This is a genomic window from Pseudomonas sp. NPDC089752 (genome assembly GCF_044748725.1).
Classification (GTDB): domain Bacteria; phylum Pseudomonadota; class Gammaproteobacteria; order Pseudomonadales; family Pseudomonadaceae; genus Aquipseudomonas.
Window position 1 is genome coordinate 1 of record NZ_JBIVGP010000011.1, and the last position, 54,956, is coordinate 54,956.

Genomic DNA, 54,956 nt, shown 5'->3' on the forward strand with positions numbered 1-54,956 from the left:
GTAGTGTGGGGTTTCCCCATGTGAGAGTAGGTCATCGTCAAGATTCATTTCGCAAAACCCCTATCTGCGCGAGCAGGTAGGGGTTTTGTCTTTTCAGCTTCAGGTGTCCTTGCCACGAGCTACTTCGGCCAGGTGTGCGATCGATTCTTCGCTTTTGAGTACCAATACATCACTCTCCAGCGCATCGAGCACCACTTCCGAGGTGTTGCCGATCAAGGCTCCAGAAATACCGGTGCGGGCGACAGTGCCGATCACCGTTACCACCGCATCGAGCTTCTTCTCGGTAAAGGGAATCAGCACATCCGCTGGCCCCTCTGCGACATGCAGGCGATCTTCGCTGATGTCGTATTCTGCCTGGAATGCGCTGCAGGCTGCCCGATAGCGTTTCTCGATGGTCTCGCTGAGCTGATAAACCGGGTCCGAAGCTGCCAGCATGGGTGAGGGATGGGCGCTGATCACATGCAGATCACCTTTGGCCAGACCTGCAATTGCATACCCATGATCAATGATGCTCGCATGCAATCGGCGATGGTCTTCATCCTGATTGCCCACATCGACAGCCGCAAGAATCACCCCACCGGTCCAAGGCCGCTCACTCTTCACCATCAGCACAGCACAAGGGCACTGGCGCAACAGCTTCCAGTCGGTTGGCGTAAGCAAAGCTTTCTTCAATGGATTATCCGGGCGATGTTCCTTGATCACCAATTCGCAGCCTTCGGCTTGCTGCACAGCTATGATCGATTCCTGCAACGTGTCATGCCATGCCTGCTCATGGGTGACATTGTCATAACCATCATCATGCAACTGGCTGCTCAAAAGGCTGAGCAATGCACTATGGTCATGTTTCTTGTCGCACATCAGCAGATGGAGGCGGGCACCGGTTACGCCCGCAATAAGCTTCGCGCGGGTCAATGCACGGCTATGGGCATGTTCGGGGTCGAGAACGACAAGAATGCTGCGGACAGCTTGCATGGGCATGAACTCCGTTCAAAGGTGGCGGCCAATGCCTGACTATAGTCGGCGCTCCTTGTGTCGCCGCTTGATATACATCAAGCATAGCCACTGGCGCTTGCAGCCGCCGCCGGTATAATCGCCGGTCCTGCCTGCCTGTGTGGTTGTACGTTTATGTCCCTGATCCCCGAAATCGATGCCTTTCTTGGCTGTCCTACTCCAGACGCCTGGATCGAAGCGGCGCTCGCCGACCAGGAAACCTTGCTGATCGACCACAAGAACTGCGAGTTCAAAGCGGCCAGCACGGCACTTAGCCTGATCGCCAAGTACAACACCCATCTGGACCTGATCAACATGATGTCGCGCCTGGCCCGTGAAGAATTGGTGCATCACGAGCAGGTACTGCGCCTGATGAAGCGCCGAGGTGTACCATTGCGGCCGGTGTCGGCAGGGCGCTACGCATCCGGCTTGCGCCGCCTGGTGCGGGCCCATGAGCCGGTAAAACTGGTGGATACGCTGGTGGTGGGGGCATTCATCGAAGCCCGAAGCTGCGAGCGCTTCGCAGCCTTGGTACCGCACCTGGATGAGGAGCTCGGCAGGTTCTACCACGGGTTGCTGAAAAGCGAGGCACGCCACTACCAAGGCTATCTGAAGCTGGCTCACCACTATGGGGATCAGGCAGACATTGCCAAGCGTGTGCTGTTGGTGCGCGAAGCTGAAGCTGAGTTGATTCAGTCTCCAGACCAGGAGCTACGCTTTCACAGCGGTATTCCAATGGCGCAAGCCGCCTGATCAGCAGCAGGCGGCAGCGCACGATTAACGATTTAGTAGCGACGCCCCAGCAACAGGCCGATCACCAGGCCAAAGCCCGCTGAAACTGCAACCGTCTGCCATGGATGCCCGCCAATATAGTCGTGGGTGGCCTCGACCACCGGTTGTGCCTTGGCGCGCACCTGGCCGGCAGCCTCCACAGCCTGGCGCAATTTCTGGCTGACCTGCGCACGCAGCGTGTCGGCTTCCTCGCCGACCAGGGAGGCGCTGTCGTTGAGCAGCTTTTCCGATTCTTGGATCAATGCCTGCAGCTCGCTGAACACCTGGTCCTTGATCTGCTCGCTGTTGGCTGCAATGGCAGTTTTTCGGGCCATGAAGTCGTCCTCGTCGATGGGGGGGGGGTAAGCAATGGATGCCGGCACGCCGGGAAAGTTGCGCTGACCTACCGATCAAGTAGCGCCTCGGTGTTAAGATAGCGGCCATTTTCACCAGGCAGGTATCTTCATGAGTTTCAATCTGGCCAACAGAAGTCACCAGGAACGGGCGCAGATCGAGGCGGAAAAGGCCCGGCTGTTCGAGATGTGGCAGAACAATCTCGGCAAGGCCAAGGGCGAGGCCGCTCGGCTGATCTCGGAAAAATCGCGTCGCAAGGGCAAGTGGGCCGAATGGGTGCGTGCCGAATTGGAAGGTATGTCGCCGCCGGAATACGCCGCGATGGTTCGCAGCGAAGTCAACAAGATGATGGCCGCAGCCAGCGCCAACCGCTGATATGGAAAGGCCCTGTCACCAAGGCAGGCTGTTACCTTTGGGCAGGTCGAGCTTGCCCTCGTCGGTGAAGCGAACGGTTCCAAACGGCCCGTTGGCCAATTTGCCGCGCAGCACGTAGGGCATCCCCTGCAGCGAGTCGAGCTTGCTCAGGCCATAGGCCTGGCGCAGGAAGCCAAAGGCTGTGATGCTCACCGGCACCACCACCACCGCTTCGCCGTAGCGGCCAACATGCCCCGGCTGGTCGCTGACCCCAGACGCCAGCGGTTGGCCATTGACCTCCAGTTTCAGCGCGATACCGTTGTAGTCGACCGCTGCCTCATTGGGGTTCTGCACGCGCATCTTTACCGCCATGCGCATTTCCAGCTCCTGTCCGGCCAGCGGTTCGATGCCGATCACGCTGATGTTCAAAGGGTCGCGTGGCTGAAACAGCGCGCAGGCATTGAGGCCGGCTGCCAATAGCAAGACCAGCAACAGCGGGAAGCAGCGGTACAAACGGGCAGTCATGGGCGTGGACCTTGCCAACAGAGTCAGGTCTGCAGTGTGGCAAATGCACACTGGCGTTGAAAGTAGCGTTCGATCAACTGAAGGCGGTCCGCAGATCCTGCGCAAACGCTTGTTGTGCTTCTCCAGGCGCCTGGGCCCGATGCCTGGCTAAAGTAAAAGGCACGACGAAGTCCAGTTCGCTATCCAGCGCCCGCAACATCCCCTGGCGCTCCAGGCCGGCAGCGCTATGGCAAGGCAGAAAACCGATATGCCGCGCCGACAGAATGAATGTCAGAACACTCTCGATCTGCTCAGCCACGGCCATGCTGCGCCGGCTCTGGAACGGTTCGCCACCCTTGAGAAAACGATAGGGGTGCCGTACCTGGTCCGCTTCCAGCAATTGCTCGCGCGTCACCTGCGCCAGGTCGAACAGGGGATGCCCTTTGGCGCAGTACAACCGTTGGCGCTCCTCGAACAACGGCTGGTAATCGAACGCCGCCTGGTTACCGGAGAAGTAGCTGATGGCGTAGTCCAGGCGCTGCTCCAGCAGCAGTCGCTCCAGCTCAGCCGGAGGGGCGCTGATCAGTTCCAGCTGCACCGACTCGTCCCGTTCGCGAAAGCGTGAAATGGCAGACGCCAGTCGCAGGCTGACGGCCGGATCCTGATTCTCCGCCATGCCTATCCGTACTGTGCCCAGCAAACGCCCGCTCACGCCATTGGCCTGCTGGCGAAACTGCTCGATGCTCACCAGCAAGGCCCGCGCAGCGTCCAGCAGAAGTTCACCCTTTTCGGTCAGACGAAACCCACGCTTGCCCCGGCTGCACAGGCGATAGCCCAGGCGCGCTTCCAGTTGTGCCATGCGCTGGCTGATGGTGGGCTGGCTCAGGCCTGAAACGCCCTGGGCGGCGCTGAACCCACCGGCCTCGACTACAGTGACGAACAGCCGTAGCAGATGCAGGTCAGGGTCGTGCAGTTGTCCAAGCATCACATTGCTCCTGATGAATGTCAGCTTTGCAAACTTGTCATTCTTGCAATGTAACCCGGCTGGCATGCTGGCGGCATCCACCCATCAGCCGAGGTGTCCGTCATGCGTCGATCGTTGTGTCTGCTGTCCCTGTTCCTGGCCGTGCCCCTGCACGCCGAAGAAAAGGTGGTGAATCTTTACAGTTGGGCGGACTACGTAGCCCCGGAAACCTTGCAGCGCTTCGAAAAAGAAACTGGCTACAAGGTGCGCTACGACACCTTCGACACCACCGAGGTGCTGGAAACCAAGCTGCTGACCGGTGGCAGCGGCTATGACGTGGTGGTGCCGTCGTCCACCGTACTGGCGCGGGCACTCCAGGCCAATGCCCTGCAGCCTCTGGACGCGCAGGGCATGCCGGGTTACGCCAACCTCGACGAAGACCTGCTGGCCAAGCTGGCCGAAGCCGACCCCGGCAATCGTTACGCTGTGCCTTACACCTGGGGCACGCTGGGCCTGGGCGTCAATGTCGAGGCCGTGCGCCAACGCCTGGGAGATGTGCCAATGGACAGCCTGGACCTGCTGTTCAAGCCCGAGTATTCCAGCCGGCTGAAAGAATGCGGCATCGCCATGCCCGACTCTCCCCAGGAGGTGATCGGCGTGGCGCTGAACTACCTGGGCAAGGACCCATACAGCCAGGACAAGGCCGACCTGGCTGCGGCGCAGAACCTGCTGAGCCAGTTACAACCGTCGATCAGCTATGTCGCCAATGGCCGGCAGATCAATGACCTGGCCAATGGCAGCGTGTGCCTGGCGTTGACCTACAACGGCGACGCCGCCATGGCTGCCGATCAGGCGCGCCGCGCGGGCAAGCCGTTCGAGCTGATCTACCGCATTCCCCGTGAAGGGACGCTGGTCTGGCAGGACAACCTGGTCATTCCCAAGGATGCCCCGCATCCGGAAGCGGCCCGGGCTTTCATCGCCTTCATGCTGAAACCCGAATCGGTCGCCGCGCTGACCAACACGCTGTTCTTCGCCAACGCCAACCAGGCTGCGACGCCCCTGGTCGACGAGGCCGTGCGCAATGACCCGGATATCTATCCGCCCGCCGCTGTGCGTGAGCGCCTGTTTGCTGACCGCAGCATGGCGTTGTCCGACCTTCGCCAGCGCAACCGCCTGTGGACGGCATTCCGCACACGCCAATAACCCATAACAAAGGAGACGGACCGTGGAGCAAGCCCATAACAACGACCAGGCCATCACCCGCGACAGCCTGTATGGCACCGCAGCGGAAAGTACCTACGCCGGTATTACCAGTTTCTCCCGCCGACGCTACAGCCGCGACCTGCGCGGGGTGGACGTGGTGGTCAGCGGCGTGCCGTTCGACACCGCCACCAGCAACCGCCCTGGCGCGCGCTTCGGGCCGCGAGCGATCCGCGCAGCCTCGGTGCAGCAGGCCTGGGCGCGCCATTGGCCCTGGGCATTCGACCCGTTCGACCACCTGGCGGTCATCGACTACGGCGATTGCGCGTTCGACAGTGGTACGCCGCAGTCGGTCCCGGACAGCATCGAAGCCCACGCCGAGCACATCCTCGAAGCAGGCTGCGCCATGCTTACCCTGGGCGGCGACCATTTCATCAGCTACCCGTTGCTCAAGGCTCACGCCCGGCGTCATGGCCCCCTGGCGCTGATTCATTTCGACGCGCACAGCGACACCTGGCCGGACGAGGAGGGCAAACGTATCGACCACGGCACCATGTTCTGGCACGCCGCGCGCGAGGGCCTGGTCGACCCGTCATGCTCGGTGCAGATCGGTTTGCGCACGACCAATGACGACAGCCAAGGCTTCGCCATCCTCGATGCTCGGCACGTGCATCGCCAGGGTACCGAAGCGGTGATCGCGGCGATCCGCCAGCGGGTTGGTGAGCGACCGGTGTATCTGACCTTCGACATCGACTGCCTCGACCCGGCCTATGCACCCGGTACCGGCACGCCAGTGTGCGGCGGGCTGACCACGGTGCAGGCGCTGGAGATTCTCGGTGGCCTGCGTGGCATCAACCTGGTGGGCATGGACCTGGTCGAGGTGGCGCCGGCCTATGATCATGCCGACATCACCGCCTTGGCAGGCGCAACGCTGGCCATGGAGATGCTTTGCCTGTATGCGGCGCGGCACAAGGTCGATACCGCTCGCTGATCAAGGGGGCCGCGCAGGCTCCGACAGGTTCATACTGAAACATCACGAATCGCATTCACACTTTTGCCGCGAACCCCTCGCGCCTTAGGCTATCCAACGCATGAGGCGCGCCTTTTCGTACATGAGGTGAAGCATGAACCTGACATTGCCAACCCTGGCCATCAGCCTGTTGCTGTGCCTGCCTGCACAGGCGGCACCCGTGCAGCCGCTGCAACTGGCCGCCAGTAACAACAACCCCTACAACAGCCCCATCCAGCGTGCCAACCCCAACAGCCGCCAGGGCAGCATGCAACCTGCGCCGCCCGTGCGTGGTCCTTCGACGGCGCCAATCCAGCGCACACCGTCCCTGGACAACCGTGGCATCGGCAATGGTGACAACCTGCGCCGTCAACAACAGACGCCCAATCCGGAACCCACCCGCCCACCGCGTGATACCCAGCGCGCGCCTTGAGCCCCTTTGAAAGGACTTCTGCATGATCCGAGCTACCTGGCTGACCACACTAACCGCCGCCACATTGTTGCCGCTGTTCGCGCACGCCGCCGCCGAGCAGCAGTTCTCAAGCGAAGAAGGCCAGATCACCGTCAGCACGGTGGCCGATGGTCTGCGCAACCCATGGGCCCTGGCGTTCCTGCCGGGCGGCAAGGACATGCTGATTACCGAACGTCCCGGTAACCTGCGTGTGGTCAATGCCGAAGGCAAGGTTGGCCCACCCATCAGCGGCGTGCCCAAGGTCTGGGCCGAGGGCCAGGGCGGCCTGCTCGATGTGGTGCTGTCGCCGGAGTTCGCCAAGGACCGTACCTTGTACCTGTCGTATGCCGAGGAGGGCAGCGATGGCAAGGCCGGTACCGCAGTTGGCCGCGGTCAATTGTCCGCAGACCGCGCCAGGCTGGAGAACTTCAATGTGATCTTCCGCCAGCAACCCAAGCTTTCGGTTGGCAACCACTTCGGCTCGCGGCTGGTGTTCGACCGTGACGGCTACCTGTTCATCGCCTTGGGCGAAAACAACCAGCGCCCGACCGCACAGGACCTGGACAAACTCCAAGGCAAGATCGTGCGCATCCTGCCTGATGGCGAAGTACCCAAGGACAATCCCTTCGTCGGCAAGAACAACGTGCGCCCCGAGATCTGGTCGTTCGGCCACCGCAACCAGCAGGGTGCGGCGCTCAACCCTTGGAGCGGCAAGCTCTGGACCCACGAGCACGGCCCACGCGGCGGTGACGAGATCAACATCCCGCAGGCAGGCAAGAATTACGGTTGGCCCATCGCTACGCATGGCATCAACTATTCCATGTTGGCGATTCCCGAAGCCAAGGGCGAGCATGTCGATGGCATGGTCGACCCGCACCATGTCTGGGAAAAATCGCCTGGGATCAGCGGCATGGCCTTCTATGACAGCCCGACCTTCAAGGCTTGGGATCACAATCTGTTCATCGGCGCGCTGGCGACCCAGGAGTTGATCCGCCTGCAACTCGATGGTGACAAGATCGTGCATGAAGAGCGTTTGCTGGGCGATCTGAAGGCGCGCATCCGCGATGTGCGGGTCGGGCCGGATGGTTATCTGTATGTGCTGACCGATGACAAGGACGGGGCCTTGCTGAAAGTGGGCCTGAGCGAGGGCTGAGGCGGGTTGCCGACGGTCGGGCCCATGCACATAATGCTGCATGGCGCTCGATCCCAGTTCTCTCTACCAGCAGGCACTTGCCGATCAAGGCTACATTCCCGACCCGGCGCAAGCCTTGGCCGTCAGCGCTCTGCAAGCCTGTTTCGAGGCTGTCGAGCAGGGCCGGGCCGCTCAGGGTATCTACCTATGGGGCCCGGTGGGCCGCGGCAAGACCTGGCTCATGGACCTGTTCCACCGCTGCCTGAGCATCCCGGCTCGGCGCCAGCATTTTCACCATTTCATGGCCTGGGTGCATCAGCGCCTGTTCCAGCTCAATGGCACCGCCGACCCCTTGCAAGCCTTGGCCCGGGAACTGGCGGGGCAAATCCGCGTGCTGTGCTTCGACGAGTTGTTCGTCAGCGACATTGGCGATGCGATCATCCTCGGCCGCCTGTTCCAGGTGCTGTTCGACCACGGTGTAGTAGTGGTTGCCACCTCCAACCAGCCGCCGCAACAGCTGTATCGTGACGGCTTCAATCGCGAGCGCTTCCTGCCGGCCATTAGCGCCATCGAGCGGCACATGCAGGTGATGCCGGTGGCTGGCGAGCAAGACCATCGTCTTCACCCTGGGGTAGCACGCCAGCGCTATTGGGTAGCTGAAGAGGGCGGGGCCGGGGCCTTGGCGGCGGTGTTCCAGCAGCTCAGCGTGGATGACCCGGGTAGCACGACGCCGCTGTCGATCGGGGCACGGCACATCCAAGTGGTCCGGCACAGCCCGCAAGCACTCTGGTGCCGCTTCACCGACCTGTGCGAACAGCCCTTGGCGGCAATCGATTTCATGGCCCTGTGTGATCGTTTCTCGGCAATCCTGGTGGAGGGCATTCCGGCCCTGAGCGGCCAGCAGCGTGCCGGGCGCATCGCCCGAGGTACCGAAGACGGCGCTGCGCGGGTGGAGGCAGGTGATCGTCAGTTGCCGGCGCTGTCGCCCAAGGATGACGCCGTGCGCCGCTTCATCGCATTGGTCGACGAGTGTTACGACCGCAGGGTGGCGCTGTACCTCGAGGCGCAGGTACCGCTGGAAGCGCTCTACACTCAAGGGTATCTGGCGTTCCCGTATCAACGGACCCTGAGCCGGCTACGGGAGATGCAACTGCAACGCTTCGCCTGAAGGAGCCGACCCATGGAGCCGCTGTCGCACCATCTGCTGACCCAGGCCTATAACAATGGCTGGGCCAATCACCGCCTGTACAAGGCTTGCCTGCAACTGACCCAGGACGAGTTCGTCGCCCCTCGCTGCAGTTTCTTTCCATCCATCAAGGCCACCCTCAATCATCTGTTGACGGTGGACTGGTTCTACCTGCACATGCTCGAGTGCGAGCAGCGCGGTGAGGCGCCTGAGCCTGATGGCGAGCGTTTCTTCGAGCCGGAACAGCCATTCGCCACCTGTACCGACCTGCATGCCCAGCAGGCCCAGGCCGACCGACGGCTGATCACCTATTGCTGTGGGCTGCACGATGAGCAACTGGCGCGCTATGTCAGCATCGTGCGGCCCGACCGTGTGCAACGCGAACCGCGCTTGCGCCTGTTGGCGCATTTGTTCGAGCATCAGATCCATCACCGCGGGCAGGTCCATGCGATGCTCAGCGATACGGCGGTGCGGCCACCGCAGCTCGATGAGTTTTTCTGCGAAGAAGAGGCCGGGTTGCGCGAGGCAGACTTTGCCGAGTTGGGCTGGACAGAAAGCCAGATCTGGAGGGGTTAGCAGCCCCCTGTAGGAGCGGCTTCAGCCGCGAACACCGGCAAAGCCGGTGCCATCCACCGCGTTGTCCGCTTCGCGGCTAAAGCCGCTCCCACCGGTGACGGGCAGGGTTCTACTTCCCAAGCCACTCGATCAGTGTCTTGTTGAAACGCCGCGGCTCTTCGATCTGCGGCGCATGCCCCATGCCTTCGAAGGTCACCAGTTCACCCTGCGGAATCAACTTGGCCACCTGCGGGCCGAGTTCCTTGTAGTGCCCCAACCGCGCCTTGACTTCCGGCGGAGCGATATCACTGCCAATGGCCGTACTGTCCTGGTCACCGATCAGCAGCAGGGTCGGCATTTTCAGGTCCTTGAACTCGTGGTACACCGGCTGGGTGAAGATCATGTCGTAGATCAGTGCCGAGTTCCATGCCACCACTTCATGGCCCGGGCCTTTGTTCAACCCCACCAGCATCTGCACCCAGCGCTCATACTCGGGTTTCCAGCGCCCCGCGTAATAGGTCTTGCGCTCATACTCGCGCACGCCTTCGGCATCGAGCTTGAGTTCGCGGGCATACCACTGGTCGACCGTGCGGTAGGGCACGCCCAGGGCCTTCCAGTCTTCCAGGCCGATCGGGTTGACCATCGCCAGGCGCTCGACCTGCTGCGGGTACATCAGCGCATAGCGGGTGGCCAGCATGCCCCCGGTGGAATGGCCGAGGATGATTGCCTGCTCGATGCCCAACTGCTCCAGCAGGGCATGGGTGTTGTTGGCCAACTGCTGAAAACTGTACTGGTAGTAATCCGGCTTGCTCGACGTGCAGAAGCCGATCTGGTCAGGTGCGATGACCCGGTAGCCAGCCTGGCTCAATGCATCGATGGTGGTTTCCCAGGTGGCAGCGCAGAAGTTCTTGCCGTGCATCAGCACTACGCTGCGGCCATTGGCCTGGCCTTTGGCTGCCACGTCCATGTAGCCCATCTGCAGGCGCTGGCCCTGGGACTGAAAGTCGAAATGCTTGAGGGGGTGAGGGTAACTGAAGCCTTCGAGCTGTTTACCGTAGGTGGGCGATTCGGCGGCGATGGCCGGGGCGCCGACGAGGCAGGCCAAGGCCAGGGCGGTTGCGCGCAGCATGGGGGCACTCCGTGTAGGACCATGTAGGAATTGGCGACTTTAACAGTCACAGAAGCACCTTAAACGTTAAAGGTGTTACCAGGCATGAACCAGCGACGCAGAGTTGCCCCCAGGGGCCGAGCCTCAGTAGTTGGCGACCACGGTGTCCTGGCCATCCTGGGTCACCCCGATAACCTGATAGGCGTCCTTGTGATCGCCCATTTCCATGCCCGGCGAGCCCATCGGCATGCCCGGCACGGCCAGGCCCTTGAGGTCGCTGCGCTTGGCCAGCAGACGTACCTGTTCGGCCGGCACATGGCCTTCGACGAACTTGCCGTCTATAACGCCTGTGTGGCACGACGCCAAACGTGGCGCCACGCCCAGGCGCTGCTTGACCGCGCTCATGTTCGGCTCGACATGGTCGTTGACGGTAAAGCCGTTGTCGCGCAGGTGGCTGATCCAGGCCTTGCAGCAGCCACAGTTGGGGTCGCGGTAGACATCGATGATCTCGGCGGCCTGGGCCAGGCCGGTGATGGCCAGCAGGCCGATAGCGATCAGGTGTTTGTGCAGCATGGTCGAACCACTCCTTTGAAAACGCAGACGCACGCCTGACGAAAGTGCGGCGGGTCACCATCCTCGCCGAGTGCACCTGTCAGCCAGCTGAGGCAGACATTACAGCATTGTCAGGCAAGCTGCTCGCCCAGGTCGCGCATCAGCAGGCCGTACTCCAGCGCAACCTGTTCAGGGATCGGCAGGTACACCACATGACCGTCTCCCGGTGCCACTTCGATGGCCCGTTGCTGACGATCGCAAAGGCGGTGCAGGTCGAAGTGGTAGTTACCGCGCGGGGTCATCAGCTCCAGGTGATCACCGACGACGAAGCGGTTCTTGACCTTGACCTCGGCCAGGCCGTCGACTCGCACACCCGTCAACTCGCCGACGAACTGCTGGCGTTCGGACAACGAATTGCCCCGCAAGTAGTTCTGGTATTCGTCATGCACATGGCGGCGCAGAAAACCTTCGGTGTAGCCGCGCTGTGCCAGCGACTCCAGGTTGTCCATCAGGCCCATGTCGAAAGGCCGCCCGGCGGCGGCGTCATCAATGGCCTTGCGGTACGACTGTACCGCGCGGGCGCAGTAGAAGTGCGACTTGGTGCGGCCCTCGATTTTCAGCGAGTGCACGCCCATGGCCGCAAGTCGTTCGACGTGCTGGATGGCGCGCAGGTCCTTGGCATTCATGATGTAGGTGCCGTGTTCATCCTCGAACGCGGGCATTTCGCTGCCTGGGCGGTTGCTCTCCTGCAGCAGGAAAACCTGTTCGGTCGGCGCGCCGCGGCCCAAGGTCGGTTCGACCTCGCGCACGATGTCGCCCGTGGCGTTCTCGGTGGCCGCTGTGGCGTCGTACTTCCAGCGGCAGGCGTTGGTGCAGGTTCCCTGGTTGGCATCACGTTTGTTGAGGTAGCCCGACAACAGGCAACGGCCTGAGTACGCCATGCACAGCGCGCCATGGACGAACACCTCCAGTTCCATGTCCGGTACTTGCTGGCGGATTTCTTCGATCTCTTCCAGGGAAAGCTCCCGCGACAGGATCACCCGGCTCAGGCCCACCTGTTGCCAGAACCGCACGCTGGCCCAGTTGACCGTATTGGCCTGTACCGACAGGTGCACCGGCATCTGCGGGAAATGCTCGCGCACCAGCATGATCAGGCCTGGGTCCGACATGATCAGTGCATCGGGGCCCATCTCGATGACGGGTGCCAAGTCCTTGAGGAAGGTTTTCAGCTTGGCGTTATGCGGTGCGATATTGACCACCACGTAAAACCGCTTGCCCAACTGGTGTGCCTCCTGGATACCCAAGGCCAGGTTGGCGTGATCGAATTCGTTGTTACGCACCCGCAAGCTGTAACGCGGCTGCCCGGCATAGACTGCATCGGCGCCGTAGGCGAATGCATAGCGCAGGGTCTTGAGGGAGCCGGCAGGGGCCAGCAGTTCGGGCTTGGCGGGAAGATTCATGTGCGCACCGGGGCAAAAAGCGCGGATCCTAAGGCCTGCCCGCTGGAGCCATGTTGATTTGAATCAAGGATGCGACGGCACTTTTGCGATTACGCCGTGCACTAATGTTCAGGACACTTGAGGACGCTCCATGAACCAGACCGCTCTCCAGAACAAAGCCCTGGCAGTATTGCTGGCGCTGGTGACCATAGCCTTCGGCTGGATCCTGCTGCCGTACTATGGCGCCATTTTCTGGGCGGTGATTCTTGGCATCCTGTTCGCGCCGCTGCAACGCAACTTGCTCATACGCTTTGGCCGGCGGCGCAATCTGGCTGCCGGTACGACGTTGCTGGTGTGCCTGTTGGTGGCCATCATGCCGGTGATCATCACCAGCGCTTTGTTGGTGCAGGAGGGCGCCGTGCTCTACCAGCGCATCGAGACCGGGCAGTTAGACATTGCCGGTTATGTCGAGCGCGGTATGGACATGCTGCCGCCGTTCATCCAGCACAGTCTGGATACTATGGGCATGGGTAATCTGGATGGGTTGCGCGACAAGATTACCAAATGGGCAACGCAAGGCAGTCAGGTCCTGGCCAGCCAGGCATTCAGTTTTGGCCAGGGCACCTTCGAGTTTCTGGTGAGCTTCGGCATCATGCTGTACCTGCTGTTCTTCTTCCTGCGCGAGGGCGCCGACGTGGCGCGCCGTGTACGCCTCGCTGTGCCCCTGCCGGAACACCAGAAACGCCGCCTGCAGCTGAAGTTCAACCGGGTGGTGCGGGCCACGGTCAAAGGCAATGTGCTGGTGGCCATTACCCAAGGGGCGCTGGGTGGGTTCATCTTCTGGGTGCTGGACATTCCCAGTGCGCTGGTCTGGGCGGTGCTGATGGCTTTCCTGTCGCTGCTGCCGGCAGTGGGCGCGGGGATCATCTGGGCGCCGGTGGCGGCGTACTTTCTGTTGACCGGGGCGATCCTGCAGGGGCTGATCCTGACGGCCTTTGGCGTGCTGGTGATTGGCCTGGTAGACAACGTGTTGCGGCCGATCCTGGTGGGCAAGGACACGCGCATGCCCGATTACCTGATCCTGGTGTCCACCTTGGGTGGGCTGGCGGTATTCGGGCTCAACGGGTTCGTGATCGGGCCGCTGATTGCCGCGCTGTTCATGTCCAGTTGGGGGATTTTCGCGGCGACCAAGCCGCAGGTGCAATTGCCGTGACACTCATGCTGATCCCTATGCGGGAGCCAGTTGCATGCCACGAGCATGAGGCAACACGACATTGCCACTGGACACCAGATGAAAACGCTCCAGGCCAGGTACCACGACATTGACGAAGCTGATGCCCTGATCGCCACGGAAAACTTCGCAGATACCGGCCACGCGTCCATGCTGATGCAGGTCCTGCAGCACCGTCTGCACCTGTTCCGTGACGGGCACGCGTGCCATCGGCGTGGGCAAGACGATATCCATCACCGTCGTTTCAAGCAGTGGCGTCAGCTGTAGCTGCAAACAGCGGTGCAACCTGGGCCAGCTGCGAAGCTGCAGTTCCGCTTCCTGAAGCTCCAGGGCGGCCGCAGGCACCCTGGCGTTCAGGCACATCTGCACCAGTTCACTGATTGCCCGCCGAATACCATGTCGAGGATCCAGAGCAGCGCCGCTACCGGTGAGGCCTTCATGCAGCCGATGGGGTGAGTGCGGGCACCAAGCCAGGTAGGTCCGGCTGGCAAACTCACTGCTGATGTCCAGTACCGCGATCGACGCGCCGAGTTGGCGTTCAGCCTGCTCCCAGAGCATCGACAAGTCCGAGTCGTCGGCAGGCTTGATCACGCGATGCAGTGTGTCGGGGCGCTGGAAGTAGAAGTGGCGAAGCATGAACAGGGAAAGCGCATCACGTTCGATGAGCTGGTTCAGTGCATGCAGAACCGCTTCACTTCGGCTTGCACCGATCGCCGAGCCGTCGTTGCTGCTGTATCGGCGCAGACCGTCGTAGTTGAATGTATCGCCTGGCAGCGAGGCTTGCGCATAGTCAGGCCGTGTCACGCCAATAGGATAGTCGAACAGTGACTGGCCGTCTGCGGTCAGGTAGCGCTGGCAGGCAAGTCTTGTATCAGGTTGCTCCAGCAGCCAGGGTTGCAAAAAATCGTCCTTCAGACGCAGGTCGGCGGCAAGCTCCGTACTTTCGCGGATTACCCAGTGACGCTGATGATGTTCATCCAGGTAATGTTCGAGCGCCTCGAACCGAGCACCTACCGTTGCTTCGGCAAGGGTCCCTTTGCCACTGCCTCGGGCAGTGCAGCCGGTCGATGCTTCGAGCTTCACCAGAACGGAGCCAATGGCTGCGCCCAGCTGGCGTTCCTCCACCTTCAAGGACAATGCAGCCAGCTGCGCATCGATTCGCGCCAGTGCCTGGCTCAAGCTGATTTCACGCTCAGGGGGAAGTTTGCTTTCCATGGGTTTCCTCGGTGTCAGGGCTCAAGGCGCAATGGGTAGGCAGGGCAGGCTTCGATGTTCGAGGTGGTAGAACTGAAACAGGCTGTCCCCTGTTGCAGTGCCGGCCAGGCTGCGGTGGACCACCATGCCCGCGCGGCGCGCTTCGACACTGACCTCGAACAGCAGTGGCGTATGCCCGAACAGGATCATCACGCCATCGGCCCTCAGCAGTCTGGCCAGCGAATGGAAGAGATTTACGGCGGTTTGTCGTGGCATGACTTCAGCATTCAAGAAACGCAGGATCAGTGCATCGCAGGATGCGAGCGGGACTGCCGGCGTATGGGCATCGGCGCGTCGGAATGCCAGGTTGTTCGACCGATGATGGCGCCTGGCATGTTCGATCATGTTGAGCGACGCATCTGCGCCCATACAGCGCACTCTGGGTAAGGCGCGGGCGATCGAGGCGATGAACGTGCCTGTCGAGCAAGCGGGGTCATGGATCAAGGCCCCTTCAGGCAAGCGCTTTTCGAGAAGCACGTGGCATGCATCGCGAAAATGCTGCTCCTGGCGGTCCAGGTTGGTAGCCAGTTGCTCTGGATTGTTCCAGTAGTCCGCTGAAGCGAACAGCTCCTCGCACTGTTGCCCGAGAACCGGGAAAGGAAAATGCACGCGGTTGTGCGGGGCAAGCAACGCCTGGCGAAACAGGGCGCGTTTATTCGCACTGGCGATCGGTTGGTAACAGCAGTTCAAGCCCTGATCGCTCCATGTGGACTTGAGCAATCGGCCATAGAGCATGTCGGGAGTCAGCCGACTGCCCAGTTCCTGGTGCTCGTCACGCTGTTTGCGGCCCAGGTATTCGACACCCTCGACAGTGAGTACGAACAGTGCATTCAGTGCAGGACCGATGGGCTCGAACAGCTGCTTCACGACAGTAGCCATGTTCGTCACCTCTGCAGATGTTTCAGATGAGGCAGCATGCAGGACGCGGTGGGTGGCCAGGCAGCCTTGGCGGTTACCTGGCCCAGTGCGTTACTTGTCGTTCAGCACTTTCTTTTCATGTCGAGCCAGCTGCTCGGTAGTGAGCGGCTGGTTTTTCTTCTCGGCGTCTTGCGAAGCAGTTTGAGCATCGCGGTCTTTGAAGGAATTGACCCAGCCTTTGGTGTAACCACCCATGGTAAAACTCCTTTGCGTGCGTGGCTTTATTGCCACAGGAGCTACTATCGTCTTGGCCAAGACCTCTTTCGAGAGGGAAATGTTTCTTGAGACGTGGTCAGTTGAACCGATAGGCGACTCCGGCATAAACCCCAAAGCCTTCCCCGGGCGTCGACCGGGCGATGTCCTGCCCAGCATCGTCGTAGCCCGGTGTCACCGTTGCCGCATAACGCTTGTTGGTCAGATTGCGCAAGTCCAGCCAGGTCTGCCAGTCCTGCTTCGGCGAATCCCAGCCGAGTCGCGCACCCAGCAACGCGTAGGCATCGGCGTGGTAACTGTTGGCGTAGTCGACTTGCACCTTGGAGGCCATTTGCGTGTTGACCCCGGCGTAGAACCCGCTCGGCCAGTCGTAACGCAGTTCGGCCTGGTAGTAGTGCATCGGGATGCCAGGCAGGCGGTTGTCATCGAACCTGTCGTCGTCGCGGTAGTGGAAGTCGCTGAAGGTGTAGGCCTGGCGCAGGTTGAGCTTGCCAGTGCCCGGGCGCTCCCAGAGGGTGCTGTCCAGGCCGGCCTCTACGCCTTGGTGCACGGTGGCGCTGGCGTTGAACTCCTTGGCCGGCTGGCCTTGCACGATCTCCACCGCCAACAGTTCGTGGCGCACTTGCGAGTAGTACCAGGCCAGGTCCCAACGGCCCAGCGCCGAATCGCCACGTGCACCCAGTTCCAGCGTGGTGGCGGTCTGGTTCTGCATTTCGATCGGTTGCGTGGCGACCGTCGAGCTCCAGATCAGCGACCATGGGTGCGGCGGTTCGACCGAGCGGCTCAGGTTGCCATACACCTGCAGCTGTGGGCTGATGTCGTAACGCAGGCCCAGGCGCGGCGCATAGTCCCAGTCGTGCTGGCTGACCTTGCCACCGGTGGCAGGGTAGGTGACGTCGCTTTCACGTCGGGTGTAGATCATCGCCAGGCCCGTGGTCAGCCAAAGGTCGGGGGTCAGTTCCAGGTCGTTGCCGACATGCAGCACGGTGTCCGAACCCTGATAGCTGAAGTCGCGGCTGCGCGCGCCGAAGTTGTCGCCGCTGCTGCGGGCGAACTGCGAGGCGCCACTGTTGGGCAGGTGCTTGGTGGTGCGCCAACCGACCGTGGTCTTGCTTTCGTGACCGAACAGGGTGTCACGGCGCATGTAGTTGAGCGTGCCGCTGACATCGGTGTAGGCGACCTTCAGGCGCATCGGGCCTTCGCGCAGGTCCATCGGGAAGTCGTGATAGACCAGCCCGGCTTCGATGCGGGCATCGTCTTCGAGGTAAAAGGTGGTCTTGTTGGCGACCCAGGTGCTGCCCGGTTGCGGGCGGCTGTCGTCGCGGGCCAGGTACGCGGCATTGGCGGCGCGCGGGTCGTGCTTGATCTGGTCTTTGGTCAGGCGCCCGGCCAGGTCGTTCTCGGTTTCCCGGTAGCGCAGGTAGAAACGTGTTTCCAGGTTCGGGTTGAAGCGATAGCCGACATTGGCGGCGATGCCTTTGGCGCTGCCGCTGCTGTGGTCCTGGTAGCCGTCATACTCCGAGTCGGTCAGGGCCACGTAGTAGTCGAGATTGCCCAACACCTGCCCCGAACTGATGTGCCGGTGCTGGTAGCCACGGCTGCCTGCTTCGTAACGCACCTCAAGCGGGGCGGCATCGTAGCCGGTGTGGGTCACGTAGTTGATCGCGCCGCCCAAGGCCAGCGAGCCCACATCGAAACCGTTGGCCCCGCGCAACACTTCGGCGCGGCTCAGCCACAGCGGCTCGAACAGCTCGTAGGGCGTACCGCCAGGGCCGGTCAGTGGCAACCCGTCGAACATCGTGTACACGCCTGAACCGTGCGCGCCGGGCGCGCGGTTGATGCCCGAGCCACGGATAGATAGCTTGATGCCGTCGTTGCCCGCTGATTGGGCGAACACACCGGGCTGGTAGGCCAGCACATCCTGATTGCTGGCGACCCGCCCCTGGCCCACCTTGTTCATGTCCACCAGATTGCTGGCGCCGGGGATTTCCCGCAGGCGCTCGGCGGCGCTTTCCAGTTCGGTCTGTTGCTGGTCTTCGATCAACACCTGATCGAGTTCGACACGGCCTGTGGCTTGGGCTGCGTTGGCAACCAACAGGGCCAGCAAGGAGAGGGGGAGGGAGGGGCGCATTTCATGGGTTCCAGATCGATAAGCGGGAATCTGACGCTGCAACTGTCAGACGAAGCACAGCTTTCGTTCTGTAGCCCGGAAAAAGAAAAACCCCGCCGAGGCGGGGTTCTCCGAATCGCTGAACAATCAGCCGATCAGTTGCAGGCCAGCCTGCTGGACCATTTCCAGCAGAGGCTGCGGGTACACACCCAGGACGAAGGCGAGGATGGCGATGGCCAGCAGCATGACGCCACCGGTGCGCTGTTCCCACTTCAGCGGGGCGTCGTGGCGACGCAGGTTCGGCTCGACCAGGTACAGGGTGACCATGACGCGCAGGTAGTAGTACACGCCGATGGCGCTACCGATCACCAGAGCACCGACCAGCCACCACAGGTGCGACTCGACGCCGGTGGCGATGATGTAGAACTTGCCGATGAAGCCTGCAGTCAGCGGAATACCAGCCAGCGACAGCATCATCACGGTCAGTACCGCAGTCAGGTACGGGCGACGCCAGAACAGGCCGCGGTACTCGTACAGCGCGTCGGCGTCACGGCCGCCATAAGGCGAGGACATCAGGGTGATCACACCGAAGGCGCCGAGGCTGGTGATCACGTAGGTGACCAGGTACACGCCCATGGCTTCCAGGGCCAGGCCCTTGCTGGCGATCAGGGCGATCAGCAGGTAGCCAAAGTGGGCGATGGACGAGTAACCGAGCAGACGCTTGAGGTTGCTCTGGGTCAGCGCCAGCAGGTTGCCGATCAGGATCGAGGCGACCGCGATCACGGCCAGTACGGTGCTCAGCACGCCACTGCTGGCAGCAGGGGAGAGCATGAACAGGCGCACGACCACGGCAAATACCGCGACCTTGCTGGCGGTGGCCAGGAACGCGGCGACCGGCGCCGGGGCACCCTCGTACACGTCCGGGGTCCACAGGTGGAAGGGTACCAGCGACAGTTTGAAGGCCAGGCCGACCAGCATCATGCCCAGGCCCAGTTGGGCCACCAGGCTTGGCATGCTGGTGGCAGCCAATGCCTTGCCGATCTGGTCGAAGCTCAGGCTGCCCGCATCGGCGTACAGCAGCGCCATGCCGAACAGCAGGAACGCCGAGCCTGCAGCCGACAGCACCATGTACTTGATGCCCGCTTCCAGCGACCGCTTGTTGAAGAACGCATACGCCACCAGGCCATACACCGGCACCGACAGCAGTTCCAGGCCGATGAACAGGCCGGCGAGGTGGTTGGCGCTGACCAGCACCAGGCCACCGAGGGCCGACATCAGCAGCAGCAGGTAGAGTTCTTCACGGTTGCCCGGGAAGCCCTTGGAGCCCTCGCCAAGGTAGGCGTGGGCGAGGGTGACGCAGGCCAGCGTGGCCACCAGGATGATCGCCATGTACAGGCAGGCGAACTTGTCGATGGTGATCAGCGGGGTGACCGCCAGCGGCGCGACCTTCAAGACCGGCAAGATCGACAGCAGGGCCAGGTTCAGGCCCACGGTGGACAGCAGGAAGGTCTGCGAGTGGTTGCGCTTCCAGGCGATCGCCAGCATCACCACCACCGTGGTGATGGTGGTGATCAGCATCGGCGCCAATGCGATGAAGTGTTGAGTGGTGAATTCCATAGCGCTCTTACCGGGCCGAAGCGAGTTGAGTGAAAGCGGAACCGAGCCACTGCTGCACACCACTCATGGTGGCGGCAGAGGTGTCGAGGAACGGCTGTGGATACACGCCCAGAACGATCAGCAGCACCGCCAGGCCAAGCACCATGATCAGCTCGCGGCCGTCCATGCCAGCCAGCACGGTGTCGCTCTTGCTTGGGCCGAAGTAGGCGCGGTGGATCATGATCAGCGAGTAGACCGAGCCGAACACCAGGCCGGTGGTCGCGATCACGGTAATCCACGGCACGCTGGCGAAGCTGCCGATCAGGATCAGGAACTCGCCGACGAAGTTGCCGGTACCAGGCAGGCCCAGGGAGGCGGCGGCGAAGAACAGGCTGATGGCAGGCAGGTAGGCGATGCGGTGCCACAGGCCGCCCATCTGACGCATGTCACGGGTGTGCAGGCGCTCGTACAGCTGGCCGGACAGGATGAACAACGCGGCAGCCGACAGGCCGTGGGCCAGCATCTGGATCACCGCGCCTTGCAGGGCCTGCTGGCTGCCGGAGTAGATACCGATCAGCACGAAGCCCATGTGCGAGACGCTGGAGAAGGCGATCAGGCGCTTGATGTCGCTTTGCGCGAAGGCCAGGAAGGCACCGTAGAAGATACCGATCAGGCCCAGGGTCATGGCGATCGGCGCAAACTCTGCCGAAGCGTTCGGGAACAGCGGCAGGGCGAAGCGCAGCAGGCCATAGGCCGCGGTCTTCAGCAAGATACCCGCCAGGTCCACGGAACCTGCGGTCGGTGCCTGGGCGTGGGCATCAGGCAGCCAGGAGTGGAACGGCACGATCGGCAGCTTGACCGCGAAGGCGATGAAGAAGCCCAGCATCAGGATGTACTCGACGCCGGCCGGCAGCTCGGCCTTGAGCAGGTCGCTGTAGTTGAAGGTCAGCACGCCGGTGGTGTTGTAGTTGAACAGCACCAGGCCCAGGATCGCCACCAGCATGATCAGGCCGCTGGCCTGGGTGAAGATGAAGAACTTGGTTGCGGCGTAGATCCGGGTCTTCTTGCCGTCTGCGGAGCTGTGACCCCAGAGCGCGATGAGGAAATACATCGGCACCAGCATCATTTCCCAGAAGAAGAAGAACAGGAACAGGTCCAGGGCCAGGAACACACCGACCACGCCGCCGAGGATCCACATCAGGTTGAGGTGGAAGAAGCCGACGTGGCGCTGGATCTCTTTCCAGGAGCACAGTACCGACAGCACACCGAGCAGGCCGGTGAGCAGGATCATCAGCAGCGACAGGCCGTCGAGGGCCAGGTGGATGCTGATGCCGAAGCGCTTGATCCACTCGACTTTGTATTCGATGGCCCAAGCAGGTTCGGCACCTGGCGCAGGCGCCAGGGTGTAGTCGCCGGTGCCCCACAGGTAGAGGCCGATGCCAAGCAGCAGGGACATGGTCAGCAGCGCGATCCAGCGCGGCAGGGTGGCGCCGAAGCGCTCACCCAGCCAGCACAGGAAGCCGCCGATGAAGGGGATCAGGATCAGCCAAGGCAAAATCATGACGGGTTGGTTTCCTTTGGCAAAGTCGCAAGATTCATAGTCATACCGCAGCCACTACCACAGCACCGAGTACCAGCACGGCGCCGACGGCGATCGAGGCGGTGTACCAGCGCAGCTGGCCGGTCTCGGTCTTGCTCATGGCGACGTGGCCGCCACGCGCCATCCGAGGGATCAGGCCGATGCTGCGGTCAACCGGATCCTTGCGCAGGACATGGCTGATCACCAGGTAAGGTTTGACGAAGAGCTTGTCGTAGATCCAGTCGAAGCCCCAGGCGGCGAACCACCAGGCCGACAGGACGCGGCCGATGCCGCTGTTGGCGATGGCGCTGACGAAGCGGCGCTTGCCCAGGAACAGCAGGGCCGACAGCAGGATACCGGCGATGGCGATGGCGCCCGAGGCGATCTCCAGCGAGTGCTTGGCATCACCACCAGCGTGGCCGGCGCTTTCCGGCAGCACACCGGCCAGCGGAGGAGTGATCCAGGCGCCGACGAAGGTCGACAGCACGATCAGCACGCCCAGTGGCAGCCAGTGGCTGATGCCGTGGCCAGCGTGGGCTTCGGTCTTGGCTTCGCCGTGGAAGGCGATGAAGATCAGGCGGAAGGTGTACAGCGAGGTCATGAACGCACCGACCAGGCCGGCGTACAGCAGGCCGGTGTTGCCGCTGGCGAAGGCTTCCCAGAGGATCTCGTCCTTGGAGTAGAAGCCCACGGTCACGATCGGCAAGGCGGCCAGGGCGGCACCGCCGACCACGAAGCTGGCGTAGGCCAGTGGCAGCTTCTTCCACAGGCCGCCCATCTTGAAGATGTTCTGCTCGTGGTGGCAGGCCACGATCACCGCACCGGAGGCCAGGAACAGCAGGGCCTTGAAGAAGGCGTGGGTCATCAGGTGGAAGATCGCCGCGTCCCAGGCGCCAACGCCCAGGGCCAGGAACATGTAGCCGATCTGGCTCATGGTCGAGTAGGCGAGGATCCGCTTGATGTCGGTCTGCACCAGCGCGGCGAAGCCGGCCAGTACCAGGGTCACGCCGCCGACCACGCCGACCAGGTGCAGGATGTCCGGCGCCAGCAGGAACAGACCGTTGGTACGAGCGATCAGGTAGACGCCCGCGGTCACCATGGTTGCCGCGTGGATCAGTGCCGAAACCGGGGTCGGGCCCGCCATCGCGTCGGCCAGCCAGGTCTGCAGCGGCAGCTGGGCCGATTTACCGACCGCGCCACCCAGCAGCATCAAGGTCGCCAGGACCATCCAGGTATCACCCGCCTGGAACTTCTGCGGTGCCAGCACCAGCAGTTCCTGCACGTTCAAGGTACCCAGCTGGGCGAACAGAATGAACAGGCCGATGGCCATGAACACGTCGCCGATACGGGTGACGATGAAGGCCTTGAGTGCGGCGTTACCGTTGTTGCGGTTGCTGTAGTAGAAACCGATCAACAGGTACGAGCACAGGCCCACGCCTTCCCAGCCGAAGTAGATGAACAGCAGGTTATCGCCCAGCACCAGGAACAGCATGCTGGCGATGAACAGGTTGGTGTACGAGAAGAAGCGCGAGTAGCCGGCTTCGCCACGCATGTACCAGGAGGCGAACAGGTGGATCAGGAAGCCCACGCCAGTGACCACACCGAGCATGGTGACCGACAGGCCATCCACGTACAGGGTGAAGTTCGGCGCGAAGCCGTCCACCGACATCCACTGCCACAGCAGCTGGCTGTACGCGCCGCCTTCAGGCGGGGCGACGTTGAACTGCCAGATCACGTAGGCAGCGGTGGCCGCCGAGAGGCCGACCGAGCCGACGCCGATCAGCGCGGACAGGTTCTCCGAGAACCGCCCGCGCGAGAACGACAGCAGCAGGAAGCCGATCAGGGGGAAGACGAAAGTCAGGAAGATAAGGTTCATCCGCGCATCTCACTGGCAGCATCGATGTCGAGAGTGTGGAAGCGGCGATACAGCTGCAGCAGGATCGCCAGGCCAATACTGGCTTCGGCGGCTGCCAGGCTGATCACCAGAATGAACATCACCTGGCCGTCGGGTTGGACCCAACGGGCACCGGCGACGACGAACGCCAGGGCAGAGGCGTTCATCATGACTTCCAGGCTCATGAGCACGAAGAGGATGTTGCGGCGGACCATCAGGCCAACCAGACCTAAGCAGAACAGGATGCCGGCGACCGCCAGACCATGCTCGAGAGGGATAGCACCCATGATTTACTCCTTCGCCTCAACGCGGCCCAGGTGGAAGGCGGTGACCGCTGCCGCGAGCAGCAGCATCGACGCCAGTTCGACCACCAGCAGGTACGGGCCGAACAGGCTGATGCCCACTGCTTTCGGGCCCACGGTGGTGCCGCTGATGCCGGCGCCGCTTGGCGCGACGAACAGCACGTACAGCAGTTCGAGCAGCAACAGGGTGCCGAGGATCACCGGCCCCGCCCAGATACCGGGCTTGAGCCAGCCGCGCTCCTGGGCGACCGAAGCCGGCCCGAGGTTGAGCATCATCACCACGAAGACGAACAGCACCATGATGGCGCCAGCGTAGGCGATCACTTCCAGGGCGCCGGCGAACGGCGCACCCAGGGCGAAGAAGATCATCGCCACGGAAATCAGCGAAATGATCAGGTAAAGCAAGGCGTGCACGGGGTTGGTGCCGGTCACCACACGCAGGGTGGAGACCACGGCGATCCCGGATGCGAAGTAGAAAGCGAATTCCATCTTTCTGTCCTTATGGGAGCAAGCTCTTCACGTTGATCGGCTCGGCTTCGTTCTGTGCAGAGCCTTTCGGCTTGCCAGCGATCGCCATACCCGCAACACGGTAGAAGTTGTAGTCAGGGTTCTTGCCGGGGCCGGAGATCAGCAGATCTTCTTTCTCGTACACCAGGTCCTGACGCTTGAACTCGGCCATTTCGAAATCCGGAGTCAGCTGGATCGCGGTGGTCGGGCACGCTTCCTCGCACAGGCCGCAGAAGATGCAGCGCGAGAAGTTGATGCGGAAGAACTCCGGGTACCAGCGGCCGTCTTCGGTTTCAGCCTTCTGCAGCGAGATGCAGCCAACCGGGCAGGCCACCGCACAGAGGTTGCAGGCCACGCAGCGCTCTTCGCCGTCGGGGTCGCGGGTGAGGACGATGCGGCCGCGGTAGCGCGGCGGCAGGTACACGGGTTCTTCGGGGTACTGCAGGGTGTCGCGCTTGCGGAACCCGTGGGAGAACACCATGGCCAGGCTGCGCAGCTGTGTGCCGGTGCCCTTAACGATGTCGCCGATATACTTGAACATGGGTCAAATCCTCACTGGGCCGCGACGGCTGGCGTGTTGTAAAGCACGATCGCAGCGGTCACCAGCAAATTGATCAGGGTCAGCGGCAGGCAGAACTTCCAGCTGAAGTCCATCACCTGGTCATAGCGTGGGCGCGGGATCGAGGCGCGCAGCAGGATGAACAGCATGATGAAGAAGCCGGTCTTCAGGGCGAACCACAGGAACGGCAGCTGCGGCAGCAGGTCGAACGGACCGTGCCAGCCACCGAAGAACAGGGTTACCAGCAGCGCCGAGATCAGGATGATGCCGATGTACTCACCGACGAAGAACATGCCCCATTTCATGCCGGCATATTCGATGTGGTAGCCGTCGGCCAGTTCCTGTTCCGCTTCCGGCTGGTCGAACGGGTGACGGTGAGTCACGGCGACGCCAGCGATGAAGAAGGTGCAGAAGCCGAAGAACTGCGGAATGATGAACCACAGGTTCTGCGCCTGGTATTCAACGATGTCGCGCATGTTGAACGAACCCACCTGCACCACCACGCCCATCAGCGCCAGGCCCAGGAACACTTCGTACGACACGGTCTGCGCCGACGCCCGCAAGCTGCCCAGCAGGGCGTACTTGTTGTTCGACGACCAGCCGGCGAACAGCACGGCGTAGACCGACAGGCCGGCCATGGCGAAGAAGAACAGCAGGCCGATGTTCAGGTCGGCGACGCCCCAGCCCGGGGTGATCGGGATGATCGAGAAGCCGATCAGCAGGGCACTCATGGCCACGACCGGCGCCAGGGTGAAGATCATCTTGTCGACGAAGGGCGGGTTCCAGTCCTCTTTGAAGAACATCTTCAGCATGTCGGCGGCGATCTGGAACATGCCGAACGGGCCGACACGGTTCGGACCGTAGCGGTCCTGCCACCAGCCCAGCAGGCGGCGTTCGACGAAGCTGAGCAGGGCGCCGCAGACCACCACGGCCAGCAGCACCACGATGGCCTTGACGACCTGAATGATCACGTCGATCACTTCGGGGGTGAACCAGCTCATTGTGCTGCCTCCTGCAGGCCTTCGACGGATGCACCGAAGATGGCAGGCGGAATGCCGGCCAGGCCTTTCGGCAGTGCGACCAGGCCAGCGCCCAGCTCTTCATTGATACGCAGTGGCAGGCGCAGGGCGACACCGGCGACGGTCAGGCTCAGCAGCGCGCCTTCGTTGACGCCCAGGCGGTCGGCTTCGGACTTGGCCAGGGCCACGTAGGCTGGCTGGATGCGCTCTTGTACCGGAGCGGCGCGAGAGGAGCTTTCTTCGCTGCCGAACAGGTGGAAGAACGGTACCGCAGTCCAGGTGCCACGGGCCGGGTTGAACGCGCCTGGGATGGCGTTGAACCAGGTCAGCCGATCGCCTTGCGATTCGATCAGGCGCACGCCCGGGTCACCGGCACGCAGGTGGCCACCGACCTCGTCCTGGAACTTGTTCCAGGCTTGCGGCGAGTTCCAGCCCGGCGACCAGGCGAACGGTACCTGCTGGCGCGGTTCGGCGGAGCCCGAGTAGCCTTCCATGGAGAAGGCGAACGCGGTGTCCTTGTCCTGCGGGGTACGTGGCTCGTGCACACTGATGTTGGCGCGCATCGCGGTACGGCCGGAGTAGCGCAGCGGCTCACGGGCCAGCTTCATGCCCTTGATGCGGAACGCAGCGCTTGGCGCGGCGTTGACGATGCCGGCCAGTTGCGGGGCGGCTTCGGCGCAGGCGCTGGTGACGTGGTCCAGCTGGGTCCAGTCGACCGGCTTGTTGAGCAGGGTGGCACGCAGGGCGTGCATCCAGCGCCAGCCTTCGTGGACCAGGATGCTGCTGTCCAGGTATTGCGGGTCGAACACCTGGAAGAAGCGCTGGGCACGGCCTTCCTGGCTGACCAGGGTACCGTCGCCTTCGGCGAACGAAGCGGCAGGCAGAACCAGGTGGGCGCGCTCGAGGGTAGCGGTGTGGGAATGGTCGGCGACGATCACCACCTTGGCGGCTGCCAGGGCGGCATCGACCTTGGCGGCCGGCACGCGGGTGTACAGGTCGTTTTCCAGCACCACGATGGCGTCGGCCTTGCCGCTGATGACCGCATCCAGCGCGGCATCGACGGACTCACCGCCCATCATCGCCATGCCGAGGCTGTTGGCCTCAGGCACGACCAGGCTCAGCGAACCGTTCTTCTCGCGCAGCTTCAGGGCTTTGGCGATGTTGGCGGCAGCTTCGATCAGGGCCGGGTCGGCCAGGGAAGTGCCGGCAACCACCAGTGGGCGCTTGGCCGCGACCAGGGCGTCAGCGATGCGCTGTGCCAGGGCGTTGGCTTCATCGTCCAGGCCTGCTACTGCAGGTGCGCTCGGGTCGATGGCGTGGGCCACGGCGAAACCGATGCGGGCCAGGTCGGCGGGGGCGGCGTGCACGCATTCTTCGGCGACGTCGTCCAGCTTGGTTTCGGCCAAGGATGCGATGAACAGCGGGTACAGCGCGTGCTGGCCGATGTTCTTCACCGCTGCGTCCAGCCAAGGCTGCACTTTCATCGCCTCGGCCATGGCTTCGGCCTTGCCTTTGGTGGCCTGGCGCACGGCCAGGGCAACGCGAGCGGCGGTCTGGGTCAGGTCTTCACCGAGCACGAATACCGCGTCGTGGTCTTCGATGTCGCGCAGGGTCGGCACCGGCAGCGGGCTGTTGTTCAGCACGTTCAGGGCCAGGCGTACGCGGGCCAGTTCGCCGGCTTCCATACCCGAGTAGAAGTAGTCGGCGCCGACCAGTTCACGCAGGCCGTAGTTGCTTTCGAGGCTGGCGCGTGGCGAGCCGATGCCGACGATGGTGCGGCCGCGCAGCAGGTCGGCGGCTTTGTCCAGGGCGGCGTCCAGGCTCAGCTTGGTGCCATCGGCCAGGCGTGGCTGGCGTGGGCGGTCGGTGCGGTTGACGTAGCCGTAGCCGAAACGGCCGCGGTCGCACAGGAAGTACTGGTTGACCGAACCGTTGAAGCGGTTTTCGACCCGGCGCAGTTCGCCGTAGCGCTCGCCCGGGCTGATGTTGCAGCCGCTGGAGCAGCCGTGGCAGATGCTCGGGGCGAACTGCATGTCCCACTTGCGGTTGTAGCGCTCGGAGTGGGTCTTGTCAGTGAACACGCCGGTCGGGCAGACCTCGGTCAGGTTGCCGGAGAACTCGCTCTCCAGCACGCCGTCTTCAACGCGGCCGAAGTACACGTTGTCGTGGGCGCCGTAGACACCCAGGTCGGTGCCACCTGCGTAGTCCTTGTAGTAACGCACGCAGCGATAGCAGGCGATGCAGCGGTTCATCTCGTGGGCGATGAACGGGCCGAGATCCTGGTTCTGGTGGGTACGCTTGGTGAAACGGTAGCGGCGCTCGTTGTGGCCGGTCATTACCGTCATGTCCTGCAGGTGGCAGTGACCGCCTTCCTCGCACACCGGGCAGTCGTGCGGGTGGTTGGTCATCAGCCACTCGACGACGCTGGCGCGAAACGCCTTGGATTCTTCATCTTCGATGGAGATCCAGGTGCCGTCGGAGGCAGGGGTCATGCAGGACATGACGATACGACCACGGGTGTCGTTCTCGTCGGTGTACTGCTTGACCGCACATTGCCGGCAGGCGCCGACGCTACCAAGCGCCGGGTGCCAGCAGAAATAGGGGATATCGAGGCCGAGCGACAGACAGGCCTGTAACAGGTTGTCTGCACCGTTGACTTCGAGCGCTTTGCCGTCTACGTGGATAGTGGCCATTGTTCAAAGTTCTTCGTTGGCCCGCGTGAGCGGGCGTGGCTAATGGAAATCTGTAAGCCTGCAGGCACGCCTCGCTTCATGCGGGCCGGCCTGCGGGCTGGCGAGTGGCACGGACCACTCGCCGTCTATCTTTTTATGCGCCAACTACAATTGGCTTGGCCAGGTTGGGGCACAGGGTGTCGGCAGCGCTTGCTGGCGCGACACCGGCCTCGAACTCGGACCGGAAGTATTTGATGGCACTGCCCAAAGGCTCGACGGCACCCGGTGCGTGAGCACAGAAGGTGCGGCCTGGGCCGAGGAAGTTGACCAGACCCAGCAGGGTCTCGATGTCTTCGGCGCGGCCCTGGCCGTTCTCCAGCGCGCGCAGCATCTTCACGCTCCACGGCAGGCCGTCACGGCACGGGGTGCACCAGCCGCACGATTCGCGGGCGAAGAACTCTTCCATGTTGCGCAGCAGCGAGACCATGTTGACGCTGTCGTCGACCGCCATGGCCAGACCGGTACCCATCCGGGTGCCGACCTTGGCGATGCCACCGGCGTACATCTGTGCGTCGAGGTGCTCGGGCAGCAGGAAGCCGGTACCGGCGCCGCCTGGCTGCCAGCACTTGAGCTTGAAGCCGTCGCGCATGCCACCGGCGTAGTCTTCGAACAGCTCGCGGGCGGTGACGCCGAACGGCAGTTCCCACAGGCCCGGGTTATTCACCTTGCCGGAGAAGCCCATCAGCTTGGTGCCATGGTCTTCGCTGCCTTCACGGGCCAGCGACTTGTACCAGTCGTTGCCATTGGCGACGATGGCCGGCACGTTGCACAGGGTTTCGACGTTGTTCACGCAGGTCGGCTTGCCCCACACGCCCACGGCGGCAGGGAAGGGCGGCTTGGAGCGCGGGTTGGCGCGGCGGCCTTCCAGCGAGTTGATCAACGCGGTTTCTTCACCGCAGATGTAGCGGCCGGCACCGGTGTGCACGAACAGCTCGAAATCGAAACCGCTGCCCAGGATGTTCTTGCCCAAAAGGCCTGCGGCCTTGGCTTCGTCGATGGCGCGGTTGAGGTTCTTCGCGGCGGTGGTGTATTCGCCACGCAGGAAGATGTAGCCACGGTAGGCCTTGAGGGCGCGGGCACTGATCAACATGCCCTCGACCAGCAGATGGGGCTGTTGCTCCATCAGCATGCGGTCCTTCCAGGTGTTGGGCTCCATTTCATCCGCGTTGCACAGCAGGTAGCGGATGTTCATGGATTCGTCTTTGGGCATCAGGCCCCACTTCACGCCAGTGGGGAAGCCTGCGCCGCCGCGGCCCTTGAGGCCGGAATCCTTGACCGACTGCACGATGTCGTCGGCGGACATGTCGGCCAGCGCCTTGCGCGCGGCGGCATAGCCGTTCTTCGACTCGTACTCGGCCAGCCATACAGGCTCGCCGTCGTCTCGCAGGCGCCAGGTCAGCGGGTGGGTTTCGGCCGAGCGCGCGATGCGGTTGGCCGGGCCGAAGGAAGTAATGGTCATACGTAACCCTCCAGCAGTTTGGAAACGCCAGCCGGCTGCACGTCGCCAAAGGTGTCGTCGTCGATCATCAGCGCCGGGGCTTTGTCGCAGTTGCCCAGGCAGCACACCGGCAGCAGGGTGAAGCGCCCGTCGGCGGTGGTCTGGCCGAGGCCGATGCCCAGTTCGCTCTGGATCTGGCTGACCACCGACTCATGGCCGCCGATGTAGCAGACCATGCTGTCGCAGACGCGGATGATGTGGCGGCCGACCGGCTGGCGGAAGATCTGGCTGTAGAAAGTGGCCACGCCCTCGACGTCGCTGGCAGGAATGCCCAGCACCTCGCCGATCGCGTGAATGGCGCCGTCCGGCACCCAGCCACGTTCCTTCTGGACGATCTTCAGGGCTTCGATGGACGCCGCGCGCGGGTCCTCGTAGTGATGCATCTCGTGCTCGATGGCCGAGCGCTCGGTTTCGCTCAGGGCGAAACGGTCTGTCTGGATAAGCGTGCTGTTCATGCTTAGCGGTCCACGTCAGCCATAACGAAGTCGATACTGCCCAGGTACGCAATGAGGTCGGCGACCATGCTGCCTTTGATCACCGAAGGGATCTGCTGCAGGTGCGGGTAGCTCGGGGTACGGATCCGGGTGCGGTAGCTCATGGTGCCGCCATCGCTCGTCAGGTAGTAACTGTTGATGCCCTTGGTCGCTTCGATCATCTGGAACGACTCGTTGGCCGGCATGACCGGGCCCCACGAGACTTGCAGGAAGTGCGTGATCAAGGTTTCGATGTGCTGCAGGGTGCGCTCTTTCGGCGGCGGCGTGGTCAGCGGGTGATCCGCCTTGTACGGGCCTTCCGGCATGTTGCGCAGGCACTGGTCGATGATGCGGATACTCTGGCGCATCTCCTCGACGCGGACCATGCAGCGATCGTAGGCATCGCCGTTGTGGGCCAGCGGTACTTCGAACTCGAAGTTCTCGTAGCCGGAGTAGGGGCGCGCTTTACGCAGGTCGAAGTCGCAACCGGTGGAACGCAGGCCGGCACCGGTGGTGCCCCATTCCAGCGCTTCCTTGGTGTTGTACGCGGCAACGCCGATGGTACGGCCCTTGAGGATGCTGTTCTGCAGGGCGGCTTTGGTGTACTCGTCGAGGCGCTTGGGCAGCCAATCGACGAAGTCCTTGACCAGCTTGTCCCAGCCGCGCGGCAGGTCGTGGGCGACGCCACCGATGCGGTACCAGGCCGGGTGCAGGCGGAAACCGGTGATCGCTTCGATCACGGTGTAGGCGCGCTGGCGGTCGGTGAAGGTGAAGAACACCGGGGTCATGGCGCCGACGTCCTGGATGTAGGTACCCAGGAACAGCAGGTGGCTGGTGATGCGGAAGAATTCGGCGAGCATGATGCGAATCACGTCGACCTTCTGCGGCACCTGGATGCCGGCCAGCTTCTCCACCGCCAGTACGTACGGCAGGTTGTTCATCACCCCGCCGAGGTAGTCGATACGGTCGGTGTAGGGGATGAAGCTGTGCCAGGACTGGCGCTCGGCCATTTTCTCGGCACCACGGTGGTGGTAACCGATGTCCGGGACGCAGTCGACGATCTCTTCACCGTCCAGCTGCAGGACGATACGGAATGCACCGTGGGCGGACGGGTGGTTGGGGCCGAGGTTGAGGAACATGTAGTCCTCGTTGGCGCCCTGACGCTTCATGCCCCAGGCTTCCGGGTTGAAGCGAGCCGATTCCTCTTCGAGCTGCTGCTTGGCCAGGGTCAGGCTGTAGGGGTCGAACTCGGTGGCACGGGCAGGGTAGTCCTTGCGCAGCGGGTGGCCTTCCCAGGTGGGCGGCATCATGATGCGGCTCAGGTGCGGGTGCCCGGCAAAGTCGATGCCGAACATGTCCCAGACTTCGCGCTCGTACCAGTTGGCGTTGGGCCAGATGCCGGTCACGGTCGGCAGGTTCAGGTCGCCTTCGCTGAGCGACACCTTGATCATCACGTCGCTGTTACGCTCGATCGACATCAGGTGGTAGAACACGCTGAAGTCGGCAGCCGGCAGGCCGCGACGCTGGGTGCGCAGGCGCTCGTCGACGCCGTGCAGGTCGTACAGCATGCTGTATGGCTTGGCCACGCCGCGCAGGAAGCTGAGCACCTCTTTGAGCTGGGCGCGCTTGACCCACAGCACGGGCATGCCGGTGCGGGTTTCCTGGGCGACGAATGCTTCGGCGCCAAAACGGTTGTTCAGTTCGACGACCACATCCTGGTCGTCAGCCTTGTAGGGCGGAATATAAATAGCGTTGTCCGCTGTCATGGTCTCGGTCGCTTTGGGTCAACGTTAAGAATGAAGCCAGGCCGCCGGCTCTTCAGGGAGCGGGCGGCAGGTCGCTGGATCAGACTTCGTCGGGGCTGCGCAGGTTGGTCACGGCGATGCGCTGCTCACGACGCAGGTCTTTCTGGGCTGGCATCTCGGCACGGTAAATACCTTGATCACCAACAACCCAGGAAAGCGGGCGTCGTTCTTGGCCGATCGACTCCTGCAGCAGCATCAAGCCTTGCAGGAAAGCCTCAGGGCGTGGCGGGCAGCCAGGGACGTAGACGTCCACGGGGAGGAACTTGTCGACCCCCTGAACGACCGAGTAGATGTCGTACATGCCGCCGGAGTTGGCACACGAACCCATGGAGATGACCCACTTCGGTTCGAGCATCTGCTCGTACAGACGCTGAATGATCGGCGCCATCTTCACGAAGCAGGTACCGGCGATGACCATGAAGTCGGCCTGGCGCGGCGAGGCCCGGATGACTTCGGCGCCGAAGCGGGCGATGTCGTGGGGCGCCGTGAAGGCCGTGGTCATTTCCACGTAGCAGCAGGACAGGCCGAAGTTGTACGGCCAGAGGGAGTTCTTGCGACCCCAGTTGACCGCGCCACGCAGCACATCTTCGAGTTTCCCCATGTAGATGTTCTTGTGGACCTGGTCTTCCAGCAGCTGGTCGGTGACGGTTTCCCGATCACCTACCGGGTACTGCTCGTTGGGCGCATCCGGGTCGATTCTGGTGAGATTGTATTGCATTGCCAAAGCCTCATTGTTTCAGCTTCGCTTGCCGCTTGCGACGACCTTCGGGAGCCCAATCAAGAGCACCGACGCGCCATAGGTAGACAAGACCTGCCAACAGAATTGCTATGAAAACGAGAGCTTCGACGAATCCGGTCCAGCCGCTTTCGCGGACGGACACAGACCAGGCAAAGAGAAAGAGGGCTTCGATATCGAAGATCACGAACAGCATCGCGACCAGATAGAATTTGGCGGACAGGCGCAGGCGGGCGCTGCCGACGGGCAGCATGCCGGATTCGAAGGGTTCGTTCTTGGCGCGGCCCCAGGCCTTGCTACCGAGCAGGCTGGACAGACCGAGCATGAAGGCACACAGGCCGACGACACCCAGGAGGAAGATGGCAAAGCCCCAGTTGTGGGCGATGAGTCCTGCCGAATCGGACATGCTAAAGATCCTTATACAGAGACCCAGCTCTGCAGTCTGAAATAAGTAAAGCGGCGACGTGGTGTCGCAGGTGCAGTGACCAAATGTCGCAGCTGAGTCAATCGCGCTGATTTTATGGGTAAACCCGGTGCAAGTAAAATTTCCGTTGCAAATTTATTCGTAGCATTTAGAACAAATCCTGCTCGTAACTGGCTGAAAGCCTTGAGATTCGGGCATTGCGACTGGTTTTGTTAATTATGTTTCTTGCGAGTGGTAACGAATTACAAGTTGCGTAATGATAATTAATATCATTTGACCTGGTGCCTTGTAATTGGGCTGTTCTGAGGCTTGTAAAGTTCATTTGGCTAATGGCCCCACTTGCAAATGCGAAAGACTCGTGTTCTATCAGATTTTTGAGGGTGAGATACCGCTCTGGGTCAATGGTTTGGCGGTTGGGTTGAAGCATAGACGGGATATGGGGAGGGGGTGGATTGGGGTGAGCCTGAGAGGTGCTCGCCACGACATTTTTAGCGCCCAGGAGATCGAGCGCCGCCCGCGCGGCGCATCGCGAGCAACGCTCGCTCCTACGTTCGTTTCTGGCCAATTACGCCAGTGCCAGGCGTGCGCGAACGCTTTGTTTTTATGGCGCGATATTGAGCCGTGCGCCAGAGCGTTCGCGCGTTTATCCCACTGTGATAGCTGGCCCAAAACAAACGTAGGAGCGAGCGTTGCTCGCGATGCGCCGCGCGGGCGGCGCTCGATCTCATAGGCGCTGAAGCTGTTGTGACAGGCACAAAAAAGCCCGGAGCTCTCACAAGCCCCGGGCCTCATTCACCACCTACCCAATCAGTGGAACTGCTCTTCCTCGGTCGACCCAGTCAGTGCAGTCACCGACGAAGCCCCACCCTGAATCACAGTGGTCATGTCATCGAAGTACCCAGTACCCACTTCCTGCTGGTGCGCCACGAAGGTGTAACCCTTGCTGGCATCAGCGAACTCCTGCTCCTGCAGCTTCACGTACGCGGTCATGTCGTTGCGGGCGTAGTCGTGCGCCAGGTTGAACATGCCGTGCCACATGTTGTGGATGCCGGCCAGGGTGATGAACTGGTGCTTGTAGCCCATTGCCGACAGCTCGCGCTGGAATTTGGCGATGGTCGCATCGTCCAGGTTCTTCTTCCAGTTGAAGGAAGGCGAGCAGTTGTAAGACAGCAGCTGGTCCGGGTATTCCTTCTTGATCGCTTCGGCGAAGCGGCGGGCTTCGTCCAGGTCCGGCTTGGCAGTTTCGCACCAGATCAGGTCAGCGTACGGTGCGTAGGCCAGGCCGCGGGCGATGGCCTGGTCGAGGCCGGCGCGCACTTTGTAGAAGCCTTCACGGGTACGCTCACCGATCACGAACGGCTGATCGTACGGGTCGCAGTCGCTGGTCAGCAGGTCGGCGGCGTTGGCGTCGGTACGGGCCAGAATGATGGTTGGTACGCCCGAAACGTCGGCAGCCAGGCGTGCTGCAACCAGTTTCTGTACGGCTTCCTGGGTTGGTACCAGCACCTTGCCGCCCATGTGGCCGCATTTTTTCACCGAGGCCAGCTGGTCTTCGAAGTGCACGCCGGCGGCGCCTGCCTCGATCATGTTCTTCATCAGCTCATAGGCGTTCAAAACGCCGCCGAAGCCGGCTTCTGCGTCAGCCACGATAGGCGCGAAGTAGTCGATGTAGCCTTCATCGCCTGGGTTCTTGCCCGCTTTCCATTGGATCTGGTCGGCGCGGCGGAACGAGTTGTTGATGCGCTTGACCACGGTCGGTACCGAGTCGACCGGGTACAGCGACTGGTCTGGGTACATGGACTCGGCCGAGTTGTTGTCGGCGGCCACCTGCCAGCCAGACAGGTAGATGGCCTGGATGCCGGCCTTTACCTGCTGCACTGCCTGGCCGCCGGTCAGGGCGCCCATGCAGTTGACGAAATCTTTTTCAGGGCGGAAGGACGGGTGGGCACCTTCGGTGACCAGCTTCCACAGTTTTTCTGCGCCCAGGCGGGCCAGGGTGTGCTCTGGCTGCAGGGAGCCACGCAGGCGAACGACATCGGCGGCGGTGTAGGTACGGGTCACGCCTTTCCAGCGCGGGTTTTCGGCCCAGTCTTTCTCGAGGGCTGCAATTTGCTGTTCGCGTGTCAGTGCCATGGAAATAAACCTCGTCGCATCGATCTTGGGGTAATTGTGCTGATGCTCACGAAGCGAATCAGGGGGCTTGGCGGCTGTCCTGTCCGGGGGAGTGCGGCGGCGAACGTGAAGGCTCGAAGGGGAAGGAGATGCAGGCCAGGCGAGGCGGTGCTCCGGCAGGTCGGCTCGTGGATGCCTTGCTGCGGTGCTACGCGATTGCCAGTACTGCGGTGATGCGCTTCCGTCCCTCGGGACAACTTCTTCGTTGCAGTCGCAATCCCGTCGAACCGCCTTGTGGGCCGTATAGACACGAGGTGCCTCCAAGGGTGGTAGGAGTGCGCCTCGAAGGCCCTTGCCAGGGCCCCTGATTAGCGGGAGCGAGGCCATCATGCCCTTGCCAAAAACGGCCTGTCAAATGTTTTGTAGTGCTTTTTTCTGCTTACTACATCTTTGGTCTAATGCGACTTGGCGGTCAGTTTCAAGGCCCTTGGTCGAGGCCTTGAATTGCCTGGGATCAGTCGAGAAGGTCGACTTTGACACGTAAAGTCATGTTTTCACCCCGTTGGGTGCTGTAAGTGCGACTTGACGGGCTGCGCTCGGCCTGACTTTGCTGGTTGAACCCTGCCAGAGTGATCCACTCGCCCAGTCTGCCGGTGATGGTCGTGTCGGTACTTTGCACTTTTACTACATCAGCACGTTCCTGGCTGATTCGATCATTATTCGTGCTTATTTGCAGACGAACAGTTTCGCCGCTCAGGCTTGGGGTGACGTAGAAACCTTGGGTAACATTGCGGTATTCAGTGTCGCTTTGAATGCGCCCGTAGCCATCGGTGCTGGTGCTGGTGATCGGAATGCTCTGGCCGATCTGGATCAGTGCCGGCTGGCCTTCACTGGCCTGAACCTGCTGCAGGCCGCCATCACGATTGCTGGTGCCGTAGTGGATGATGTGCGCATTGCCGCGGTTGTCCTGATAGTTGCTGTCATTGTTGTCGACGCTGATCAGCAGGCGCTTGGGCGCGGTGTCCAGTTGCTGAAGCAGTGCGCGCAGGTCGTCGATGCGTTCGGGCGGAGCATTGACGATCAGCTTGTTCTCGAAGGCGTTTACGCTGCCTTCCTTACCGATGAAGGACTGTGCGGCGGGCAGCAGTTCGGCGCTGCTGCGGTACTGCAAGGGCAACACTTCGGTGGCGGCTTGGGCAGTCAGGCTCGCAGCCAGCAGCAGCGAGGTAAAAAGGGGGCGTAGCGGCATGTCCATGATCTCCGCAGGTGGAATGATCATGATGGCAAATTTGTCAGGTGTTTGCCGGAATGGGTGCGAGGCGGGGTGTTTTATCCCTGTTTATCTTGTAGGCTATAAAATATAGTCGCATGTATAATTGAGGATAGTTCATGAGCCCCTCCCGCCCAATTCTGCGCCGCGATCAGTTGGCCCAAGCCTTGGCCAAGGACCTTGCCGGCGAATCGCTGGTCGATTACAGCTCGGGAATGTTCCTGGCGGCGCCCCGACGTACCGGTAAAAGCACCTTCCTCAACAACGACTTCGTGCCGGAATGCCTCCAGCGCAGCTGGTTACCTGTTTATGTAGACCTGTGGTCTGACCGAGATGCGGACCCTGCCGAGTTGATCAGCGGAGCCATCGGGACCGCCTTGGGCAGTTTTGAAAGCACGCTGGTCAAGGCTGCGAAGAAGGCCGGTGTTGAAAAGATCAATCTGCTGCGGACGCTCAGTTGGGATTTCAGTCGGCCTCAGCTGCCGGCAGGAACCACTTTGGCCCAGGCGCTGGCAGTCTTGCACCAGGTGTCCGGGCAAATGGTCGTGCTGATCATCGATGAGGCCCAGCACGCCCTGAACAGCGAAGAGGGCTTGAATGCGATGTTCGCCCTCAAGGCCGCGCGCGACCATCTCAACCGTGGTGACCGCCCGGATGGCCTGCGATTGGTGTTCACCGGGTCCAGCCGTGACAAGCTGGCCAACCTCGTGCTCAAGAGCAAGCAGCCGTTCTTTGGTGCCAGCATCACCCCTTTCCCGCTGCTGGGTCGCGAGTATGTAGAGTTCGTTACTCAGTTGTGGAACCGGCGCCTGGCGCAGGACAACCAGTTCAAGGTCGAGGACCTGGAGTACGCCTTCGAACTCGTCGGCAGGCGGCCAGAAATGCTCGGCAAATTGCTGGCAGAGGTCAGCGTCGGTCTCGGCGAGGCGGGCAACCTGGGCGAGCTGCTACGCACTGGTGCACTCAACCACCAGGCCGGCGTCTGGAGCGATTACGAAAGTGCCTGGAATGAGCTTTCTCCCTTGCAGCAAGCCGTGCTGGAGGTAATGGCAGAGCGCACCTTGGCAAAACAGCCGTTTTCGCCCTTCACTGATCAAACCTTCACTGACGTCAACCGCAAGCTTGAGCGTGCCCAGGCACAGGCCAATGCCAGCGCCACCAATGTGCAGAAAGCGCTGGACGCATTGCGCGACAAGGAACTGGTTTGGAAAGCCAATCGCGGCGAATACGCCTTGGAGGATGTCTCGATGGCGGAGTGGATGACGCGTGCCGGGCGGTAGATGCCCTTGCGGTGGCCGCTGTCAGACAAATTCCGTAACATCGCGCTCCACGACTTTTGCCGTCCCCGTAGGATTTCAATGAAACCCGCCCGACTTCGCGCCGACCTGCTCGCCGGCCTGACCACTTCGTTCGCCCTGGTGCCCGAGTGCATCGCTTTCGCACTGGTGGCCCACCTCAACCCATTGATGGGCCTGTATGGCGCTTTCATCATCTGTACCCTGACAGCATTGTTCGGCGGCCGACCTGGCATGATTTCAGGCGCTGCCGGCTCGATGGCGGTGGTAATCGTTGCCCTGGTGGTGCAACACGGTGCGCAATACTTGCTGGTCACGGTGCTCCTCGGCGGTGTGGTGATGATCCTGTTCGGCCTGCTGCGCCTGGGCAAACTGGTGCGTCTGGTGCCGTACCCGGTGATGCTTGGCTTCGTCAACGGCCTGGCGATCGTCATCGCGCTGGCACAACTGGAGCACTTCAAGCAGGGCGAGCACTGGCTCAGCGGCACCCCGCTGTACCTGATGGTCGGCCTGGTGGCACTGACCATGCTGGTGGTCTACGTGCTGCCGAAGCTGACCCGCGCCGTGCCGCCAGCGCTGGTAGCGATTCTCGGTGTCGGCCTGCTGGTGTATCTGCTTGATCTGCCGACCCGGACACTTGGCGATATGGCGCACATCGCCGGGGGCCTGCCAGCGTTGGCCCTGCCGGACGTGCCCTGGAACCTGGAAACCCTGACAATCATCGCCCCCTATGCGCTGCTGATGGCCATGGTCGGGCTGCTGGAAACCCTGCTGACCCTCAACCTCACCGACGAAATCACCGAAAGCCGCGGCTATCCGGACCGCGAATGCGTGGCCTTGGGCGCGGCCAACATGGTCTCGGGCCTGTGCGGCGGCATGGGCGGTTGCGCGATGATCGGTCAGACCGTGATCAACCTGAGCTCCAACGGCCGGGGCCGGCTCTCTGGCGTGGTGGCGGGGGTGATGATTTTGCTGTTCGTGCTGTTCCTCTCGCCGCTGATCGAGCGTATTCCGCTGGCGGCGCTGGTCGGGGTGATGTTCGTGGTTGCCCAGCAGACCTTTGCCTGGGCTTCCCTGCGGGTGCTGCACAAGGTGCCGGTGAGCGATGTGCTGGCAATCATCGCGGTAACCGTGGTCACGGTGTTTACCGACCTGGCCACGGCGGTACTGTTCGGTATCGTCATCGCGGCGGTGAACTTTGCCTGGCAGCATGCGCGGGAGCTGTATGCCGACAGTCATGAAGACGGGGAGGGCGTGAAGCATTACCAGGTGCATGGCACCTTGTTCTTTGCTTCGGTCACGCCGTTTCTCAATCAGTTCGACCCGGCCAATGATCCGGCCAAGGTTACGCTGGATTGCCAGCATGTGAGCTTTGTCGATTATTCGGCGATTGCGGCGCTGACGACTTTGCGTGAGCGGTATGCCAAGGCGGGCAAGCATCTGCGCGTGGTGCATTTGTCGGAGCGGTGCAAGAAGCTGTTGAAGCGGGCGGGTGAGCAGCACTGAAATGAGAGGCTGACTGTCCCGGCCTCTTCGCGGGGCAAGCCCGCTCCCACAGGAGATATGCAGTCCATCCCTGTGGGAGCGGCGGTCCGGCGATCCGGCTTGCCCCGCGAAGAGGTCGGCACAGGCGAACGATTCACTCCCCGCGATTCTTCTTCACAATGCCATCGGCAATGCTCGCCGGCGCCTCGGCATAGCGGGTGAACTCCATGGTGTAGCTGGCCCGCCCCTGGGTCATCGAGCGCATCGAGGTGGCATAGCCGAACATCTCGCCCAGCGGTACTTCAGCGCGGATCACCTTGCCAGCTGGCGTTTCGTCGCCATCCTGAATCATCCCGCGGCGCCGGCTCAGGTCGCCCATGATGTCGCCCTGGTACTCCTCGGGGGTGACCACCTCGACCTTCATCACCGGCTCCAGCAACACCGCGCCGCCTTTCTGCGACAGCTGCTTGGTGGCCATCGAGGCGGCGATCTTGTAGGCCATTTCGTTGGAGTCTACGTCGTGGTACGAACCGTCGAACACCGCTGCCTTGAGGTTGATCAGCGGATAGCCGGCGAGCACGCCGTTCTTCATCTGCTCTTCGATGCCCTTCTGAATGGCCGGGATGTACTCGCGCGGCACCACGCCGCCGACGATTTCATTGATGAACTCCAGGCCTTCCTTGCCCTCATCCCCCGGCGCAAAGCGGATCCAGCAGTGGCCGTACTGGCCGCGCCCGCCGGACTGGCGAACGAAGCGCCCCTCGATCTCGCAGGTGTTGCGGATCTTCTCGCGGTAGGCCACCTGCGGCTTGCCGATGTTGGCTTCGACATTGAACTCGCGGCGCATGCGGTCGACGATGATATCCAGGTGCAGCTCGCCCATGCCGGAGATGATGGTCTGGGCGGTTTCTTCGTCAGTGCGCACGCGGAACGAGGGGTCTTCCTGGGCCAGCTTGCTGAGGGCGATGCCCATTTTCTCCTGGTCGGCCTTGGTCTTCGGCTCCACGGCCACGGAAATCACCGGGTCGGGGAAGTCCATGCGCTCGAGAATGATCGGTTTGTCGATGTCGCACAGGGTGTCGCCGGTGGTCACATCCTTCATGCCGATCAGTGCGGCAATGTCACCCGCACACACGTCCTTGATTTCGGCACGCTGGTTGGCGTGCATCTGCACCATGCGGCCGATGCGTTCCTTCTTGCCCTTGACCGAGTTGAGCACGGCATTGCCGGAGCTGAGTACGCCGGAATAGACGCGGGCAAAGGTCAGGGTGCCGACGAACGGGTCGGTGGCGATCTTGAAGGCCAGGGCCGAGAACGGCTCCTTGTCGTCGGCGTGGCGCTCCAGGTGCTTTTCTTCATCGTCCGGGTCGGTGCCTTTGATCGCCGGGATTTCCGACGGCGCGGGCAGGTAGTCGATGACCGCATCGAGCATCAGCGGCACGCCCTTGTTCTTGAAGGACGAGCCAAGGATGGTCGGCACGATCTCGTTGGCGATGGTGCGCTGGCGCAGGGCGGCCTTGATCTCGTCGATGCTCAGTTCCTCGCCGTCGAGAAACTTCATGGTCAGTTCATCATTGGCCTCGGCGGCGGCCTCGATCATGTGCGCGCGCCATTCGTCGGCCAGCGCCTGCAGCTCGGCGGGGATCTCTTCTTCGCGGTAGCTGGTGCCGTTGTCGGCATCGGTCCAGTAGATGGCCTTCATCTTCACCAGGTCGATCTGGCCGATGAAGTTTTCTTCGCTGCCAATGGCCAGCTGGATCGGCACCGGGTGGTGCCCCAGGCGCTTGTCGATCTGCTTGACCACGCGCAGGAAGTCGGCGCCTTGGCGGTCCATCTTGTTGATGTAGGCCAAACGCGGCACATGATACTTGTTGGCTTGGCGCCACACCGTTTCGGACTGCGGCTCGACACCATCGGCGCCGCTGAACACCACCACTGCGCCATCGAGCACGCGCAACGAACGTTCCACCTCGATGGTGAAGTCGACGTGGCCGGGGGTGTCGATGATGTTGAAGCGGTATTTGTCGGCGAACTGCTTGGTCGAGCCTTGCCAGAAGGCCGTGGTCGCCGCCGAGGTGATGGTGATGCCGCGCTCCTGCTCCTGGGCCATCCAATCCATGGTCGCGGCACCGTCGTGCACTTCACCCATTTTGTGGTTGACGCCGGTGTAGAACAGGATGCGTTCGGTGGTCGTGGTCTTGCCAGCGTCTACGTGGGCGACGATACCGATATTGCGGTACAGCTCGATGGGTGTTGTGCGGGCCATGACGGACTACCTGCGGCTGTGCGGATTCTCCCACGGTAGCAGAGTGGGAGAATCCTGCTTTACCGCCGGGCCCTCAGTCGGCCTGGGCTTGCAGCAGCCATTGGCCGTCGACTTCGCGGGCCAGGCCGCTGGCCGGCAGCAGGGCCAGCAGGCGCTCGTGCAGGACGGCGTCGGTGAACGTCTTGAGGGTAGCCAGATCCAGCGCACCGATCAGGTTGAGGTCGGCCTTGGTATACGACAGCCAGGCCTTTTTCAGCACCTGGGCCACATCGCTACCGGAAGTGCTGGCAAAGCGACGGTGCCACTGGCGCCCTTCGAAGGTGAAGCTGTGTGCGTGGCTGTAGGTGCTTTCGTCATCACCCTCGGTGCAGCGGTGGCAGCGGCATGGGCCTTCGCCGAAGGCATTGCGCAGGTAGCTGTTGAAATCCACGACGGGCTTGAGGGTCAGGCGTTTGTCGACTTCGAACAGGTCGGCAATCAGGGGGTGTTCGGCACTCACTAGGGGTCCTCGTCTGGTGCGGCGCGTTTAGGTGGGCACAATACCAGTCGCGGCCTTGCTAGACCATGCGCACACTGCAAGCAGGCGCGCATGGCTGCTGATCCTACTTGAAGGTGCAGTCTTGAGGGTTGTTGTTGGTCGATTTGCAGAATCCATCCTTCCAATCGCCCTTGTCAGGGGTTTTGGATTCACGCAGGTTCATGCGCACACCGGAGAAATTGCCATCCCCTTCGAAGTCGCACAAGACGACATTAGGATTGACCTTGACGGCGGTAAACTTGAAAGACTTGATATCGTTTTCATCGGCGCCGGGGTTTTCACCCGTCCAGCCGCCGGGGGCTTTGTAGGCGAAACCGTGGTTCATTGGCATTTGGGTAATGTCTGAAGCCTTTGGACAAGCGTCGGCCAGTGCGCCGCCTGCATAGGCGATGCTTGCAAAAGCGCTTAAAATCATGAGTTTACGCATGGTATTTATCACTCTGAGTTAGGTGAAACGTCACCTTACGAGTCAGAGCGGGACTGAAAAATCAGATGAATCAACTTGCATTGGAGCTAGGCGACATTCAGTGCGTAGGATTATTCGCCTGCAGTCGAAAGTCCAAGTTAAACTTACCCTTGGCTTTGGCTACTGTCTGGTGCCAATGCACACCCTACCCATGAGGCTTTTCGATTGAGCAAGTATCCCTATATCGCCAATGTAACCGTCAGCGCCGAAGACCGCGGCGGGGACACCGAAGCCGAGGAGAATCCCGGCCTGCGCGTCGGTCTCGAGGCGGTGACTGAAACCCTGAAGAAGGTGCATTTCGTCGGTACGCTCGCAGCGCCCGAAAAAAACGCCACGCACATCTGCGTCACCTTGGAGAACGGCCTGACGTACTACGGCCCGATCGTCAACGGCCACGCCGAACTCGAAGGCGGCTGGATTGCTTTCGAGTCCGACATGCTCACCCCTGAAGAACTGGGCCTGTAAGTATCAGTTCAACTCCGCCAGGCTCTGTTCGAAGATATCCAATCCTTCCTCCAGCACCTCGGTTTCGATGGTCAGCGGCGCCAGCAGGCGAATGATGTGTCGCGCCTTGCCGCTGGGCATCAGCAACAAGCCTTTGGCCCGCGCTGCGTCCATCACCCTGGCCAGCTGCGCCGGTGCCGGGCTGCCGTCGGCATTGACGAACTCGATGCCGCGCATCGCGCCCACACCGGTCAGGCGCCCAATGAAAGGGTACAGGCCTTGCCAGCGTTGAACCCGACTGACGATCGCCTGCTCCTGGCGTTCGCCCCACGTGGCAAGGTTCTCATCGGTCATTTGCGCCAGGCTCGCCAGGGCCGCCGCGCAGGCGATCGGGTTGCCCGAATAGGTACCCCCCAGGCCGCCCTTGGGCAGCGCCGCCATCAGTTCTTTGCGTCCAACGACCGCGCCGAGCGGCATGCCGCCCGCAATGCTTTTCCCCAGCAGCAGCAGGTCCGGCTCGATCCCCAGGCGCGTGAAGGCGAAGCGCTGGCCGGTACGACCGAAGCCGGATTGGATCTCGTCGATGATGATCAGGATCCCGCGCTCGTCGCAAAAGCTGCGCAGGGCCTGGGTGAAAGCGGGGTCGAGGGCGAGGAAGCCGCCTTCACCCTGCACCGGCTCGAAGATGAACGCCGCCACGTCTTCCACTGCCAGCTCGACGCTGAACAGGCGGTCCATGGCTTTTAGCGCTTGCTCGCAGCTGACCCCGGTGTCGGCACTGGGGTAGGGAACGTGGTACACCGGCCCCGGCAACTCACCGACCCGTTGCTTGTAGGGGGCGACCTTGCCGTTGAGATTCAGCGTTGCCAAGGTACGGCCGTGGAAGCCGCCATCGAAGGCGATGATGGCGCGTTTGCCAGTGGCGGCGCGGGCGACTTTCAGGGCGTTTTCCGCCGCTTCCGCGCCGCTGTTGGTGAGCATGCCGGCCAGTGGATAGCTGACCGGGACGAATGCGCTCAGGCGTTTCATCAGCTCCAGGTAAGGGCCATGCGGTGCGGCGTTGAAGGCGTAGTGGGTCAGCCGCGTGGCCTGGGTCTGTATGGCCTCGACGACAGCAGGGTTGCAGTGGCCCAGGTTGAGTACACCGATACCGCCGACGAAGTCGATGTAACGCTTGCCTTCGGTATCCCAGACTTCGGCATTGCGGCCATGGGAAAGCGTGATCGGATGAACGATGGCAATGGATTGGCTGACGCTTTGCAGATTCATGGGCGGGCGGACCTTGTGCGATGTTCTCGATATCGAAGCTTGTCGCAGTGGTTTTCCACAAACGAATTATTCGATTGCTGTAATTCCATAAATTCTCGATCTTCAGTGCGCCAAAAACCGCGACGTGTTGACCCTGGTGCAGAACCTACGCTCATTCTCCAAAATTCATTCTATTTCGGAATCATGTACTTCGAAAAGGTCGTTTGTTGACCTCGCCTTGCAGATCGATACTGACGTGGATCAACGACGTCACAACAAGAAAAACGAGCGACACGAATTACAAGAATGCTGCTCCAACTTTTCAGCCGCCCCTGCGGCGGCCGACCCATTCGAGGGTTCTCCATGGCTTCGCTAGAAAACAACAAACAGCGTTCCCTGCAGCACGGCCTGACCTCCCGTCAGGTGTCCATGATCTCCATCGCCGGCATCATCGGCGCCGGCCTGTTCATCGGCTCCTCCAACGCCATTGCTACGGCTGGCCCGGCCATTCTGATTTCCTATGCCATGACCGGCCTGCTGGTGCTGCTGGTGATGCGCATGCTTGGCGAGATGGCCATCGCCAACCCCAACAGCGGCTCGTTCTCCACCTATGCCAGCGAGGCCATCGGCCCTTGGGCGGGTTTCACCATCGGCTGGCTGTACTGGTGGTTCTGGGTGCTGATCATTCCGGTCGAGGCCATCGCCGGGGCGGACATCCTGCACGCATACTTCCCAGGTGTGCCGTCCTGGCTGTTCGCCTTCCTGATCATGCTTTTGCTCTCGGGTACCAACCTGGTCAGCGTGAAGAATTTCGGTGCGTTCGAGTATTGGTTCGCGCTGGTCAAAGTGATTGCGATCATCGCTTTCATCGTGGTCTGCAGCCTGGCGGTATTCGGCTTCTGGCCGCTCGCCGATGTGTCCGGCGTCAGCCGGCTGTGGGACACCGGTGGCTTCATGCCCAATGGATTCGGCACAGTGCTGGGCGGCGTGCTGATCACCATCTTCTCGTTCTTCGGCGCCGAGATCGTCACCATCGCTGCTGACGAAACCGCCAACCCGAAAGACAAGATCCGCCGCGCCACCAATCTGGTGGTATATCGCATTGCGATCTTCTACCTGGCGTCGATCTTCCTGGTGGTGTCGCTGGTGGCCTGGAACGATCCGGGGCTCAAGGCAGTGGGCTCATTCCAGCGCGTGCTGGAAGTGCTCAACGTGCCAGGCGCCAAGCTGCTGGTCGACCTGGTGGTGCTGGTGGCAGTCACCAGCTGCATGAATTCCGGCTTGTATACCGCCTCGCGGATGCTGTATTCACTCGGCGCCCGTGGCCAGGCGCTGAGCATGACCAGGCGCATTTCCGGTGCTGGCGTGCCCACCGTGGCAGTCATCCTCTCGACTCTGGCAGGCTTTGCCGGTTGCCTGGTCAACTATGTGTTCCCCGGCAAGGTGTTCGGTTTTCTGCTGTCGACCACCGGCGCCATTGCCTTGCTGGTGTACCTGGTGATCGCCGTGTCGCAGTTGCGCATGCGCGCACGTGCCGACCGTGAAGGGCGGCCGCTGGAACTGAAGATGTGGCTGTTCCCGTGGCTGACCTGGCTGGTGATCGGCACCATTGTGATGGTTCTGGGGTATATGCTGTTCAGCGACGCCTACCGCTACGAGACGCTGATGACTGCCGGGGTGACGCTGTTCATCCTGCTGGTCTCGCTGACCCAGCGGCGCGGTAGGGTGATTGCGCAGACTGCGTGATCCTTATGGGCGGTTTGCGCCCCCACCAACCAGCACAGGAAGCGTATGAACGAACAAGCTCTGTCCCTGCAGGCCCTGGCCGCCGCCGACGGCATCTGCTACGGCTGCGGCTGCGCCCACCCCAGCGGCCTTCACGTACAAAGCCATTGGGACGCCGACGGTATTCACCTGCTGTGCCGGCATATGCCCGACAGCGCCTTTACTGGCTGGCCGGGTTTGGTCTACGGCGGCCTGCTGGCCATGCTGGTCGACTGCCATTCCAACTGGACCGCCATGGCCTACCACTACCGGGCAGAAGGCCGTGAACCCGGTAGCCTGCCACGCATCGATTGCGTGACCGGCAGCCTTGGCCTGAACTACCTCAAGCCGACCCCGATGGGCGTAGAGCTGCTGCTCAAGGCGCGTGTGGAAGGCGAGGTCGGGCGCAAGACACGCGTGCTCTGCGAGGTATGGGCGGGGGATGTACTCACGGTCAGCGCCGACTCGGTATTCGTCCGGGTGGACACCGAGAAACTCAAGCTCAAGGCCCATGGTCAGGGCTGATTGCGCGCCCTGATCGCGGTTAATTGTAGGCAATTCCCATGCGCTTCGTGGGAAATGTCCTATAGGTGCACTACCTCCATCGCACTAGTCTGGCGGCGCCTCCACTACGAGACGCTCCAGGATGTTCACTTTGCCCAGCAAACCTGACCTTTTCCCGGCCCATTCACGCGGCCGGGGCTCTCGCGAACATCCTGGTTCATTCCAATCCCTCTGCTAACGCTCTCCGGACACGGCGGTAACGGTGTGCCCGGCCTGTAGCAGGCGCATTCAAGGAGATCCTTCATGCGTGCCAGATTCACTACCAAAGCCCTGTCCACCGCAGGCCTGCTGATACTGCTCGGTGGGTGCGCCAGCGCTGTCGTGCCCAGCGAGCAGATCGAACTGACCCGCAGCGCAATCAATCGTGCCGTGTCGGCCGATGCCACCCAGTACGCACCAGTCGAAATGCGTGCGGCTCAGGACAAGCTCAGCGCCATGGAGCGCGCCCTTGGCCAGAAGGACCTGAAACAGGCCCGCAGCCTGGCCGAGCTGGCCGAAGCCGACGCCCGCCTGGCCGAGCGCAAAGCGCTGGCACGCAAGAATCACGAGCAGTTGGAAATCGCCCGCAAGGGCATTGAAGTGCTGAGGCAGGAACTGCTCGATGCACCTGACAGCAACCCTGCCAACCTTACTCAGTAAAGGCTCTGAACATGTCGAAACTCTACTTGCTGCCCACCGTATCTGTGCTTGGCTTGCTGTTGGCCGGTTGCAGCACAGCGCCAGAAAACGCCAAGCTGCTCGAAGCCCGTGAGTCTTACTCGCTGTTGCAAAGCAAGCCGGAATCCGCCCGCATCGCCGCCTTGGAAACCCAGGAGGCCTATGTTGCCCTGGGCAAGGCCGAAGGTGCCTCGTTGAAAGATCGCACGTCAGACGATGTCGAGCACTTGGCCTACCTGGCTCAGCGCAAGATCGACACTGCCGAACAGACGATCTTGCTGCGTCAGGCAGAAAAGGGCCTGCAAGGTATCGAGGCGCAGCGCACCCAAGCCCGCCTGGACGTACGTACTGCTCAGCTCAAGGCGCTGCAGTCGCTCAAGGCCAAACAGACCGACCGTGGCATGGTGGTGACCTTCGGCGACGTGTTGTTCGATACCGGGCGCGCTGAATTGCGTGGTGGAAACCACCGTAAGATTCAGCAGCTGGCGGATTACCTGCGGGCCAATCCAGAGCGCAAGGTGTTGGTCGAAGGTTTTACCGATTCGACAGGCAGCGATGCCTTCAATCAGCAGCTGTCCGAGCGCCGAGCCGCTTCGGTGGCCAATGCCCTGCGCCGCCAGGGTATTACAGCCGAGCGTATTGCCAGCTCGGGTTATGGCAAAGAGTATCCGGTGGCAAGCAACAGCGACGCGCAGTCGCGCCAGCTCAACCGCCGGGTCGAGGTGATCATTTCCCAAGGCGCCGAAGCAGTGACGCCACGTTTCTGACCGACACCAAGGCGCGGCGCTCAGCCGCGCTTTCGGTCGTGATGGTCAAATCTCGGTATTGCCCCTAGAGTGGTGGCTTTCACTCTTCCAGGGCCTGAGCATGACCGATCTGAGCGCATTCCCCATCACCCGCAAGTGGCCGGCGCAACACCCCGAGCGTCTGCAGCTGTACTCGCTGCCCACGCCCAATGGCGTCAAGGTGTCGATCATGCTGGAAGAGATCGGCCTGGCCTACGAGCCGCACAAGGTCAGTTTCGACAGCGACGATCAGCTGAGCCCTGAATTCATTTCGCTCAGTGCCAACAACAAGATCCCGGCGATCCTCGACCCCGATGGGCCAGGTGGCAAACCGCTGCCGCTGTTCGAGTCGGGCGCGATCTTGCAGTACCTGGCGGAGAAGAGCGGGCAACTGCTCAGCCAGGATCCAGCGACCCGTTATCAGACCCTTCAGTGGCTGATGTTCCAGATGGGGGGCATCGGCCCAATGTTCGGCCAGGTCGGCTTCTTCCACTTTTTCGCGGGCAAGGACTACGAAGATAAACGCCCGCGGGATCGTTACGTCAACGAGTCGAAGCGCCTGCTGGGGGTATTGGACCGGCATCTGCGGGGGCGACATTGGATGGTCGATGAGTACAGCATTGCCGACATCGCCATCTTCCCCTGGGTGCGCAACCTGGTGGAGCGCTATAACGCGCGCGAGCTGGTTGGGTTCGATGAATTCAAGGAAGTGCAGCGCGTGCTGGGCATTTTCCTCGAACGGCCAGCCGTTCAGCGTGGCCTGAAAATTCCTGGATAAAGCCAGTATCGAACCTGTAGGAGCGGCTTCAGCCGCGATCACCGGCAAAGCCGGTGCCCTCCACCGCGTCGTTGCTTCGCGGCTGAAGCCGCTCCCACGGGTTCTATCTGCGGGCTAGAAAATCTGATTCAGAACCCAGTACAGGCTGCCTGCCAGCAGCATCGCCGCCGGCAAGGTCAGCACCCATGCCATGAGCAGGTTGATCAGCGTGCGCTTCTGGATACCCGAACCAATGGCGACCATGGTCCCGGCCACGCCCGAACTCAGGACATGGGTGGTCGACACCGGTAGCCCGAACATGTCCGCCGCGCCAATGGTGCACATCGCGACCACTTCCGCCGATGCGCCCTGGGCATAGCTCAGGTGAGTCTTGCCGATCTTCTCGCCCACCGTCACCACGATGCGTCGCCAGCCGACCATCGTCCCCAGGCCCAGGGCAATTGCTACTGCCACCTTGACCCACAACGGAATGTAGCGCGTGGCGTCGTCCAGTTGGGTCTTGAACAGCTGCACATGCCTGCGGGTGTCAGCGTCGAAAGCCACCAACTGGTGCTTTTCGATCAAGCGGATCGCTTCGCTGGTCAGGTACATGTCATTGCGCACGTTGGCCATGGCTTCGGCGGGTACGCGTTTGAGCGAGCCATAGCCTTTGACCTCTTCGCCGATCATGCCGGTGAGTGCGGCGAGGGCCGGTACCAGCTGCGGATCGGCCTTGGGCTGAGTGATGAACAGGGTCAATACCTGGCGTGGGTCAGCAGGCAGTGGTTGCGGATCGCTGTGCACCAGGGCCTGACGGGTCGCCTCGGCGACGGCGGAAAACTGCAGCGCCTGCTCGCTGGGCATGGTCTTGTTCAGTGCATAGGCCATCGGCAGGGTGCCGACCAGGATCAGCATGATCAGCCCCATGCCCTTTTGCCCATCGTTGGACCCGTGGGCGAAGGAAACGCCTGTGCAGGTCAAGATCAGCACGCTGCGAATCCACCACGGTGGCGGCGTCTGGCCCTCTGGCGCCTGGTAGAGATCCTTGCGCTTGACCAGCGCGCGCAGTGCGAGCAGTAACAAGGCCGCGCAGGCGAAGCCGATCAGCGGCGAAAACAGCAACGCATAGCCGACCTTGCTGACCTGGCTCCAGTCCACCCCGCTGATGCCGTCACGCCCGTGCATCAACGCGTTGGCCACGCCGACGCCAATGATCGAACCGATCAAGGTGTGCGAGGATGACGCCGGCAGCCCCAGCCACCAGGTGCCGAGGTTCCAGATGATCGCGGCCAGCAGCAGGGCGAAGACCATGGCGAAGCCGGCCGTCGAGCCCACCTGCAGGATCAGCTCGACCGGGAGCAGGGCGATGATGCCGTACGCCACCGCGCCGCTGGAAAACAGCACACCAAGGAAATTGCACAGCCCGGACCAGACCACCGCCACGGGTGCCGGCAATGCGTGGGTGTAGATCACCGTGGCCACGGCGTTGGCGGTATCATGAAAGCCATTGACGAACTCGAAGCCCAGGGCGATCAGCAGCGCCAGGCCCAGCAGCAGAAATGGCGTGACCGTGGTAACAACGGTGCCGCTGGCGCTGACGTCCTGTTTGAGATTCCAGGCGGTGTAGGCGATGCCGGCCATGAGCAGGCCGAAGAACAGAAAGAGGGTGGCACGCCCGGGTTTGTGGTTCAGCTGCGGGCGTGAGTCGCAGTCGGCCAGTTGCGGCTGGCTGGCCAGTGACGGGGTTGCCATGGGGGCTCCGATGGGCGTCGGGCGAAGGTGCCGAAGGCTGTCAGCATAGAAAAAATTCCTGACTTGGGCGTGATCTCGGTCAACGGATTGCCTAGGCTCAAGACGATGGGTAAAGGCAGGGCAAAGCCATGATTCGCATGACATGAAACTCATACCGGCCACTGACCAACATTGCACCTTCGCCCGCGACCTTACCCGGCGGGCAATGCTGCCCTATTACCAAGAGTTCGACCTGTTGTGGGTCGAAGAGGCATTTGATCAGGCCTGGGGTTGGCGTGAGCAATGGCTGATCGTAGAAGGGGAGACGGTGCTGGGTTTCTGCAGCCTCAGCCAGGATCGTCAAGCGCTCTTCATTCGTGAATTGCATCTTTTGCCGGAGTATCGGGGCCGCGGTGTGGGCAGCTGGGTGTTGGAGCAATTGGCCGGTTGGGCAGGGCAGCGGCGCCTGTCGTTGCTAAGGTTGATGGTGTTCAAGAGCAACCCGGCGCGGCAGCTGTACCTGCGCTGCGGCTTCGTCGAGATGGGCGAGGATGAATGCTTTGTGCGCATGCAGCGAGTGATTGGTTGATGGGGCGGGCAGTGGTGGGTCAGTAGATAGTGGCGTAATGCTGGCTTGCGACGTTGGCCTGCTAGGGGCATAGTGATTGCGCAGTTTTTGAGTGCCCACAGGGTCGTGGGCAGTGTCATATGCCGACATGGGAAAAGGAGCAACCTCATATGAATGGACTCGGTACGCGTCTCAGGGAAGAGCGAGAACGCTTGGGCATGACCCAGCGAGTATTTGGTGACATCGGCGGTGTTGAACCCAATGCCCAGGGTAAATACGAAAGCGGCGAGCGCACACCGCGGGTGGATTACCTGGCGGCGCTGGCGGCACGCGGCGTGGACGCGCTGTATGTGCTGAGTGGGGTTCGCACGCCTGCACCGCTGGCCAGCCTGACCGCCGATGAAACCGCCGTGCTTGGCGCTTTTAGGCGATTATCTGCGGCTGATCAGGCGGCATTTTGGCATTTGTTGGGGCGCCTGGTGGGCGAGGTAGGCAATCGTGAAACATCGTGGTCGCAGCGGCGTGAGCGTCAGACATTTCTGACGGAAGTTTTACGCTAGGTCCACCGTGAAAAATTTTGTTAAGGTGGCGGGATCCAATCGCCCTGTTGACGAGGTGTCTGCTTGATTAGGGTCCTAGTGGTCGATGACCACGATCTGGTACGAACCGGTATTACACGCATGCTGGCCGACATCGATGGCCTGCAGGTGGTGGGTGAGGCAGATTCGGGCGAGTCGGCGCTCAAGCTGGCCCGAGAGCTCAAGCCGGATGTCGTGCTGATGGACGTCAAGATGCCCGGCATCGGCGGCCTGGAGGCCACCCGCAAACTGTTGCGCAGCTTCCCCGACATCAAGGTGGTGGCGGTGACCGTATGTGAAGAAGACCCGTTCCCCACGCGTCTGATGCAGGCCGGTGCGGCGGGCTATCTGACCAAGGGCGCTGGCCTGGACGAGATGGTCCAGGCCATTCGCCTGACGTTCGCCGGCCAGCGCTACATCAGCCCGCAGATTGCCCAGCAACTGGCGCTCAAATCGTTCCAGCCGCAAGGGTCGCCGTTCGATGCGTTGTCGGAGCGGGAAATCCAGATTGCCCTGATGATCGTTGGTTGCCAAAAAGTGCAGATCATCTCCGACAAGTTGTGTTTGTCGCCCAAGACCGTCAATACTTACCGTTATCGGATCTTTGAAAAACTCTCGGTCACCAGCGACGTCGAACTGACCTTGCTGGCCGTTCGCCACGGTATGGTTGACGCAAGCCTGTAAAACTTCATGTCCCAAGTCTTTGATGCCAGCGCGTTCCTGGCGACCTGCAGCGGTCGCCCGGGCGTCTACCGGATGTTCGACGCCGAGGCTCGGCTGCTCTACGTGGGCAAAGCCAAAAACCTCAAGAAGCGTTTGGCCAGCTATTTTCGCAAGACTGGCCTGGCGCCGAAGACTGCTGCGCTGGTGGGGCGCATCGCCCAGGTCGAAACCACCATTACCGCCAACGAAACCGAGGCGCTGCTGCTTGAGCAGAACCTGATCAAGCAATGGCGGCCGCCGTACAACATTCTGTTGCGCGACGATAAATCCTACCCGTATGTATTTCTGTCCGATGGCCAATTCCCACGCCTGGGAATTCACCGCGGGGCGAAAAAAGCCAAAGGCCGTTACTTCGGGCCATATCCCAGTGCGGGGGCTATTCGAGAAAGCCTCAGCCTGCTGCAAAAAGCCTTCTCGGTACGCCAGTGCGAGGACAGCTACTACGCCAACCGCACCCGGCCCTGCCTGCAATACCAGATCAAGCGTTGCAAGGGACCGTGCGTCGACCTGGTCGATGCCGAGGAATACGCCGAGGATGTGCGTCACTCGGTCATGTTCCTCGAAGGCCGCAGCCAGCAGTTGGGCAATGAGCTCAATGCCGAGATGGAAAAGGCCGCCATGGCGCTCAACTTCGAGAAGGCCGCCGAGCTGCGCGATCAGATCGCACTGCTGCGCCGGGTCCAGGACCAGCAATACATGGAGGGCGGCTCCGGCGATGTCGATGTGGTTGCTGCTTTCGTAAACCCCGGTGGCGCCTGCGTGCACCTGATCAGCGTGCGAGGCGGGCGGGTTTTGGGCAGCAAGAATTTCTTCCCGCAAGTGGGCATCGAGGAAGAGGTCGCCGAAGTCATGGCGGCCTTCCTGTCCCAGTATTACCTGGGCAACGCGGAGCGCGAGCTGCCAGGCGAGTTGATCGTCAACGTGGTGCATGAAGACTTCGCCGCTATCAGCGAAGCGCTGCAGACCCTGCGCGGCCGCGAGCTGACCATCAGCCATCGAGTGCGCGGCACCCGCGCGCGCTGGCAGCAGCTGGCGGTGACCAACGCCGAGCAGGCGCTCAATGCGCGCCTGGCCAATCGCCAGCACATGGCCGCACGTTTCGAGGCGCTGGCCGAGGTGCTGGGCCTGGACGAAGTACCGCAGCGCCTGGAGTGCTACGACATCAGCCACTCCAGCGGCGAAGCGACCGTCGCCAGCTGCGTGGTGTTCGGCCCGGAAGGCCCGCTCAAATCCGACTACCGTCGTTTCAACATCGAAGGCGTGACCGCAGGTGACGACTACGCTGCCATGCATCAGGCCCTGACGCGTCGCTACGGGCGCATCAAGGACGGCGAGGGCAAACTGCCCGATGTGTTGTTGGTGGACGGTGGCAAGGGCCAGCTGAACATGGCCCGTGACGTGATGCAGGAGCTGGCTTTCACCGACCTGACCCTGCTTGGCGTGGCCAAAGGGGTGACTCGCAAGGCCGGTTTCGAGACCCTGTACCTCAATGACGTGGCCCACGAATTCACCCTCAAGGGCGACAACCCGGCGCTGCACCTGATCCAGCAGATCCGCGACGAAGCCCACCGCTTCGCCATCACCGGCCACCGCGCCCGGCGCGGCAAGGCCCGGCGCGTGTCGAGCCTGGAAGACGTTGCCGGGGTCGGGCCCAAGCGTCGTCGTGACCTGCTGAAACATTTCGGCGGCCTGCAGGAGCTCAACCGCGCCAGTATCGATGAGATCGCCAAAGCCCCGGGCATCAGTAAAAAGCTTGCCGAGTCGATTTATGCCAGCCTGCATAGCGAGTAGAATGCCGGGCTCAACCCGCAGCCAGTCGTACCGATGAATATTCCAAACCTGCTCACCGTTCTACGCGTCCTGCTCATTCCGATCTTCATCCTGCTGTTCTATATGCCCTATCACTGGAGCTATATGGCCGCCAGCAGTGTGTTCGCCGTTGCCGCCGCCACCGACTGGCTGGACGGCTATCTGGCGCGTCGGCTGCAGCAGAGCACCCCGTTCGGCGCCTTTCTGGACCCTGTGGCCGACAAGCTGATGGTCGCCGTGGCCCTGGTGCTGCTGGTGCAGGTGCATGCCAACTTCTGGCTGACCTTGCCGGCCGCCGTGATCATCGGCCGCGAAATCGTAGTCTCGGCACTGCGCGAGTGGATGGCCGAACTGGGGGCGAGGGCGCATGTGGCGGTGTCCAACCTTGGCAAGTGGAAAACTGCCGCGCAGATGCTGGCGCTGGTGATTCTGCTGGCCAATCCGCCAGTGGTGAGCTTCTGGGTAATTCTGGGCTAT

The 54,956-nt window shown here is 61.9% G+C and carries 53 protein-coding genes (1 of these 53 running past the window's edge); 22 read left to right on the forward strand and 31 right to left on the reverse strand.

The window, feature by feature from the left end:
* Window positions 1-99: 99 nt before the first annotated feature.
* A complete protein-coding gene (locus ACIPZF_RS18700; protein WP_400801961.1) occupies window positions 100-972 on the reverse strand; it encodes a universal stress protein in 873 nt (290 codons plus the stop codon).
* A gap of 153 nt (window positions 973-1,125) precedes the next feature.
* Here ACIPZF_RS18700 and ACIPZF_RS18705 point away from each other — a divergent pair, with 153 nt between their 5' ends.
* On the forward strand, window positions 1,126-1,743 hold the full coding sequence (locus ACIPZF_RS18705) for a tRNA-(ms[2]io[6]A)-hydroxylase (protein WP_400801962.1): 618 nt from the start codon (window positions 1,126-1,128) through the stop codon (window positions 1,741-1,743).
* Window positions 1,744-1,775: 32 nt separating this feature from the next.
* On the opposite strand, the gene ACIPZF_RS18710 is transcribed toward ACIPZF_RS18705, so the two are convergent.
* Window positions 1,776-2,096: a YqjD family protein gene (locus ACIPZF_RS18710; RefSeq protein ID WP_400801964.1), complete on the reverse strand. Its 321-nt coding sequence runs from the start codon at window positions 2,094-2,096 to the stop codon at window positions 1,776-1,778.
* Between the two features lie 130 nt (window positions 2,097-2,226).
* Between ACIPZF_RS18710 and ACIPZF_RS18715 the strand changes: the two genes are divergently transcribed.
* Window positions 2,227-2,490 carry a hypothetical protein gene (locus ACIPZF_RS18715; RefSeq protein WP_400801965.1) on the forward strand — a complete coding sequence of 88 codons (264 nt, stop codon included), beginning with the start codon at window positions 2,227-2,229 and terminating at the stop codon, window positions 2,488-2,490.
* A gap of 15 nt (window positions 2,491-2,505) precedes the next feature.
* Here the strand turns inward: ACIPZF_RS18715 and ACIPZF_RS18720 are convergent, their stop codons facing one another.
* Together ACIPZF_RS18720 and ACIPZF_RS18725 are read right to left on the reverse strand one after the other, a co-directional pair.
* On the reverse strand, window positions 2,506-2,994 hold the full coding sequence (locus ACIPZF_RS18720; protein ID WP_400801967.1) for an LEA type 2 family protein: 489 nt from the start codon (window positions 2,992-2,994) through the stop codon (window positions 2,506-2,508).
* A gap of 73 nt (window positions 2,995-3,067) precedes the next feature.
* Complete coding sequence (locus ACIPZF_RS18725; RefSeq protein ID WP_400801968.1) at window positions 3,068-3,958, reverse strand: LysR family transcriptional regulator; 891 nt, start codon at window positions 3,956-3,958, stop codon at window positions 3,068-3,070.
* Between the two features lie 102 nt (window positions 3,959-4,060).
* On the opposite strand from ACIPZF_RS18725, the gene ACIPZF_RS18730 reads away from it, so the two are divergent.
* The 6 genes from ACIPZF_RS18730 (at window position 4,061) to ACIPZF_RS18755 (ending at window position 9,491) form a co-directional block, all read left to right on the forward strand.
* Window positions 4,061-5,140, forward strand: coding sequence for a polyamine ABC transporter substrate-binding protein (locus tag ACIPZF_RS18730; protein WP_400801970.1), 1,080 nt, complete (start codon window positions 4,061-4,063; stop codon window positions 5,138-5,140).
* Between the two features lie 22 nt (window positions 5,141-5,162).
* Window positions 5,163-6,128 carry an agmatinase gene (speB, locus tag ACIPZF_RS18735; RefSeq protein ID WP_400801972.1) on the forward strand — a complete coding sequence of 322 codons (966 nt, stop codon included), beginning with the start codon at window positions 5,163-5,165 and terminating at the stop codon, window positions 6,126-6,128.
* A 133-nt stretch (window positions 6,129-6,261) separates the two neighbouring features.
* Window positions 6,262-6,579: a hypothetical protein gene (locus tag ACIPZF_RS18740; protein WP_400801974.1), complete on the forward strand. Its 318-nt coding sequence runs from the start codon at window positions 6,262-6,264 to the stop codon at window positions 6,577-6,579.
* A 22-nt stretch (window positions 6,580-6,601) separates the two neighbouring features.
* Window positions 6,602-7,750: a PQQ-dependent sugar dehydrogenase gene (locus ACIPZF_RS18745; RefSeq protein ID WP_400801975.1), complete on the forward strand. Its 1,149-nt coding sequence runs from the start codon at window positions 6,602-6,604 to the stop codon at window positions 7,748-7,750.
* Between the two features lie 40 nt (window positions 7,751-7,790).
* The gene (gene zapE, locus ACIPZF_RS18750; protein ID WP_400801977.1) at window positions 7,791-8,897 is read left to right on the forward strand and encodes a cell division protein ZapE; all 1,107 of its coding nucleotides are present in this window, start codon (window positions 7,791-7,793) and stop codon (window positions 8,895-8,897) included.
* 12 nt (window positions 8,898-8,909) lie between these two features.
* On the forward strand, window positions 8,910-9,491 hold the full coding sequence (locus ACIPZF_RS18755) for a DinB family protein (RefSeq protein WP_400801979.1): 582 nt from the start codon (window positions 8,910-8,912) through the stop codon (window positions 9,489-9,491).
* Between the two features lie 109 nt (window positions 9,492-9,600).
* Here the strand turns inward: ACIPZF_RS18755 and ACIPZF_RS18760 are convergent, their stop codons facing one another.
* The 3 genes from ACIPZF_RS18760 to yegQ form a co-directional block, all read right to left on the reverse strand.
* A complete protein-coding gene (locus ACIPZF_RS18760) occupies window positions 9,601-10,599 on the reverse strand; it encodes an alpha/beta fold hydrolase (protein WP_400801981.1) in 999 nt (332 codons plus the stop codon).
* A 123-nt stretch (window positions 10,600-10,722) separates the two neighbouring features.
* Entirely contained in the window at window positions 10,723-11,151 is a 429-nt protein-coding gene (locus ACIPZF_RS18765; protein WP_400801983.1) for a DUF411 domain-containing protein, read from the reverse strand.
* A 110-nt stretch (window positions 11,152-11,261) separates the two neighbouring features.
* The gene (yegQ, locus tag ACIPZF_RS18770) at window positions 11,262-12,590 is read right to left on the reverse strand and encodes a tRNA 5-hydroxyuridine modification protein YegQ (RefSeq protein ID WP_400801985.1); all 1,329 of its coding nucleotides are present in this window, start codon (window positions 12,588-12,590) and stop codon (window positions 11,262-11,264) included.
* A 130-nt stretch (window positions 12,591-12,720) separates the two neighbouring features.
* Here yegQ and ACIPZF_RS18775 point away from each other — a divergent pair, with 130 nt between their 5' ends.
* On the forward strand, window positions 12,721-13,782 hold the full coding sequence (locus tag ACIPZF_RS18775; RefSeq protein ID WP_400801987.1) for an AI-2E family transporter: 1,062 nt from the start codon (window positions 12,721-12,723) through the stop codon (window positions 13,780-13,782).
* Between the two features lie 15 nt (window positions 13,783-13,797).
* Here the strand turns inward: ACIPZF_RS18775 and ACIPZF_RS18780 are convergent, their stop codons facing one another.
* The 19 genes from ACIPZF_RS18780 to ACIPZF_RS18870 all read right to left on the reverse strand — a co-directional run bounded on the left by ACIPZF_RS18780 (window position 13,798) and on the right by ACIPZF_RS18870 (window position 36,780).
* Window positions 13,798-15,015, reverse strand: a complete 1,218-nt coding sequence (locus ACIPZF_RS18780) for a YcaO-like family protein (protein WP_400801988.1) — start codon at window positions 15,013-15,015, stop codon at window positions 13,798-13,800.
* A gap of 21 nt (window positions 15,016-15,036) precedes the next feature.
* On the reverse strand, window positions 15,037-15,933 hold the full coding sequence (locus ACIPZF_RS18785) for a class I SAM-dependent methyltransferase (RefSeq protein WP_400801990.1): 897 nt from the start codon (window positions 15,931-15,933) through the stop codon (window positions 15,037-15,039).
* 90 nt (window positions 15,934-16,023) lie between these two features.
* Window positions 16,024-16,167: a hypothetical protein gene (locus tag ACIPZF_RS18790; protein WP_400801992.1), complete on the reverse strand. Its 144-nt coding sequence runs from the start codon at window positions 16,165-16,167 to the stop codon at window positions 16,024-16,026.
* A gap of 97 nt (window positions 16,168-16,264) precedes the next feature.
* Window positions 16,265-18,316, reverse strand: a complete 2,052-nt coding sequence (locus ACIPZF_RS18795; protein WP_400801994.1) for a TonB-dependent receptor family protein — start codon at window positions 18,314-18,316, stop codon at window positions 16,265-16,267.
* A 126-nt stretch (window positions 18,317-18,442) separates the two neighbouring features.
* Entirely contained in the window at window positions 18,443-19,912 is a 1,470-nt protein-coding gene (gene nuoN / locus ACIPZF_RS18800) for an NADH-quinone oxidoreductase subunit NuoN (RefSeq protein ID WP_400801996.1), read from the reverse strand.
* A 7-nt stretch (window positions 19,913-19,919) separates the two neighbouring features.
* Window positions 19,920-21,452, reverse strand: a complete 1,533-nt coding sequence (gene nuoM, locus ACIPZF_RS18805) for an NADH-quinone oxidoreductase subunit M (RefSeq protein ID WP_400801997.1) — start codon at window positions 21,450-21,452, stop codon at window positions 19,920-19,922.
* 40 nt (window positions 21,453-21,492) lie between these two features.
* Entirely contained in the window at window positions 21,493-23,346 is a 1,854-nt protein-coding gene (gene nuoL, locus ACIPZF_RS18810) for an NADH-quinone oxidoreductase subunit L (protein WP_400801999.1), read from the reverse strand.
* Window positions 23,343-23,651, reverse strand: a complete 309-nt coding sequence (gene nuoK, locus ACIPZF_RS18815; RefSeq protein WP_003251446.1) for an NADH-quinone oxidoreductase subunit NuoK — start codon at window positions 23,649-23,651, stop codon at window positions 23,343-23,345. Before nuoK ends, nuoL begins: the two co-directional genes overlap by 4 nt.
* Window positions 23,652-23,654: 3 nt before the next feature.
* Window positions 23,655-24,155 (reverse strand): NADH-quinone oxidoreductase subunit J, encoded by a 501-nt coding sequence (gene nuoJ, locus ACIPZF_RS18820; protein ID WP_400802001.1) that lies wholly within the window; start codon window positions 24,153-24,155, stop codon window positions 23,655-23,657.
* A gap of 10 nt (window positions 24,156-24,165) precedes the next feature.
* Entirely contained in the window at window positions 24,166-24,714 is a 549-nt protein-coding gene (nuoI, locus tag ACIPZF_RS18825) for an NADH-quinone oxidoreductase subunit NuoI (RefSeq protein ID WP_003251442.1), read from the reverse strand.
* Between the two features lie 11 nt (window positions 24,715-24,725).
* The gene (gene nuoH / locus ACIPZF_RS18830) at window positions 24,726-25,733 is read right to left on the reverse strand and encodes an NADH-quinone oxidoreductase subunit NuoH (protein WP_400802003.1); all 1,008 of its coding nucleotides are present in this window, start codon (window positions 25,731-25,733) and stop codon (window positions 24,726-24,728) included.
* Window positions 25,730-28,444 carry an NADH-quinone oxidoreductase subunit NuoG gene (gene nuoG, locus ACIPZF_RS18835; RefSeq protein WP_400802004.1) on the reverse strand — a complete coding sequence of 905 codons (2,715 nt, stop codon included), beginning with the start codon at window positions 28,442-28,444 and terminating at the stop codon, window positions 25,730-25,732. The genes nuoH and nuoG overlap by 4 nt, the downstream gene beginning before the upstream one ends.
* Window positions 28,445-28,577: 133 nt before the next feature.
* Window positions 28,578-29,942 carry an NADH-quinone oxidoreductase subunit NuoF gene (nuoF, locus tag ACIPZF_RS18840; protein ID WP_400802005.1) on the reverse strand — a complete coding sequence of 455 codons (1,365 nt, stop codon included), beginning with the start codon at window positions 29,940-29,942 and terminating at the stop codon, window positions 28,578-28,580.
* Complete coding sequence (nuoE, locus tag ACIPZF_RS18845; RefSeq protein ID WP_003251433.1) at window positions 29,939-30,436, reverse strand: NADH-quinone oxidoreductase subunit NuoE; 498 nt, start codon at window positions 30,434-30,436, stop codon at window positions 29,939-29,941. The genes nuoF and nuoE overlap by 4 nt, the downstream gene beginning before the upstream one ends.
* 2 nt (window positions 30,437-30,438) lie before the next feature.
* Window positions 30,439-32,220, reverse strand: coding sequence for an NADH-quinone oxidoreductase subunit C/D (gene nuoC, locus ACIPZF_RS18850; protein ID WP_400802007.1), 1,782 nt, complete (start codon window positions 32,218-32,220; stop codon window positions 30,439-30,441).
* A gap of 79 nt (window positions 32,221-32,299) precedes the next feature.
* Window positions 32,300-32,977, reverse strand: coding sequence for an NADH-quinone oxidoreductase subunit B family protein (locus ACIPZF_RS18855; RefSeq protein ID WP_029614113.1), 678 nt, complete (start codon window positions 32,975-32,977; stop codon window positions 32,300-32,302).
* A 10-nt stretch (window positions 32,978-32,987) separates the two neighbouring features.
* Entirely contained in the window at window positions 32,988-33,401 is a 414-nt protein-coding gene (locus ACIPZF_RS18860; RefSeq protein ID WP_003251427.1) for an NADH-quinone oxidoreductase subunit A, read from the reverse strand.
* Window positions 33,402-34,226: 825 nt separating this feature from the next.
* Complete coding sequence (gene aceA, locus ACIPZF_RS18865) at window positions 34,227-35,552, reverse strand: isocitrate lyase (RefSeq protein WP_012315229.1); 1,326 nt, start codon at window positions 35,550-35,552, stop codon at window positions 34,227-34,229.
* 493 nt (window positions 35,553-36,045) lie between these two features.
* Window positions 36,046-36,780 (reverse strand): secretin N-terminal domain-containing protein, encoded by a 735-nt coding sequence (locus ACIPZF_RS18870; protein WP_400802009.1) that lies wholly within the window; start codon window positions 36,778-36,780, stop codon window positions 36,046-36,048.
* Between the two features lie 140 nt (window positions 36,781-36,920).
* On the opposite strand from ACIPZF_RS18870, the gene ACIPZF_RS18875 reads away from it, so the two are divergent.
* Both ACIPZF_RS18875 and ACIPZF_RS18880 read left to right on the forward strand, forming a co-directional pair.
* A complete protein-coding gene (locus ACIPZF_RS18875) occupies window positions 36,921-38,081 on the forward strand; it encodes a hypothetical protein (RefSeq protein ID WP_400802010.1) in 1,161 nt (386 codons plus the stop codon).
* 78 nt (window positions 38,082-38,159) lie between these two features.
* A complete protein-coding gene (locus tag ACIPZF_RS18880) occupies window positions 38,160-39,602 on the forward strand; it encodes a SulP family inorganic anion transporter (RefSeq protein ID WP_400802012.1) in 1,443 nt (480 codons plus the stop codon).
* A 133-nt stretch (window positions 39,603-39,735) separates the two neighbouring features.
* Here ACIPZF_RS18880 and fusA read toward each other — a convergent pair whose 3' ends face one another.
* The 3 genes from fusA to ACIPZF_RS18895 all read right to left on the reverse strand — a co-directional run bounded on the left by fusA (window position 39,736) and on the right by ACIPZF_RS18895 (window position 42,812).
* Entirely contained in the window at window positions 39,736-41,847 is a 2,112-nt protein-coding gene (gene fusA, locus ACIPZF_RS18885) for an elongation factor G (RefSeq protein ID WP_400802014.1), read from the reverse strand.
* A gap of 73 nt (window positions 41,848-41,920) precedes the next feature.
* Complete coding sequence (locus tag ACIPZF_RS18890) at window positions 41,921-42,346, reverse strand: hypothetical protein (protein WP_400802016.1); 426 nt, start codon at window positions 42,344-42,346, stop codon at window positions 41,921-41,923.
* Between the two features lie 103 nt (window positions 42,347-42,449).
* Entirely contained in the window at window positions 42,450-42,812 is a 363-nt protein-coding gene (locus ACIPZF_RS18895) for a hypothetical protein (protein ID WP_400802017.1), read from the reverse strand.
* A 204-nt stretch (window positions 42,813-43,016) separates the two neighbouring features.
* Between ACIPZF_RS18895 and ACIPZF_RS18900 the strand changes: the two genes are divergently transcribed.
* Entirely contained in the window at window positions 43,017-43,316 is a 300-nt protein-coding gene (locus ACIPZF_RS18900) for a hypothetical protein (protein WP_400802018.1), read from the forward strand.
* A gap of 3 nt (window positions 43,317-43,319) precedes the next feature.
* Here ACIPZF_RS18900 and ACIPZF_RS18905 read toward each other — a convergent pair whose 3' ends face one another.
* On the reverse strand, window positions 43,320-44,564 hold the full coding sequence (locus ACIPZF_RS18905) for an aspartate aminotransferase family protein (protein WP_400802020.1): 1,245 nt from the start codon (window positions 44,562-44,564) through the stop codon (window positions 43,320-43,322).
* Window positions 44,565-44,906: 342 nt separating this feature from the next.
* On the opposite strand from ACIPZF_RS18905, the gene ACIPZF_RS18910 reads away from it, so the two are divergent.
* From ACIPZF_RS18910 to ACIPZF_RS18930, 5 genes are all read left to right on the forward strand, one after another.
* Window positions 44,907-46,289, forward strand: a complete 1,383-nt coding sequence (locus ACIPZF_RS18910; RefSeq protein WP_400802022.1) for an amino acid permease — start codon at window positions 44,907-44,909, stop codon at window positions 46,287-46,289.
* Window positions 46,290-46,334: 45 nt separating this feature from the next.
* A complete protein-coding gene (locus ACIPZF_RS18915) occupies window positions 46,335-46,832 on the forward strand; it encodes a PaaI family thioesterase (protein WP_400802024.1) in 498 nt (165 codons plus the stop codon).
* A 282-nt stretch (window positions 46,833-47,114) separates the two neighbouring features.
* Window positions 47,115-47,510: a DUF4398 domain-containing protein gene (locus ACIPZF_RS18920; RefSeq protein WP_400802026.1), complete on the forward strand. Its 396-nt coding sequence runs from the start codon at window positions 47,115-47,117 to the stop codon at window positions 47,508-47,510.
* An 11-nt stretch (window positions 47,511-47,521) separates the two neighbouring features.
* The gene (locus ACIPZF_RS18925; protein WP_400802028.1) at window positions 47,522-48,295 is read left to right on the forward strand and encodes an OmpA family protein; all 774 of its coding nucleotides are present in this window, start codon (window positions 47,522-47,524) and stop codon (window positions 48,293-48,295) included.
* A gap of 100 nt (window positions 48,296-48,395) precedes the next feature.
* Complete coding sequence (locus ACIPZF_RS18930; protein ID WP_400802030.1) at window positions 48,396-49,091, forward strand: glutathione S-transferase N-terminal domain-containing protein; 696 nt, start codon at window positions 48,396-48,398, stop codon at window positions 49,089-49,091.
* 114 nt (window positions 49,092-49,205) lie between these two features.
* Here ACIPZF_RS18930 and ACIPZF_RS18935 read toward each other — a convergent pair whose 3' ends face one another.
* On the reverse strand, window positions 49,206-50,822 hold the full coding sequence (locus ACIPZF_RS18935) for an inorganic phosphate transporter (protein ID WP_400802032.1): 1,617 nt from the start codon (window positions 50,820-50,822) through the stop codon (window positions 49,206-49,208).
* Between the two features lie 142 nt (window positions 50,823-50,964).
* Here ACIPZF_RS18935 and ACIPZF_RS18940 point away from each other — a divergent pair, with 142 nt between their 5' ends.
* The 5 genes from ACIPZF_RS18940 to pgsA form a co-directional block, all read left to right on the forward strand.
* Window positions 50,965-51,390, forward strand: coding sequence for a GNAT family N-acetyltransferase (locus tag ACIPZF_RS18940; RefSeq protein ID WP_400802033.1), 426 nt, complete (start codon window positions 50,965-50,967; stop codon window positions 51,388-51,390).
* A gap of 149 nt (window positions 51,391-51,539) precedes the next feature.
* On the forward strand, window positions 51,540-51,929 hold the full coding sequence (locus ACIPZF_RS18945; protein WP_400802035.1) for a helix-turn-helix domain-containing protein: 390 nt from the start codon (window positions 51,540-51,542) through the stop codon (window positions 51,927-51,929).
* Window positions 51,930-51,992: 63 nt separating this feature from the next.
* On the forward strand, window positions 51,993-52,631 hold the full coding sequence (uvrY, locus tag ACIPZF_RS18950) for a UvrY/SirA/GacA family response regulator transcription factor (RefSeq protein WP_400802037.1): 639 nt from the start codon (window positions 51,993-51,995) through the stop codon (window positions 52,629-52,631).
* 6 nt (window positions 52,632-52,637) lie between these two features.
* A complete protein-coding gene (gene uvrC / locus ACIPZF_RS18955; protein ID WP_400802039.1) occupies window positions 52,638-54,461 on the forward strand; it encodes an excinuclease ABC subunit UvrC in 1,824 nt (607 codons plus the stop codon).
* 33 nt (window positions 54,462-54,494) lie between these two features.
* Window positions 54,495-54,956 carry the 5' portion of a CDP-diacylglycerol--glycerol-3-phosphate 3-phosphatidyltransferase gene (gene pgsA / locus ACIPZF_RS18960; RefSeq protein ID WP_400802041.1) on the forward strand. Its footprint extends 99 nt past the window's final position, so the window shows 462 of its 561 coding nt (coding positions 1-462); its start codon is at window positions 54,495-54,497; its stop codon lies beyond the right edge, outside the window.

What these genes read in the sequence shown, in the direction of transcription:
- nuoL (WP_400801999.1), bottom strand. Translation starts at nt 23,346, where the DNA reads ATGAACCTTATCTTCCTGACTTTCGTCTTCCCCCTGATCGGCTTCCTG.
- nuoK (WP_003251446.1), bottom strand. Translation starts at nt 23,651, where the DNA reads ATGGGTGCTATCCCTCTCGAGCATGGTCTGGCGGTCGCCGGCATCCTG.
- ACIPZF_RS18720 (WP_400801967.1), bottom strand. Translation starts at nt 2,994, where the DNA reads ATGACTGCCCGTTTGTACCGCTGCTTCCCGCTGTTGCTGGTCTTGCTA.
- nuoF (WP_400802005.1), bottom strand. Translation starts at nt 29,942, where the DNA reads ATGACCATTACTTCCTTCGGCCCGGCCAACCGCATCGCGCGCTCGGCC.
- nuoG (WP_400802004.1), bottom strand. Translation starts at nt 28,444, where the DNA reads ATGGCCACTATCCACGTAGACGGCAAAGCGCTCGAAGTCAACGGTGCA.
- yegQ (WP_400801985.1), bottom strand. Translation starts at nt 12,590, where the DNA reads ATGAATCTTCCCGCCAAGCCCGAACTGCTGGCCCCTGCCGGCTCCCTC.
- ACIPZF_RS18880 (WP_400802012.1), top strand. Translation starts at nt 38,160, where the DNA reads ATGAAACCCGCCCGACTTCGCGCCGACCTGCTCGCCGGCCTGACCACT.
- ACIPZF_RS18875 (WP_400802010.1), top strand. Translation starts at nt 36,921, where the DNA reads ATGAGCCCCTCCCGCCCAATTCTGCGCCGCGATCAGTTGGCCCAAGCC.
- aceA (WP_012315229.1), bottom strand. Translation starts at nt 35,552, where the DNA reads ATGGCACTGACACGCGAACAGCAAATTGCAGCCCTCGAGAAAGACTGG.
- ACIPZF_RS18905 (WP_400802020.1), bottom strand. Translation starts at nt 44,564, where the DNA reads ATGAATCTGCAAAGCGTCAGCCAATCCATTGCCATCGTTCATCCGATC.
- zapE (WP_400801977.1), top strand. Translation starts at nt 7,791, where the DNA reads ATGGCGCTCGATCCCAGTTCTCTCTACCAGCAGGCACTTGCCGATCAA.
- nuoN (WP_400801996.1), bottom strand. Translation starts at nt 19,912, where the DNA reads ATGGAATTCACCACTCAACACTTCATCGCATTGGCGCCGATGCTGATC.
- nuoM (WP_400801997.1), bottom strand. Translation starts at nt 21,452, where the DNA reads ATGATTTTGCCTTGGCTGATCCTGATCCCCTTCATCGGCGGCTTCCTG.
- ACIPZF_RS18745 (WP_400801975.1), top strand. Translation starts at nt 6,602, where the DNA reads ATGATCCGAGCTACCTGGCTGACCACACTAACCGCCGCCACATTGTTG.
- ACIPZF_RS18700 (WP_400801961.1), bottom strand. Translation starts at nt 972, where the DNA reads ATGCAAGCTGTCCGCAGCATTCTTGTCGTTCTCGACCCCGAACATGCC.
- nuoC (WP_400802007.1), bottom strand. Translation starts at nt 32,220, where the DNA reads ATGACAGCGGACAACGCTATTTATATTCCGCCCTACAAGGCTGACGAC.
- nuoI (WP_003251442.1), bottom strand. Translation starts at nt 24,714, where the DNA reads ATGTTCAAGTATATCGGCGACATCGTTAAGGGCACCGGCACACAGCTG.
- ACIPZF_RS18780 (WP_400801988.1), bottom strand. Translation starts at nt 15,015, where the DNA reads ATGGAAAGCAAACTTCCCCCTGAGCGTGAAATCAGCTTGAGCCAGGCA.
- ACIPZF_RS18935 (WP_400802032.1), bottom strand. Translation starts at nt 50,822, where the DNA reads ATGGCAACCCCGTCACTGGCCAGCCAGCCGCAACTGGCCGACTGCGAC.
- ACIPZF_RS18895 (WP_400802017.1), bottom strand. Translation starts at nt 42,812, where the DNA reads ATGCGTAAACTCATGATTTTAAGCGCTTTTGCAAGCATCGCCTATGCA.
- ACIPZF_RS18755 (WP_400801979.1), top strand. Translation starts at nt 8,910, where the DNA reads ATGGAGCCGCTGTCGCACCATCTGCTGACCCAGGCCTATAACAATGGC.
- ACIPZF_RS18930 (WP_400802030.1), top strand. Translation starts at nt 48,396, where the DNA reads ATGACCGATCTGAGCGCATTCCCCATCACCCGCAAGTGGCCGGCGCAA.
- ACIPZF_RS18705 (WP_400801962.1), top strand. Translation starts at nt 1,126, where the DNA reads ATGTCCCTGATCCCCGAAATCGATGCCTTTCTTGGCTGTCCTACTCCA.
- ACIPZF_RS18945 (WP_400802035.1), top strand. Translation starts at nt 51,540, where the DNA reads ATGAATGGACTCGGTACGCGTCTCAGGGAAGAGCGAGAACGCTTGGGC.
- ACIPZF_RS18710 (WP_400801964.1), bottom strand. Translation starts at nt 2,096, where the DNA reads ATGGCCCGAAAAACTGCCATTGCAGCCAACAGCGAGCAGATCAAGGAC.
- fusA (WP_400802014.1), bottom strand. Translation starts at nt 41,847, where the DNA reads ATGGCCCGCACAACACCCATCGAGCTGTACCGCAATATCGGTATCGTC.
- nuoE (WP_003251433.1), bottom strand. Translation starts at nt 30,436, where the DNA reads ATGAACAGCACGCTTATCCAGACAGACCGTTTCGCCCTGAGCGAAACC.
- ACIPZF_RS18775 (WP_400801987.1), top strand. Translation starts at nt 12,721, where the DNA reads ATGAACCAGACCGCTCTCCAGAACAAAGCCCTGGCAGTATTGCTGGCG.
- ACIPZF_RS18765 (WP_400801983.1), bottom strand. Translation starts at nt 11,151, where the DNA reads ATGCTGCACAAACACCTGATCGCTATCGGCCTGCTGGCCATCACCGGC.
- uvrC (WP_400802039.1), top strand. Translation starts at nt 52,638, where the DNA reads ATGTCCCAAGTCTTTGATGCCAGCGCGTTCCTGGCGACCTGCAGCGGT.
- nuoH (WP_400802003.1), bottom strand. Translation starts at nt 25,733, where the DNA reads ATGAGCTGGTTCACCCCCGAAGTGATCGACGTGATCATTCAGGTCGTC.
- ACIPZF_RS18790 (WP_400801992.1), bottom strand. Translation starts at nt 16,167, where the DNA reads ATGGGTGGTTACACCAAAGGCTGGGTCAATTCCTTCAAAGACCGCGAT.
- ACIPZF_RS18785 (WP_400801990.1), bottom strand. Translation starts at nt 15,933, where the DNA reads ATGGCTACTGTCGTGAAGCAGCTGTTCGAGCCCATCGGTCCTGCACTG.
- ACIPZF_RS18910 (WP_400802022.1), top strand. Translation starts at nt 44,907, where the DNA reads ATGGCTTCGCTAGAAAACAACAAACAGCGTTCCCTGCAGCACGGCCTG.
- ACIPZF_RS18920 (WP_400802026.1), top strand. Translation starts at nt 47,115, where the DNA reads ATGCGTGCCAGATTCACTACCAAAGCCCTGTCCACCGCAGGCCTGCTG.
- nuoJ (WP_400802001.1), bottom strand. Translation starts at nt 24,155, where the DNA reads ATGGAATTCGCTTTCTACTTCGCATCCGGGATCGCCGTGGTCTCCACC.
- ACIPZF_RS18870 (WP_400802009.1), bottom strand. Translation starts at nt 36,780, where the DNA reads ATGCCGCTACGCCCCCTTTTTACCTCGCTGCTGCTGGCTGCGAGCCTG.
- ACIPZF_RS18760 (WP_400801981.1), bottom strand. Translation starts at nt 10,599, where the DNA reads ATGCTGCGCGCAACCGCCCTGGCCTTGGCCTGCCTCGTCGGCGCCCCG.
- ACIPZF_RS18940 (WP_400802033.1), top strand. Translation starts at nt 50,965, where the DNA reads ATGAAACTCATACCGGCCACTGACCAACATTGCACCTTCGCCCGCGAC.
- ACIPZF_RS18860 (WP_003251427.1), bottom strand. Translation starts at nt 33,401, where the DNA reads ATGTCCGATTCGGCAGGACTCATCGCCCACAACTGGGGCTTTGCCATC.
- ACIPZF_RS18915 (WP_400802024.1), top strand. Translation starts at nt 46,335, where the DNA reads ATGAACGAACAAGCTCTGTCCCTGCAGGCCCTGGCCGCCGCCGACGGC.
- ACIPZF_RS18795 (WP_400801994.1), bottom strand. Translation starts at nt 18,316, where the DNA reads ATGCGCCCCTCCCTCCCCCTCTCCTTGCTGGCCCTGTTGGTTGCCAAC.
- ACIPZF_RS18855 (WP_029614113.1), bottom strand. Translation starts at nt 32,977, where the DNA reads ATGCAATACAATCTCACCAGAATCGACCCGGATGCGCCCAACGAGCAG.
- ACIPZF_RS18740 (WP_400801974.1), top strand. Translation starts at nt 6,262, where the DNA reads ATGAACCTGACATTGCCAACCCTGGCCATCAGCCTGTTGCTGTGCCTG.
- ACIPZF_RS18730 (WP_400801970.1), top strand. Translation starts at nt 4,061, where the DNA reads ATGCGTCGATCGTTGTGTCTGCTGTCCCTGTTCCTGGCCGTGCCCCTG.
- ACIPZF_RS18925 (WP_400802028.1), top strand. Translation starts at nt 47,522, where the DNA reads ATGTCGAAACTCTACTTGCTGCCCACCGTATCTGTGCTTGGCTTGCTG.
- ACIPZF_RS18725 (WP_400801968.1), bottom strand. Translation starts at nt 3,958, where the DNA reads ATGCTTGGACAACTGCACGACCCTGACCTGCATCTGCTACGGCTGTTC.
- ACIPZF_RS18715 (WP_400801965.1), top strand. Translation starts at nt 2,227, where the DNA reads ATGAGTTTCAATCTGGCCAACAGAAGTCACCAGGAACGGGCGCAGATC.